This is a genomic window from Luteibacter sp. CQ10 (assembly GCF_040900725.1).
Taxonomy (GTDB): domain Bacteria; phylum Pseudomonadota; class Gammaproteobacteria; order Xanthomonadales; family Rhodanobacteraceae; genus Luteibacter.
The window spans coordinates 85782-143066 of record NZ_JAEUYM010000006.1 but is presented as its reverse complement, the minus strand read 5'-3'; the positions used below and the strand labels follow the sequence as shown (position 1 = coordinate 143066).

General features: G+C 67.6%; 50 protein-coding genes (2 of these 50 running past the window's edge). 25 read left to right on the top strand and 25 right to left on the bottom strand.

Translation table 11 applies throughout. The features are described 5' to 3' along the window. Positions 1-838, bottom strand: the 5' portion of a protein-coding gene (locus JNG39_RS19520; RefSeq protein ID WP_368313633.1) for an MFS transporter. The gene continues 350 nt to the left of window position 1, outside the view; the window shows 838 of its 1188 coding nt (coding positions 1-838); its start codon is at positions 836-838; the stop codon falls past the left edge of the window. Between the two features lie 115 nt (positions 839-953). Here JNG39_RS19520 and cls point away from each other — a divergent pair, with 115 nt between their 5' ends. The 3 genes from cls (at position 954) to JNG39_RS19505 (ending at position 4268) form a co-directional block, all read left to right on the top strand. Continuing rightward, entirely contained in the window at positions 954-2375 is a 1422-nt protein-coding gene (gene cls, locus JNG39_RS19515) for a cardiolipin synthase (RefSeq protein WP_368313632.1), read from the top strand. A gap of 287 nt (positions 2376-2662) precedes the next feature. Beyond that, positions 2663-3379, top strand: coding sequence for an SDR family oxidoreductase (locus JNG39_RS19510; protein WP_368313631.1), 717 nt, complete (start codon positions 2663-2665; stop codon positions 3377-3379). A 127-nt stretch (positions 3380-3506) separates the two neighbouring features. After that, entirely contained in the window at positions 3507-4268 is a 762-nt protein-coding gene (locus JNG39_RS19505; RefSeq protein WP_368313630.1) for a prolyl oligopeptidase family serine peptidase, read from the top strand. 97 nt (positions 4269-4365) lie between these two features. On the opposite strand, the gene JNG39_RS19500 is transcribed toward JNG39_RS19505, so the two are convergent. The 5 genes from JNG39_RS19500 to JNG39_RS19480 all read right to left on the bottom strand — a co-directional run bounded on the left by JNG39_RS19500 (position 4366) and on the right by JNG39_RS19480 (position 9049). After that, positions 4366-4761, bottom strand: a complete 396-nt coding sequence (locus JNG39_RS19500) for a hypothetical protein (RefSeq protein ID WP_368313629.1) — start codon at positions 4759-4761, stop codon at positions 4366-4368. A gap of 30 nt (positions 4762-4791) precedes the next feature. After that, the gene (locus tag JNG39_RS19495) at positions 4792-5988 is read right to left on the bottom strand and encodes an MFS transporter (protein ID WP_368313628.1); all 1197 of its coding nucleotides are present in this window, start codon (positions 5986-5988) and stop codon (positions 4792-4794) included. A 185-nt stretch (positions 5989-6173) separates the two neighbouring features. Further along, positions 6174-7190, bottom strand: coding sequence for a Gfo/Idh/MocA family oxidoreductase (locus tag JNG39_RS19490; RefSeq protein WP_368313627.1), 1017 nt, complete (start codon positions 7188-7190; stop codon positions 6174-6176). A gap of 10 nt (positions 7191-7200) precedes the next feature. Beyond that, on the bottom strand, positions 7201-8193 hold the full coding sequence (gene iolG, locus JNG39_RS19485) for an inositol 2-dehydrogenase (RefSeq protein WP_368313626.1): 993 nt from the start codon (positions 8191-8193) through the stop codon (positions 7201-7203). Then, positions 8186-9049, bottom strand: coding sequence for a MurR/RpiR family transcriptional regulator (locus tag JNG39_RS19480; protein ID WP_144915023.1), 864 nt, complete (start codon positions 9047-9049; stop codon positions 8186-8188). Before JNG39_RS19480 ends, iolG begins: the two co-directional genes overlap by 8 nt. A 177-nt stretch (positions 9050-9226) precedes the next feature. Here JNG39_RS19480 and JNG39_RS19475 point away from each other — a divergent pair, with 177 nt between their 5' ends. The 13 genes from JNG39_RS19475 (at position 9227) to msrB (ending at position 23687) form a co-directional block, all read left to right on the top strand. Beyond that, positions 9227-10270 (top strand): sugar ABC transporter substrate-binding protein, encoded by a 1044-nt coding sequence (locus tag JNG39_RS19475; RefSeq protein ID WP_368313625.1) that lies wholly within the window; start codon positions 9227-9229, stop codon positions 10268-10270. Positions 10271-10284: 14 nt separating this feature from the next. After that, positions 10285-11418, top strand: a complete 1134-nt coding sequence (locus JNG39_RS19470; RefSeq protein WP_368313624.1) for an ABC transporter permease — start codon at positions 10285-10287, stop codon at positions 11416-11418. Positions 11419-11420: 2 nt separating this feature from the next. Beyond that, positions 11421-12215 (top strand): ATP-binding cassette domain-containing protein, encoded by a 795-nt coding sequence (locus tag JNG39_RS19465; protein ID WP_247375104.1) that lies wholly within the window; start codon positions 11421-11423, stop codon positions 12213-12215. A 19-nt stretch (positions 12216-12234) separates the two neighbouring features. Beyond that, positions 12235-14196, top strand: a complete 1962-nt coding sequence (gene iolC, locus JNG39_RS19460; protein ID WP_368313623.1) for a 5-dehydro-2-deoxygluconokinase — start codon at positions 12235-12237, stop codon at positions 14194-14196. Next, entirely contained in the window at positions 14193-16076 is a 1884-nt protein-coding gene (gene iolD, locus JNG39_RS19455) for a 3D-(3,5/4)-trihydroxycyclohexane-1,2-dione acylhydrolase (decyclizing) (RefSeq protein WP_368313622.1), read from the top strand. The genes iolC and iolD overlap by 4 nt, the downstream gene beginning before the upstream one ends. Next, positions 16073-16981 (top strand): myo-inosose-2 dehydratase, encoded by a 909-nt coding sequence (iolE, locus tag JNG39_RS19450; RefSeq protein WP_368313621.1) that lies wholly within the window; start codon positions 16073-16075, stop codon positions 16979-16981. Before iolD ends, iolE begins: the two co-directional genes overlap by 4 nt. Continuing rightward, complete coding sequence (gene iolB, locus JNG39_RS19445; RefSeq protein WP_368313620.1) at positions 16978-17775, top strand: 5-deoxy-glucuronate isomerase; 798 nt, start codon at positions 16978-16980, stop codon at positions 17773-17775. Before iolE ends, iolB begins: the two co-directional genes overlap by 4 nt. A gap of 23 nt (positions 17776-17798) precedes the next feature. Next, entirely contained in the window at positions 17799-19322 is a 1524-nt protein-coding gene (locus JNG39_RS19440) for a CoA-acylating methylmalonate-semialdehyde dehydrogenase (RefSeq protein WP_368313619.1), read from the top strand. A 111-nt stretch (positions 19323-19433) separates the two neighbouring features. Beyond that, the gene (locus JNG39_RS19435) at positions 19434-20747 is read left to right on the top strand and encodes a carbohydrate porin (protein ID WP_368313618.1); all 1314 of its coding nucleotides are present in this window, start codon (positions 19434-19436) and stop codon (positions 20745-20747) included. Between the two features lie 94 nt (positions 20748-20841). Then, positions 20842-21540 carry an HAD family hydrolase gene (locus JNG39_RS19430; protein ID WP_368313617.1) on the top strand — a complete coding sequence of 233 codons (699 nt, stop codon included), beginning with the start codon at positions 20842-20844 and terminating at the stop codon, positions 21538-21540. 201 nt (positions 21541-21741) lie between these two features. Continuing rightward, a complete protein-coding gene (locus JNG39_RS19425; RefSeq protein ID WP_368313616.1) occupies positions 21742-22680 on the top strand; it encodes a YihY/virulence factor BrkB family protein in 939 nt (312 codons plus the stop codon). Next, a complete protein-coding gene (locus JNG39_RS19420) occupies positions 22677-23021 on the top strand; it encodes a glycine zipper 2TM domain-containing protein (RefSeq protein WP_144915054.1) in 345 nt (114 codons plus the stop codon). Before JNG39_RS19425 ends, JNG39_RS19420 begins: the two co-directional genes overlap by 4 nt. Positions 23022-23078: 57 nt before the next feature. Beyond that, a complete protein-coding gene (gene msrB, locus JNG39_RS19415) occupies positions 23079-23687 on the top strand; it encodes a peptide-methionine (R)-S-oxide reductase MsrB (protein WP_368313615.1) in 609 nt (202 codons plus the stop codon). A gap of 192 nt (positions 23688-23879) precedes the next feature. On the opposite strand, the gene JNG39_RS19410 is transcribed toward msrB, so the two are convergent. Continuing rightward, the gene (locus JNG39_RS19410) at positions 23880-26204 is read right to left on the bottom strand and encodes a DPP IV N-terminal domain-containing protein (protein ID WP_368313614.1); all 2325 of its coding nucleotides are present in this window, start codon (positions 26202-26204) and stop codon (positions 23880-23882) included. 202 nt (positions 26205-26406) lie between these two features. Beyond that, entirely contained in the window at positions 26407-27228 is an 822-nt protein-coding gene (locus JNG39_RS19405; protein ID WP_368313613.1) for an SDR family NAD(P)-dependent oxidoreductase, read from the bottom strand. A 150-nt stretch (positions 27229-27378) separates the two neighbouring features. Between JNG39_RS19405 and JNG39_RS19400 the strand changes: the two genes are divergently transcribed. Then, positions 27379-27837, top strand: a complete 459-nt coding sequence (locus JNG39_RS19400) for a PA2169 family four-helix-bundle protein (RefSeq protein WP_368313612.1) — start codon at positions 27379-27381, stop codon at positions 27835-27837. Positions 27838-27943: 106 nt separating this feature from the next. Here JNG39_RS19400 and JNG39_RS19395 read toward each other — a convergent pair whose 3' ends face one another. The 3 genes from JNG39_RS19395 to wrbA all read right to left on the bottom strand — a co-directional run bounded on the left by JNG39_RS19395 (position 27944) and on the right by wrbA (position 29975). Then, positions 27944-28468, bottom strand: coding sequence for a hypothetical protein (locus JNG39_RS19395; protein ID WP_144915067.1), 525 nt, complete (start codon positions 28466-28468; stop codon positions 27944-27946). A 58-nt stretch (positions 28469-28526) separates the two neighbouring features. Beyond that, positions 28527-29300: a YdcF family protein gene (locus tag JNG39_RS19390; RefSeq protein ID WP_368313611.1), complete on the bottom strand. Its 774-nt coding sequence runs from the start codon at positions 29298-29300 to the stop codon at positions 28527-28529. An 81-nt stretch (positions 29301-29381) separates the two neighbouring features. Beyond that, positions 29382-29975 carry an NAD(P)H:quinone oxidoreductase gene (wrbA, locus tag JNG39_RS19385; RefSeq protein ID WP_368313610.1) on the bottom strand — a complete coding sequence of 198 codons (594 nt, stop codon included), beginning with the start codon at positions 29973-29975 and terminating at the stop codon, positions 29382-29384. Positions 29976-30082: 107 nt separating this feature from the next. On the opposite strand from wrbA, the gene JNG39_RS19380 reads away from it, so the two are divergent. The 3 genes from JNG39_RS19380 to JNG39_RS19370 all read left to right on the top strand — a co-directional run bounded on the left by JNG39_RS19380 (position 30083) and on the right by JNG39_RS19370 (position 32397). Continuing rightward, complete coding sequence (locus JNG39_RS19380) at positions 30083-31003, top strand: hypothetical protein (protein ID WP_368313609.1); 921 nt, start codon at positions 30083-30085, stop codon at positions 31001-31003. Positions 31004-31119: 116 nt separating this feature from the next. Next, complete coding sequence (locus JNG39_RS19375; RefSeq protein WP_368313608.1) at positions 31120-31881, top strand: helix-turn-helix domain-containing protein; 762 nt, start codon at positions 31120-31122, stop codon at positions 31879-31881. Between the two features lie 6 nt (positions 31882-31887). Then, positions 31888-32397 (top strand): MarR family winged helix-turn-helix transcriptional regulator, encoded by a 510-nt coding sequence (locus JNG39_RS19370; protein ID WP_368313607.1) that lies wholly within the window; start codon positions 31888-31890, stop codon positions 32395-32397. Here the strand turns inward: JNG39_RS19370 and JNG39_RS19365 are convergent. Further along, a complete protein-coding gene (locus JNG39_RS19365) occupies positions 32394-33020 on the bottom strand; it encodes a LysE family transporter (protein WP_368313606.1) in 627 nt (208 codons plus the stop codon). The two genes, JNG39_RS19370 and JNG39_RS19365, sit on opposite strands and share 4 nt — an antisense overlap. 258 nt (positions 33021-33278) lie before the next feature. Between JNG39_RS19365 and JNG39_RS19360 the strand changes: the two genes are divergently transcribed. Further along, positions 33279-34583, top strand: a complete 1305-nt coding sequence (locus tag JNG39_RS19360; RefSeq protein ID WP_368313605.1) for a NupC/NupG family nucleoside CNT transporter — start codon at positions 33279-33281, stop codon at positions 34581-34583. A gap of 213 nt (positions 34584-34796) precedes the next feature. Here JNG39_RS19360 and JNG39_RS19355 read toward each other — a convergent pair whose 3' ends face one another. The 9 genes from JNG39_RS19355 to JNG39_RS19315 all read right to left on the bottom strand — a co-directional run bounded on the left by JNG39_RS19355 (position 34797) and on the right by JNG39_RS19315 (position 45527). Beyond that, the gene (locus tag JNG39_RS19355; RefSeq protein WP_368313604.1) at positions 34797-37427 is read right to left on the bottom strand and encodes a M1 family metallopeptidase; all 2631 of its coding nucleotides are present in this window, start codon (positions 37425-37427) and stop codon (positions 34797-34799) included. Between the two features lie 236 nt (positions 37428-37663). Continuing rightward, a complete protein-coding gene (locus tag JNG39_RS19350) occupies positions 37664-38872 on the bottom strand; it encodes a tetratricopeptide repeat protein (protein ID WP_368313603.1) in 1209 nt (402 codons plus the stop codon). 96 nt (positions 38873-38968) lie between these two features. Further along, positions 38969-39964: an SDR family oxidoreductase gene (locus tag JNG39_RS19345; protein WP_368313602.1), complete on the bottom strand. Its 996-nt coding sequence runs from the start codon at positions 39962-39964 to the stop codon at positions 38969-38971. A gap of 197 nt (positions 39965-40161) precedes the next feature. After that, positions 40162-42075 (bottom strand): response regulator, encoded by a 1914-nt coding sequence (locus tag JNG39_RS19340; protein WP_368313601.1) that lies wholly within the window; start codon positions 42073-42075, stop codon positions 40162-40164. Continuing rightward, on the bottom strand, positions 42062-42907 hold the full coding sequence (locus JNG39_RS19335; protein WP_368313600.1) for a sensor histidine kinase: 846 nt from the start codon (positions 42905-42907) through the stop codon (positions 42062-42064). The genes JNG39_RS19340 and JNG39_RS19335 overlap by 14 nt, the downstream gene beginning before the upstream one ends. After that, positions 42904-43911, bottom strand: a complete 1008-nt coding sequence (locus tag JNG39_RS19330) for an ATP-binding protein (protein WP_368313599.1) — start codon at positions 43909-43911, stop codon at positions 42904-42906. Before JNG39_RS19330 ends, JNG39_RS19335 begins: the two co-directional genes overlap by 4 nt. Beyond that, on the bottom strand, positions 43902-44306 hold the full coding sequence (locus JNG39_RS19325; protein WP_368313598.1) for an anti-sigma regulatory factor: 405 nt from the start codon (positions 44304-44306) through the stop codon (positions 43902-43904). Before JNG39_RS19325 ends, JNG39_RS19330 begins: the two co-directional genes overlap by 10 nt. After that, positions 44303-44665, bottom strand: coding sequence for an STAS domain-containing protein (locus JNG39_RS19320; RefSeq protein ID WP_247373128.1), 363 nt, complete (start codon positions 44663-44665; stop codon positions 44303-44305). Before JNG39_RS19320 ends, JNG39_RS19325 begins: the two co-directional genes overlap by 4 nt. A 4-nt stretch (positions 44666-44669) precedes the next feature. Continuing rightward, positions 44670-45527 carry an STAS domain-containing protein gene (locus tag JNG39_RS19315; protein ID WP_368313597.1) on the bottom strand — a complete coding sequence of 286 codons (858 nt, stop codon included), beginning with the start codon at positions 45525-45527 and terminating at the stop codon, positions 44670-44672. Positions 45528-45664: 137 nt separating this feature from the next. Here JNG39_RS19315 and JNG39_RS19310 point away from each other — a divergent pair, with 137 nt between their 5' ends. Continuing rightward, positions 45665-46012: a response regulator gene (locus JNG39_RS19310; RefSeq protein WP_368313596.1), complete on the top strand. Its 348-nt coding sequence runs from the start codon at positions 45665-45667 to the stop codon at positions 46010-46012. 52 nt (positions 46013-46064) lie between these two features. Here JNG39_RS19310 and JNG39_RS19305 read toward each other — a convergent pair whose 3' ends face one another. Continuing rightward, the gene (locus tag JNG39_RS19305) at positions 46065-46448 is read right to left on the bottom strand and encodes a nuclear transport factor 2 family protein (RefSeq protein ID WP_368313595.1); all 384 of its coding nucleotides are present in this window, start codon (positions 46446-46448) and stop codon (positions 46065-46067) included. 124 nt (positions 46449-46572) lie between these two features. Between JNG39_RS19305 and cycA the strand changes: the two genes are divergently transcribed. Next, complete coding sequence (gene cycA / locus JNG39_RS19300) at positions 46573-47943, top strand: D-serine/D-alanine/glycine transporter (protein ID WP_368313594.1); 1371 nt, start codon at positions 46573-46575, stop codon at positions 47941-47943. 91 nt (positions 47944-48034) lie between these two features. Here cycA and JNG39_RS19295 read toward each other — a convergent pair whose 3' ends face one another. Beyond that, the gene (locus JNG39_RS19295; RefSeq protein ID WP_368313593.1) at positions 48035-48520 is read right to left on the bottom strand and encodes a PH domain-containing protein; all 486 of its coding nucleotides are present in this window, start codon (positions 48518-48520) and stop codon (positions 48035-48037) included. 10 nt (positions 48521-48530) lie between these two features. Then, positions 48531-49862: a lysozyme inhibitor LprI family protein gene (locus JNG39_RS19290; RefSeq protein WP_368313592.1), complete on the bottom strand. Its 1332-nt coding sequence runs from the start codon at positions 49860-49862 to the stop codon at positions 48531-48533. A 215-nt stretch (positions 49863-50077) separates the two neighbouring features. On the opposite strand from JNG39_RS19290, the gene JNG39_RS19285 reads away from it, so the two are divergent. After that, on the top strand, positions 50078-50872 hold the full coding sequence (locus tag JNG39_RS19285; RefSeq protein WP_368313591.1) for a restriction endonuclease: 795 nt from the start codon (positions 50078-50080) through the stop codon (positions 50870-50872). Positions 50873-50971: 99 nt separating this feature from the next. On the opposite strand, the gene JNG39_RS19280 is transcribed toward JNG39_RS19285, so the two are convergent. Further along, positions 50972-56878 carry an autotransporter domain-containing protein gene (locus JNG39_RS19280; RefSeq protein ID WP_368313590.1) on the bottom strand — a complete coding sequence of 1969 codons (5907 nt, stop codon included), beginning with the start codon at positions 56876-56878 and terminating at the stop codon, positions 50972-50974. 113 nt (positions 56879-56991) lie between these two features. Between JNG39_RS19280 and dbpA the strand changes: the two genes are divergently transcribed. Next, a protein-coding gene (dbpA, locus tag JNG39_RS19275) for an ATP-dependent RNA helicase DbpA (protein ID WP_368313589.1) crosses the window boundary here: on the top strand, positions 56992-57285 show its beginning. 1080 nt of this gene lie beyond the right edge of the window; the window shows 294 of its 1374 coding nt (coding positions 1-294); its start codon is at positions 56992-56994; the stop codon falls past the right edge of the window.

Below are 57285 nucleotides of genomic sequence, written 5' to 3'. Positions count from 1 at the left end.
CCAGCACCACGAGGATGCCCATCAGCGACGGCATGAGGCGCCAGTCGGCCAGGCGACCGCCGAGCATGTTGCCGATCGTGGTGCCGACGCCGAACAGCACCAGCACGGCGCCGGTCCAGTGCGGGCTCACGTGCGACTGCTCCTGGAGGATCGGCGCGATATAGGTGAACACCGTGAACACGCCGCCGAAACCCAGCACCGTCATGCCCAGCGCGATCAGCGCCTGCGGTTCGCGCAACACGCGCAGTTCGCGGCGCATGTCCGGTGCGCGCAGGTGGGGCAACGCGGGCACGAAACGGACCACCGCCACCGCGGCGAGCACGCCCAGCGCGGTCACCGCCCAGAACGTGGCGCGCCAGCCGGCCCATTGGCCGAGGAAGGTGCCGAACGGCACGCCCAGCACGTTGGCAAGCGTCAGCCCGGCGAACATCAGCGCGATGGCCCGGGCCCGCTGGTTCGCCGGCACCAGGTGGGCCGCCACCACGGCGCCGATGCCGAAGAACGAACCATGGCAGAACGCCGCGACCACGCGCGCGGTCATCAGCATGCCGTAGTTCGGCGCCACGGCGCAGAGCAGGTTGCCGAGGATGAACAGGCCCAGCAGCAACAGCAGGGCGCGCTTGCGCTCCAGCTTCGCGGTCAGCGCGGCCAGCAAGGGCGCGCCCACGGCCACGCCCAGCGCGTAGCCGGAAACGAGCATGCCCGCCGAGGGAATGCTCACGCGCAGGTCGGCGGCCACTTCCGGCAGCAGGCCCATGATCACGAACTCGGTGGTGCCGATGGCAAAGGCCGCCACCGCCAGCGCCAGCAGGGGCAGACGGGAAGACGAGGGATTCATAGGATAGGCTCGACGAAAACGAAGGCGCCTATTGTCCCGTGCTGCTGCCCACGCAAAAACGCTCCCGCGCGACAAACACTGTTGCCGCAGACTTGAAGATCGGAGGCCGCCGGCCGTGATCACCACGCTGATCGCCCTGGCCGCCCTGAGTCTCCACGTGGCCGGGATCTTCGCGGCCATGCATGCGGTGATGCATACCCGCACCGCCCAGGGCGCCTTCGCCTGGTCGCTCGGGCTGGTGCTGGTCCCGTACGTGGCCCTGGTGCCCTACCTCTTCCTCGGTGCCAGCCACTTCGGCGGCTACGTCGACCTTCACCGGCAGCGCCAGTCGCGTTTCTTCATGCTGCACGACGAAGCGAGCCGGCCGCCGCGGGACGGCGCGGTGCATCGGCCGGATACGGTCCACGACCCGCGGTATGCCCCCATCGGCCACATGCTCAAGACCGCCATGCACGGGGGCAACGCCCTCACCCTGCTCGTCGACGGCCAGGCCGCCTTCGATGCCATGCTCGCCGCGATCGCCCGCGCGGAGCAGTACGTGCTGGTGCAGTTCTTCATCATCCACGACGACGACCTCGGCGGACGCCTGCGCGACGCCCTGCTCGAACGCGCCGCCGCCGGGGTGAAGGTCTGCCTGCTCTACGACGGCATCGGCAGCCATGCCCTGCCCGACCGCTTCGTGGAGCGGCTGCGCCAGGGCGGCGTGGAGGCACGGCCGTTCGCCACGCGACGCTGGCGCAACCGCTTCCAGCTCAACTTCCGCAACCATCGCAAGGTCCTGGTGGTGGACGGCACGCACGGTTTCGTCGGCGGCCTCAACGCGGGTGACGAATACCTCGGCGGAAACCCCGCCCTGTCGCCCTGGCGCGATACGCACATGGGCATCGAAGGCCCGGCCGTGGCCGACCTGCAACGCGCCTTCGCCGAAGACTGGTACTGGGTCACCGGCCGGCGGCCGCCCTCGCTGGCGCCGCTGGAGCGATGCGGGCGCGCGGCCAGCATGATCGTCGCCACCGGGCCCGCCGACCGCCAGGAGAGCTGCTCGCTGTTCTTCACCCAGGCGATCCACGCCGCGAAGAAACGCATCTGGATCACCACGCCGTATTTCGTGCCCGACGCCGCCGTGTTCGGCGCGCTAAGGCTGGCCGTGTTCCGCGGCGTGGACGTGCGCATCCTCATTCCCGATCGCCCCGACCACCGCACGGTCTTCATGGCCTCGACGCTCTACGCGCACGAAGCCACCATCGCCGGCATCCGCGTCTTCCGTTTCCATGACGGATTCACCCACCAGAAGGTGATGCTCATCGACCACGACACCGCGGTGGTCGGCAGCATGAACCTCGACAACCGCAGCTTCCGCCTGAATTTCGAGATCGCCGCGCTCAACGTCGACGAGGCCTTCGCCGACGAGGTGGAGGCCATGCTCAAAGCCGACCTCGCGCGAAGCGACGAGGTCAATCCGAACGATTACCGCCGCCTGCCGTACCTGTCCCGTGTCGCGTTGCACGTGGCCCGCCTGTTCGATCCGGTGCTGTGACACGACGTCGGCCATCGCAAGTGCAACCGCGATCGTGGCTGGCAAGCGATCCGTGTCCATTCCTCCGGGGAATAGGAATTATCGCCGGATCGTCCCTGCCCTTCCCGTGGAGCACGGTGCAGAATCCGGGTAGACGGTCCACCGGGCGTGCCCGCCTCCACCGTGTTCCAACGGGGGAGCGGTCATGATCGAAGCCGACGCATCGCCGCATGCCGCCGGCCATTCGCAAGGCCGCTGCCTGTACCACGCATGCCGTTCGCCGCACGGCGAACCGTGAAGGAATCCGTATGACGCGTACCTTTCTCATTACCGGTGCCAGCAAGGGGATCGGCCTGGCGCTCTCGACGCGGCTCGCTGCCGCCGGCCATCAGGTCATCGGCCTGGCACGTTCGGCACCCGGCGAGTTTCCCGGCACGTTCGTTCCTGTCGACCTCGGCGACGACGACGCCACGCGCGCAACGTTGCAAGACATCGCGCAGCGCTTTTCGCTCGATGGCGTGGTGAACAACGTCGGACTGGTACGTCCCGCGCTGCTGGCGGACGTCACCTTGCCGGCACTGGACGAGGTCTTCGGCGTCAATCTGCATCCCGCCCTCCTGGCGGCGCAGGCGGCCCTGCCCGGCATGAAAGCTAGGCGCTGGGGCCGCATCGTCAACATCTCCAGCCTGACCATCCTCGGCATGCCGCAGCGCACGGCGTATGCGGCCGCCAAGGCGGCGCTGGTCAGCTTCACGCGCAGCTGGGCGCTGGAGCTGGCAGATACGGGCGTGACGGTCAACGCGGTCGCGCCCGGTCCCACCGAAACCGAATTGTTCCGCGCAAACAATCCGCCCGGCAGCGAAGGCGAGCGCCGCTATCTGGCGGGCGTGCCGATGGGGCGTTTCGGCAAACCCGACGAGATCGCGGCGACCATCGCATTCGTGTTGTCGGAAGAAGCCAGTTTCATGACGGGGCAGACCTTGCACGTCGACGGCGGCGCATCGCTCGGACGCCTCGCGTTCTGACGAACGCATGCCGGTGCGGTCGGTCCCGTGCTATGACTGTGGGAGCCGGCCATGCCGGCGATGGGCTTGCCGCTCACTCGAATCGCCGACACCGTCGGCTCCCATACCATCCGCCGGAAACCTGTCGATGATCCGTACCCTGGCCTTCCTCGCCGCCACCGCCATGACCGGTAGCGCGCTCGCCGCGCCGACGGGCTTCGTCGAACGCAGCCTCGCCGTGCACGGCAAGACCTATCGCTACCAGGTGTTCGTGCCCGCGAGCCTCGAAGGACGCCCCGCCGTGGTGCTCTTCCTGCACGGCAGCGGCGAGCGCGGCAGCGACAACCGCAAACAACTCACCCAGGGCCTGCCGCACTGGCTCGAAGACCATCCCGATTTCCCGGCCGTGGTGGTGGTGCCGCAGGTGCCCGACGGTCAGGAATGGACCGACCGCGACAACGCCGACATGGCCATGGCCGCGCTCGAGCACGCGATCAAGGATTTCCACGGCGACCGGCATCGCCTGTACCTCACCGGACTGTCGATGGGCGGCTACGGTTCATGGCAGTTGGCCGTGGACCATCCCGGCACGTTCGCGGCGGCGGCGATCATCTGCGGCGGCGTGACAGCGCGGGCCGATGGGCGCGCGCTCTACGTGCACGGCGTGCCCGACGGCACGGATGCTTACGCATGGACGGCCAAGAAGATCGGCAAGCTCCCGGTATGGATCTTCCACGGCGGCGACGACGACGTGGTGCCCACCGAGCAGTCGCGCCGGATGCATGCGGCGCTGGAGAAGCGGCATGCGGCGGTGAAGTACACCGAGTATCCGGGCGTGGGGCATGGATCGTGGGACAAGGCGTATGCCGAGCCGGATCTGTGGCCCTGGATGTTCAGCCACAGGCGGTGAGGTGGGAAGAGCCAATTCGTCCCTTCGAGAGAACCCGTTGCACCGAGCTGTGCCCCCCCCCTGCGTACGCAGGAACCCAGGGCGTCAGTGCTCGGGTTCACTCACCGCGCACGTGCCCCAGCAACCGCTTGAACCCACCCGAAAACAGGGCCCAGCCGATCGCGGCCCCGAGCAATCCACCCAGCAACTCGAACAGCACCCGCAAGCCGATCGCATCCGGATCGTGCACCGCCGCGAGCTTGATCCGCAGCAACGACGGCGATTGCAACGGCACCACGTTGAAGTAGAACAGGTTCCAGAGGTCCTGCCCCGCCGCGACGACGATGGTCAGCGCATAGGCGACGGAAAGCTCCTTGCCGTCGCTCCAGCCGCCGCCCTTGCCGAACACGGCGCGCACCAGGAGGTACATCACGATGCCGACGAGCAGGGCAATGCCACCCGCCTGCAAGGCACCGACGATGCCGTAGCCCATCCAGCTGCGATCGTATGGCATGAAGCGGACTCGTGAAGGATCAGACGGGCATTATGCCCGGCCGAAGCGCAGATAGAGCGAGATCGACAGCATGACGCCGGCCAGCGACGCGAACGCCGCCATCAGGAAAATGCCCGGGTAATCGAAACGTCCTGCGATCCATCCGCCCAGCGGGCCGGTGACGCCCAGCGCCACGTCCAGGAACACCGAATACGCGCCCAGCGCGGCGCCGCGATTGTGCGTGCTCACGCGACTGACGGCTTCGACGCCCAGCGACGGAAAGACCAGGGCGAAACCGGCGCCGGTCAGCGCCGCGCCCGCCAGCGCGAGATGCGGCGTGCCGCCCTGCCAGAGCAGGATCAGGCCGAGGCATTCGATGGCCAGCGAGGCGATCGCCACGCGGTAGCCGCCGAAGCGGTCGATGGCGTTGCCGAACACCAGGCGCATGCCGATGAAACAGCCGCCGAACACCGACAACGACAGCGCCGCGCCCTCCCAGCCCCGGCTGGCGTAATACAGCGCCACGAAGGTGGAGAGCGAACCGAAACCGATGGAACCCAGCGCGAGGCCCGCGCCGTAGGGCATGACCCGCGACAGCACGCTGCCGAACGACAGGCGCTCGCCGTGGGTCGGCGGCACGTGGGCTTTCCACAGCGCGAACGGCAGCACCAGGACACCCAGCGCGAAAGTGACGACGCCCAGCGCGATGAAACCATGGTCGGCGGCCAGCTTCACGCCCAGCGGGGCGCCGAGGGCGATGCCGCCGTAGGTGGCGATGCCGTTCCAGGAGATCACGCGGGCCGTATGCTCGCCGCCGATGCCCGCGATGCCCCAGGCGATGCAGCCCGTCCCCACCCAGCTTTCGGCGAAACCGAGGCCGAAACGGCTCAGCACGATCAGCGCCAGGGATAGCGCCGGTGTCTTCGGCACCAGTGCGGCCAGGGCGAGGAAGAGCCCGGCCAGCGCGAACACGATCAACCCGGCCACCACGGCCCGCTTCGGACCCATGGCATCGGCCATGCGCCCGGCGTGGGGGCGGCTCAACAGGGTCGAGGCGTACTGGACGCTCACCGCCAGGCCCGCCAGCACCGTGGAATAGCCCAGGCCCCCGTGCACGAAACCGGGCAGCACCGCCAGCGGAATGCCGATGCCGAGGTAGCAGACGAACGTGAAGACGACCGCGGAGAGGATCCGGGCGGTGACGGCGAAACGCCGTCCGCGATGGGGGACTAAGGATGGGAGGGACATGGCCCGGGCATTATACGGGAGCGTTGTTGCGGCGCGTCATCGGCCTTCATGAAGCGATATTTAGCTGGGGGATGCGTGCGCAGGAACGACGGCCGGCAAGATTGAGCGCCGCGGATCGATCCCTCACGTCGTTCCTGCGCACGCGGGAACCCAGCGCGATGACGTGGGCTTTCGCCACGACATCCCTACGCCAACTCAACCACCCCACCCGACTGCAACGACTCCCGCATCGCCACCGCGATCCGCGTCGCCTCCACCGCGTCGTCCATGGTGAGGTCGAATGGCGCACCGTCCAGCACCGCGTCGACGAAGTGCTTCGCCTGCGTCACGAAGGCCGGCGCGAACCGCTCGTAGAACGACGGCACCACCGTGTTCCTCACCCCGCCCGCGTCGGAGATCTCCACCCGGTTCGCCCGCGGGTTGCGCCCGATGCTCAGCTTGCCCGCCGTGCCGGTCACGTCGGTGTGCGTGTCGTGCCCGTGGGCCTGCGTGCGCGAGGCGTGGAACATCGCCATGCGCCCGCCTTCGAACTCGACGATGGCGATGCCGTTATCCACGTCGCCGATGTCTTCCAGCGGGGGATACATCGCCACCGTACCGGCGGCGTAGGCTTTCAACGCCTTCGGCCGCCCGAGCAGCCAGCGCGCGAGGTCCACGTCGTGCACGCTGCAATCGAGGAAGATACCGCCGCTGGTCGGGGCGAACTTCAGAAACGCACCCGACGGATCGGCCAGGTCGGCCGTCTGCGAATACACGAGGAAAGGCCGGCCGATGCCCCCCGCCTCGATGTGCCGGAAGGCGTCGCGATAGCTTTCGTCGAAGCGCCGCACGAAACCCACCATCGCCCGCTTTTCCGCTTTCGCCGCATGCGCCGCGGCGCGACGGCATTCGTCGAGGTCGAGCGACAGCGGCTTTTCGCAAAACACATGCTTGCCCGCGTCCAGCGCCTGCGCGATCTGCGCCGGATGCAACGACGTCGGCGTGACGAGGAACACCGCGTCGATGCCGGGATCGGCGAGCATCGCTTCGTAGCGATCGTGAATGACCGCCACGCCGATGTTGTCGCGTGCCCATGCACGCTCCCCTTCAACGGGGCTGCACACGGCCACCAGCTCGGCGCGCGGTACGGCACGCGAAAGATTCTCCGCGTAACGCTGGCCCAGGCGCCCCAGGCCCGCCAGGCCGATACGAAGCTTGCTCATGGCGCCACTCCTAGATGTTCACCTGCACGGCCTGGCCCTCGCGCCACGAGCGCGCGGCCGCCTCGGCCAGCTCGAGCGCCTTGATGCCGTCGGCGATGGTCGTGCGCACCGGCGTGCCCCCGGACAGCGCGTCGAAGAAATGCGCGATCTCCGCCGCGTATGCTTCGCGATAACGCTCGAGGAAGAAATGCTCGGGCAGGTCGTGCGCGATGTTCGCCGAGGTATGCGATACCACCTGGGTGGGCGCCACGTTACCGGCCTGGAGCATGCCCTTGCTGCCGAGCACCTCGAAGCGCTGGTCGTAGCCGTAGGCCGCGCGGCGCGAGGTGTTGATCTGGCACAGCCGGCCCTTCGCGGTGCGGATGGTGACCGCCGTGGTATCGATGTCGCCCGCCGCCTCGATGGCCGGGTCGGTGAGGCAACTGCCCGAGGCATGCACGCTCACGGCCACGTCGTCGAGGATCCAGCGGAAGATGTCGAAATCGTGGATCAGCATGTCCTTGAAGATGCCGCCCGAGCTCTTGATGTAGCTCACCGGCGGCGCGCCGGGATCGCGGCTGGTGACCACGAGCACCTCGGGGTTACCGATCTCGCCCTCGTCCAGGCGCTTCTTCAGCGAAGAGAACGTCGGATCGAAACGCCGCTGGAACGCGATCATGCAGGTGACGCCGGCCTTCTCCACCGTGGCCTGGCATCCGCGCGCGCGTTCCACGTCGAGATCCACGGGCTTCTCGCAGAAAATCGCCTTGCCGGCCGCGGCCGCGCGATGGATCAGGTCGGCGTGCGTGTCGGTGCTGGAGCCGATCACCACCGCGCCGACGGCCGGATCGTTCAGCGCCTCGTCGACGCTCGCCACCCGCGCGCCGTGCGCATCGGCCAGCGACTTCGCCGACGGCTCGTGCACGTCCACCACGTAACGCAGCCGCGCCTGGGGATGGCGGGCCACGTTGGCCGCGTGGATCTTGCCGATGCGACCGGCACCGAAAACGGCAACTTCAATCATCGTATTCTCCTCGGGGAACGGTTTCTTCAACGGTCAGTTCAAGCTTGTAGGCCAGCGCGACGAAAAGCGCCTGGCACAGGCACATGGTGCTGGTGAGGCCACGGAAGGCGAACGCGCTGCCCTCCTTCACCTTCAGCAGCACGTCGGAATGGCGCGAAAGCGGGCCGAGATCGCTCTCGGTGATCGCGAGCACGTCGGCACGATGCTGCTGCGCCACGCGCATCGCGTAGAGGGTTTCCTTGCCGAACGGCGGGAAGCTGATGGCGATCAGCGCATCGCCTTTGCCCATGCTGCGCAGCTGCTCGCGATACATGCCGCCGAGGCCGTTGACCAGATGCACGCGCTTGGGCGTGTGCTGCAGGGCGTAGGCGATGTAGCTGGCGATGGCGAACGAGCGGCGCACGCCGATCACGTAGATGTTCTCCGCCGCGGCGAGCAGGTCCACGGCTTTCTGGAAGCGCGCTTCGTCCAGCTCCGACGACAGCTCGTCGAGGGCCACGCGGCTGGCATCGATGAAGCGCGAGGCGATCTCCACCGGACGCATGTCGCCCGAACGGTCGATGACGCTGCGGATGCGCTGCTGGTAGCTGCGCGACGGCGTGGCCTGCGCGGTCCAGGCATCGCGGAACACCGCCTGCATTTCGCTGAAGCCGGAATAGCCGAAGCGCTGGGCGAAGCGGACCACGGCCGAGGCATGCACGCCCGAGCCCTCGGCGATTTCGCCGACCCGCTGCAACATGATCGAGCCGCGATGCGCCTCGAGATAACGCGCCACGCCCTGCAACTGGCGCGGCAACGCCTCGAATTCGTCGGCGATGCGTTGCATGAGTTGATCGGCTTCGCTGGGCTTGGCCATCGGCCGCTCCGTGGGTGGGACGAGGCGCATTGAAGCAGTCATGGAACATTTTTTCCATTTATTTTTATGCTGCAATGCAAATTGCAACCGGCGTTCCACGGGGCCATGCTCGACCCGCTTTCGGCAAAACCCGGCCGCAAGGCCTATCGCGTCCGACACCCTTCACCTGGAGGCATCATGCGATCCAAACCGTTCCTCGCCTCGCTGGCCGCCGCCCTCGCCGTGGGCCTCGGTCTCGCCGCTCCCGCCGCCCAGGCCGCTTCGGGCGACCGCTACGTGCTGGTCACCCACGCCGCCGATTCCGACTCGTGGTGGAACACGATCAAGAACGCCATCAAGCAGGCGGGCGACGATTTCGGCGTGGCCGTCGACTACCGCGGCTCGGGCAACGGCGACCTGAGCGAAATGGCCCGCCAGCTCGAATCCGCCGCCGCGCGCAACTACAAGGGCGTGGCCTTCGACATCGCCAGCTACGCCGTGCTCAAGGCGCCGGCCGCCAAGGTCGCCGCCAAGGGCATTCCCATCGTCACCATCAACTCCGGCACGCCGGAGGAGAGCAAGAAGCTCGGCGCCCTGATGCACATCGGCCAGGGTGAGTACGACGCGGGCAAGGCGGCCGGCGAACGCGCCAAGGCGGCCGGCAAGAAGAGCTTCGTCTGCGTGAACCACTACGCCACCAACAACGCCTCGTTCGAGCGCTGCCAGGGCTTCGCCGACGCGTTGGGCATCAAGGACTGGCGGCAGACCTCCATGATCGACACCGGCATGGACCCGACCGTGGTCTCGAGCAAGCTCAGCGCCTACCTGCGCTCGCATCCCAAGACCGAGGCCATCCTCGCGCTCGGCCCCAATGCCGCGGAGCCCGCGATCAAGGTGGTGAACGACCTGCACCTGAAGGGCTCGATCTATTTCGGCACCTTCGACCTCTCGCCCGCCATCATCGACGGCATCAAGTCCGGCACCATCCAGTACGCCATCGACCAGCAGCCTTACCTGCAGGGCTACATGGGCATCGCCGCGCTGGTGATCGCGCACGAGCAGAACACGAAAGACCCCGCGAAGATCATCGCCGCGCTCAAGGCCAACCCGAAATTCCAGGCGCGCCTGAAGCAATACGACCTCAAGCCCATCTATACCGCCACCGGCGTCAGTTCCGGCCCGGCCTTCGTCACCAAGGACAACGTCTCCACCGTCGAGAAATACGCGGGCCAGTACCGCTGAGCGGAAGCCATCCCATGAGTGCCATACACCAGAGCGTCAGCCACATGATCGAGCGTCAAACAGCGGACGAACGCGTACGGAAGATTTCCCCGTGGCGCGTCCTCCTCGACCGCCCCGAACTGGGCGCCATCGCGGGCACCGTGCTCGTCTTCGCGTTCTTCGGCATCTTCGCCGGCGACTCGGGCATGTTCGCCCTCGACGGCGTCATCAACTGGGCCAAGGTGGCCGGCTACCTCGGCATCCTCGCCGTGGGCGCCTGCCTGCTGATGATCGCCGGCGAGTTCGACCTGTCGATGGGCTCCATGATCGGCTTCGCCGGCGTCGCCGTGGCCATCCCGCCCATGTACCTGGGCTGGCCGCTATGGGCCTCGGTGATCTTCGCGTTCGCCGCCTGCATGGCCCTGGGCGCGTTGAACGGCTATCTCGTGGTACGCACGAAGCTGCCCTCGTTCATCGTCACGCTGGCCTTCATGTTCATCCTGCGCGGCCTCACCCTGGTGCTGTCCACCACCTTCGCCAACAGCACCATCGTCAGCGGCGTCGGCGACAAGTTCGGCGCGGCGCCCGTGGTGCAGGCGCTGTTCTCCGGCACCACGCTGCACGGCTTGTTCGCCTTCCTCGCCCACCACGGCATCGTCGACAGCTTCCCCAACGGCGAGCCGGTGGTCGACGGTATCCCCAAGGTGCTGCTGTGGTGGATCGCGCTGGCGGTGGCCTGCGGCTTCACCCTCGCCCGCACCCGCTTCGGCAACTGGATCTACACCGTCGGCGGCGATGCCAACGCGGCGAAGAACGTCGGCGTGCCGGTGCGCCGCGTGAAGATCTCGCTGTTCGTGCTCACCGCGTTCTGCGCCTGCCTGTTCGGCGTGCTGCAGGTGGCGGAGTTCGGCTCGGCGGCGTCCGATCGCGGCCTGCAAAAGGAATTCGAGGCCATCATCGCGGTGGTCATCGGCGGCACGCTGCTGACCGGCGGCTTCGGCTCGGTGATCGGCGCCTGCTTCGGCGCGGTCATCTTCGGCGTGGTGCAGATCGGCATCTCGTACACCAACATCGATTCGGATTGGTATCGCGTTTTCCTCGGCGGCATGCTGCTGATCGCGGTGCTGTTCAACCACTACATCCGCAGCCGCGCCTCGAGCGGCAAGTGAGCATGACCATGGCCGACGATTACATCCTCGAACTGGACGACGTCAGCAAGTTCTTCGGCACGGTGATCGCCCTGCGCGGCGTCACCCTGCGCCTGAAGCGCGGCGAAGTGCATTGCCTCCTGGGCGACAACGGCGCGGGCAAGTCCACCCTCATCAAGACGCTGGCCGGCGTGCATTCGCCCAGCAGCGGGCAGTACCGGGTGGAAGGCCAGCCGGTCCGCTTCAGTTCGCCGCGCGAGGCGCTCGACCGGGGCATCGCCACCGTCTACCAGGACCTCGCCCTGGTGCCGCTGATGAGCGTGGCGCGCAACTTCTTCGCCGGCCGCGAGCCGCGTCGCAAGCTGTTCGGCATGATCCCCGTGATCGACATGAAGTACGCCAACGAAACGGCCCGCGAGAAGCTGGCCGAGATGGGCATCGTGGTGCGCGACGCCGGCCAGGCGGTGGGCACCATGTCCGGTGGCGAGCGCCAGTGCCTGGCCATCGCCCGCGCCATCCACTTCGGCGCCAAGGTGCTGATCCTCGACGAGCCCACCGCCGCGCTCGGCGTCAAGCAGTCGTGCAACGTGCTCAAGCTGATCCACAAGGCCCGCGAGCGCGGCATCTCGGTGATCTTCATCACCCACAACGTCCACCACGCCTATCCCATCGCCGACAGTTTCACGCTGCTCAACCGCGGCCAGTCGATGGGTACGTTCGCCAAGGCCGACATCTCCAAGGAAGAAGTGCTCGACATGATGGCCGGCGGTACCGAAATACAGAACCTCGTCGACGAACTGGAAGGCCGCGCGGCCTGACCCACGGAAACCCTCGCCCATGCGCAGTCCCTTGCCCCGCTCCCCCTCCCGTCCCATCGACGTCGCCTGCGTCGGCCGGCTGGCGGTCGACCTCTACGCGCAGCAGATCGGCGCGCGTCTGGAAGACGTCACCAGCTTCGCCAAGTACCTGGGCGGCTCGTCCGCCAACGTGGCTTTCGGCACGGCTCGCCTCGGCCTGCGCTCGGCGATGATCGCCCGCGTCGGCGACGACCACATGGGCCGGTTCCTCACCGAGACGCTGGCGGCCGAGGGCTGTGACGTGAGCCAGGTCACGCCCGACCTCGAGCACCTCACCGCGCTGGCCATCCTCGGCATCAAGGACCGCGAGACCTTCCCGCTGCTGTTCTATCGCGAGAACTGCGCGGATATGGCGCTGACCGAACGGGACATCGACGAGCGCTTCATCGCCGGATGCCGCGCATTGGCGATCACCGGCACCCACCTGTCCCAGCCCGGCGTGCTCGCGGCGAGCCGTCGCGCGCTCCAACTGGCCCGCGCGCACGACGTGCGCACGGTGCTCGATATCGACTATCGCCCCGTCCTCTGGGGCCTCACCGGCCGCGCCGACGGCGAGCGTCGCTTCGTCGCGGACGGCGGCGTCACCCGGCATGTGCAGGACATGCTCCCGCTGTTCGACCTCGTGGTCGGCACCGAAGAGGAATTCCACATCGCCGGAGGCAGCGAAGACCTGGTCACCGCGTTGCGCGCGGTGCGTGCCCGGACGGAAGCCACGCTGGTCGTGAAGCGCGGACCGCTCGGTTGCAGCGTGATCGACGGCCCGGTGCCGGGCGACATCGACGACGCGCCGACGTACCGCGGGTCGCGCGTCGACGTGCTCAACGTGCTCGGCGCGGGCGACGCCTTCCTTTCCGGATTCCTCACCGGCTGGCTGCGCGGCGAATCCGTCGAACGCGCCTGCGCCTACGCCAACGCCTGCGGCGCCATCGTGGTCTCCCGCCACGGCTGCGCGCCGGCCATGCCCGGCCGTGCCGAACTCGACGCCTTCCTCGCCCGTCCCGGGGCCATCTCCCGCCCCGACCTCGACGACGAACTGTCGCACCTGCACCGCACGGCGATACCGCGCCGCGCGTGGGACGAGCTCTACGTCTTCGCCTTCGACCACCGCGTGCCGTTCTTCGAACTGGTTCGCGAAACCGGCGGCGACGAAACCCGCCTGCCGCGCCTGAAGAAACTCCTCGTGGATGCCGTGGCGGCCACCGAACGCGCGGGCAGCCTGCAAGGCCACGTCGGCCTGCTGTGCGACGACCGATACGGCCAGGACGCACTCCATGCCGCGACCGGCCGCGGTTGGTGGATCGGCCGCCCGGTGGAAGTCTCCGGCTCCAACCCGCTGGAGTTCGAGCGTGGACGCTCGATCGGCAGCCAGCTCGTGAGCTGGCCGAAGGAACACGTCATCAAATGCCTGGTGCATTTCGATCCGGATGCGCCCGCCGTGCACCGCGTGGAACAGGAAACCCAGCTTCGTTCGCTCTACGACGCCGCGAAGCTCAGCGGCCACGAGCTGCTGCTCGAGGTGATCCCGCCCGGTTGCAAGGATCTCGCGCGACGTGACGAACTCACGCTCCGCGCGCTCAAGCGCATCTACAACCTCGGCATCCGTCCCGACTGGTGGAAGCTCTGCCCGCTGGACCGCGAGACCTGGAAGGCCGTGGACGCGCTCATCGAAGAGCGCGATCCGCATTGCCGCGGCGTGCTCCTGCTCGGCCTCAACGCCTCGCTGGAAACCCTGACCGAGGGCTTCGCCCATGCCGCGGGCAGCCGCACCTGTCGCGGCTTCGCCGTGGGCCGCACGCTCTTCGTCGAACCGGCGGCCGCGTGGCTGGCCGGGCGCATCGACGACGACACCTTCGTCGCGCAGGCCCGCGCCGCCTTCGAGCAGATGATCGCGCTGTGGCGACGGACCCGACTCACGTCGATCGAGGAAGGTGCGGCCGCATGAGCGCCACGATCCGCCTCACCTGCGCCCAGGCGCTGGTCCGCTACCTGAGCGCATTGCGTGCCCGCGATGCCGACGCCGAGAGCGCCGAGCCCCTGTTCGGCGGCGTCTTCGCCATCTTCGGCCACGGCAACGTCGCCGGCCTCGGCGAAGCGCTTTACGAGGCCCGCGACGAGCTGCCGACCTATCGCGCGCACAACGAACAGGCGATGGCGCACGCCGCCATCGCCTACGCCAAGGCCAGCATGCGCCGCCGCATGATGGCGGTGACCACCTCGATCGGTCCGGGCGCGACGAACCTGGTGACCGCGGCCGCGCTGGCCCACGTCAACCGCCTGCCGGTGCTCCTCCTGCCCGGCGACGTCTTCGTGTCGCGCGCACCCGACCCCGTGCTGCAACAGCTGGAAGACTTCACCGACGGCACCGTCACGGTGAACGACTGCCTGCGCCCCGTGTCGCGCTACTTCGACCGCATCGTCCGCCCGGAGCAATTGCTCACGGCCCTGCCGCGGGCGATCCGCGCGCTCACCGATGCCGCGCTCTGCGGCCCGGTGACGCTGGCCCTGCCGCAGGACGTGCAGGCCGAAGCCTATGATTTCCCCGCGTCGTTCTTCGAACCGCGCGAGATCGTGTTCCGCGCGCCGATTCCCACCGACGACGAACTCATGCTCGCGCTCGATGCCATCGAGGCGTCCCAGCGGCCGGTGATCGTGGCCGGTGGCGGCGCGTTGTATGCCAAGGCCACGCCCGAACTGCTCGCCTTCGCCGACAAGCACGGCGTGCCCGTGTGCGAAACGCAGGCGGGCAAGGGCGCGATGCCGTGGAACCATCCGCTGCAACTCGGCCCCGCCGGGGTGAGCGGGTCCACCGCCGCCAACGCCCTGCTCCGCGAGGCCGACCTCGTGATCGCGGTAGGCACCCGTCTGCAGGATTTCACCACCGGTTCGAACGCCTTGTTCCGCCACGTGCCGATCCTCTCGGTCAACGTGAACACGTTCGATTCGCTCAAGGGCGACGGCATCGAGGTGATCGGGGACGCCGCCCAGGTGCTCGACGACCTGAGCTTCGGTCTCGAGGAATGGGCCGCGCCCGACGCGTGGACCGAACGGGCCCGCCAGGCGGCCCGCCAATGGGTGGACACCGTGTCGCGCATCACCGCCGAGCGCCACCTGCCGCCCGGCCGCCTGCCCTACGACGGCGAAGTCATCGGCGCCGTGCAGCGCTCGTCCACCCGTTCGGCGATGAGCGACATCGTGGTCTGCGCCGCCGGCACGCTCCCCGCCGAACTGGAAAAACTCTGGCGCACGGAAACCGCCGGCGGCTACCACATGGAATACGGCTACTCGTGCATGGGCTACGAGATCGCCGGCGGCCTCGGCGTGAAGATGGCCCATCCCGACCGCGAGGTGATCGTGATGGTCGGCGACGGCAGCTACCTCATGATGAATTCGGAAATCGCCACCTCGGTGATGCTCGACGCCAAGCTCGTCATCGTGGTGCTCGACAACCGCGGCTACGGTTGCATCAACCGCCTGCAACAGGCCACCGGCGGCGCGCCGTTCAACAACCTGCTCGACGACTGCGTGCAGGGCCGCCACGGCGCGCCGCGCATCGATTTCGCCGCGCATGCACGCTCGCTCGGCGCCATCGCCGAACACGTCGCCGACATCGCCGGGCTGGAATCCGCGCTCGAGCGCGCCCGCGCCGCCGACCGAACCTACCTGGTCTGCATCGACACCGATCCCGCCCGCACCACCGACGACGGCGGGGCATGGTGGGAAGTGGCGGTGCCGGAAGTCTCCACGCGGACCGCCGTGCGCGACGCGCGCTCGGCCTACGAAACCGCCATCGCTGGCCGCAAGGCCGGGAACACGTCCCCATGAAGAACGACCCCATCCGCATCGGCATCAACCCCATCTCCTGGAGCAACGACGACCTGCCTTCGCTGGGTGGCGAGACGCCGTTGTCCACCGCCCTCACCGAGGGCAAGGCCATCGGCTACGAAGGCTTCGAACTCGGCAACAAGTTTCCGAAGGATCCCGGCGAACTGCGCGACCTCATGGCCGGTTACGGACTGGACGTGGTCTCGGGCTGGTATTCGGGACGGGCCGCCGCCCGTTCCGCGAAAGAGGAAAGCGAGGCGGCCGGCGCCCACCTGCGCCTGCTGGCCGAGAACGGCTGCAAGGTGATGGTGTATGGCGAAGTCGCCGACGCCATCCAGGGCGAGCCCCTGCCGCTATACAAGCGGCCGAGGTTCCGTACCGACGACGCATGGAAACGCTACGGCGAGAACCTCACGGCCTTCGCCCGCTTCACGCTCTCGCATGGCGTGCGCCTGGCGTATCACCACCACATGGGCGCCTACGTCGAATCCCCCGACGACATCGACCGGCTGATGGCCCATACGGGCGACGAAGTGGGCCTGCTCTTCGACAGCGGCCATACCTTCTTCGGCGGCGGCGATCCGGTGGCCGTGCTCGATCGCCACATCGGGCGCATCTGCCACGTGCACTGCAAGGACGTGCGTGCCGAGGTAGTGAAGCTCGCGCGCAACCGGCATTGGACCTTCCTCGAGTCGGTGCTCAACGGCGCGTTCACCGTGCCCGGCGACGGCGTGATCGACTTCGCCGCCATCGTCGACCGGCTTCGCGCCCACGGGTACCAGGGCTGGCTGGTGGTCGAGGCCGAACAGGATCCCGCCGTGGCGCCCAGCTACGCATACGCCGACAAGGGCTACCGCACGCTGCGCGCGCTGCTCGACCGCGAGCCGGTTCGGGAGGTCGCATGAGCCTCCTGGTCAAATCCGCCCCGCGCGGCGAGGCGATCGTCAAGGTCACGCCCGAATCGGCGAACTGGTCGCACGTGGGTTTCGAAGCGCGACGCCTGGGCGCCGGCGAACGCGTCGACATCGCCCTGCCCGGCGACCGGGAGGGCTGCCTGGTCGTGCTGACCGGCACGGTCGACATCGAGGTCGGCGAGCATGCGTGGAAGGCCTTGGGCGGCCGCGCGAGCGTGTTCGACGACCGCTCGCCGCACGCCGTCTATGCACCGCCGGGCTCCACGTTCCGCGTGACGGCATCCACCGACGCCGAACTCGCCATCGCCACCGCACCGGGCACGGGCAAGTTCGGCGTGCGCCTGATCGATCCCTCCACCATGAAACGCTCGGTGCGCGGCACGGGCGCGAACACGCGCTACGTCTGCGACATCCTGCCGGAGACCGAACCGGCCGAATCGCTCCTCGTCGTGGAAGTGCTCACGCCCGCCGGGCATTCGTCGAGCTATCCGCCGCACAAGCACGATACCGATGCGCTGCCCGACGAGAGCGTGCTCGAAGAGACCTATTACCACCGCATCGATCCGCCGCAGGGCTTCGCCTTCCAGCGCGTCTACACCGACGAGCGCGACATCGACGAATCGATGGCCGTCGGCGACCACGACGTGGTGATGGTGCCGCGCGGCTACCACCCCGTGGTGATGCCGCACGGCTACCGTGGCTATTACCTCAACGTGATGGCCGGCCCGCGCCGCGAGTGGCACTTCCGCAACGATCCCGCCCACGAATGGATGATCGCGCGCTGACCCGCGCCATCCGGAGTATCCGCATGTCCGCCCAACCCTCGAACGATACCCTCGCCCGCATCGGCCATTTCGTGGCCGGCAAGCCCTACGCGGGCTCACCTTCCGGCAGCGCGCCGGTGTACGACCCCGCGCGCGGCACCGTCTCCGCCGAAGTCGCCCTCGCCTCCGTCGCCGACGTGGATGCCGCCGTGCGCGCGGCGCACGCGGCCTTCCCCGCCTGGTCGCAGACGCCGGCGCTTCGGCGCGCACGCGTGATGTTCCGTTTCAAGGAACTGATCGAGCGCGACATGGACCGCCTGGCGCGCGTCATCGTCGCCGAGCACGGCAAGGTGCTGTCCGATGCGAAGGGCGAACTCGTGCGCGGCCTCGAGGTGGTGGAATACGCCTGCGGCATCCCCGAACTGCTCAAGGGCGAGTACACCGAGCAGATCGCCAACGGCATCGATGCCTGGACCGTGCGCCAGGCGCTCGGCGTCTGCGCCGGCATCACGCCGTTCAACTTTCCCGCCATGGTGCCCATGTGGATGTTTCCCATGGCCATCGCCTGCGGCAACAGCTTCGTGCTGAAGCCGTCCGAACGCGATCCGTCGCTGGCCGTCGAACTGGCGATGCTGCTGAAGGAGGCCGGCCTGCCCGACGGCGTATTCAACGTGATCCACGGCGACAAGACCGCCGTGGACGCGCTGCTCGACCACGACCTCGTGCGCGCGGTGAGCTTCGTCGGTTCGACGCCCATCGCCGAATACATCTATGCGCGCGGCACCGCGCACGGCAAGCGCGTGCAGGCGCTCGGCGGCGCGAAGAACCACATGGTGATCATGCCGGACGCCGACGTCGACAAGGCGGCCGATGCGCTGATCGGTGCCGGCTACGGGGCCGCGGGCGAACGCTGCATGGCGATTTCGGTGGCGCTGGCCGTCGGCGACGCCACGGCCGATGCCCTGGTCGCCAAGCTCAAGCCGCGCGTCGAATCGCTGCGCATCGGCCATGGCCTCGACGAGAGCGTGGAAATGGGTCCGGTGGTCACCGGGGCGCATCGCGATCGCATCACCGGCTACATCGACGACGGCGTCGCGGCCGGCGCGGAACTGGTGGTGGACGGTCGCGGCCATCGCGTGGCGGGATGCGAGCAAGGCTTCTTCGTGGGCGGCACGCTGTTCGATCGCGTCACCACCGACATGCGCATCTACAAGGAAGAGATCTTCGGACCGGTGCTCTGCGTGGTCCGCGTGCCGGATTTCGCTACGGCCCTGGAATACGTTAGCGCTCACGAATACGGCAACGGCACGTCGATCTTCACGAGGGACGGACACGTCGCGCGAGAATTCTCTCATCGGGTGCAGGTCGGCATGGTCGGCATCAACGTGCCCATTCCCGTACCGATGGCGTTCCACAGTTTCGGTGGTTGGAAGAAGAGCCTGATGGGTGACCACCACGCCCACGGTCCGGAATCCGTGCGCTTCTACACAAAACAGAAAGCCATTACACAGCGTTGGCTGAACCACGGCGAAAGCGCGGGCGCAGAGTTTGCAATGCCCACCCATTAGCATGCTAATTTGCGTCGGTTGTGCGCCCTAAAAAGCTTGTGCGTTGCAACTTAGATAATCAGAACACGACTACGCAAAAACTTAAAATTTTCACTTCAGGGAGAAGGCTAGATGCGCATCCATTCGATTAAGCGCCCTCTCGCCGGTGTGGTGCTCGCATGCCTCGGCTTCGCCGGGGCATCGGCGCATGCGCAAGACGCATCCGGCAGCAAATACCTTTTCGGCGACTGGGGCGGCGAACGCACGCGCCTGGCCGATGAAGGCATCACGTTCGACCTCGGCTACGGCTTCGAAGCCGCGCACAACTATTCCGGCGGCGATCGCGAAATCACGCGATATACCGACCAGTGGAAGTTCGGCGCCAGCTTCGATCTCGACAAGCTGTGGAACTGGCACGGCGCCAAGTTCAACATCATGGTCACCGATCGCAACGGCCGCGATATCGGCGCCGATGCGAACATCGGCAACAACCAGCTCATTCAGGAAGTCTACGGCCGCGGCCAGACCTGGCACCTGACGATCTTCCAGCTCGAGCAGAAGTTCTTCAACGACCGCCTCACCTGGAAGATCGGCCGCATGCCGGTCGGCGAGGACACCGGCAGCTTCTCGTGCGACTTCCAGAACCTCTCGTTCTGCGGCGCGCAGCCGGGCAACATCGTGGGCGACTACTGGGTCAACTGGCCGACCAGCATGTGGGCCACGGTGCTGAAGTTCTCCACCACGCAGAACACCTGGCTCCAGCTCTCCGCGTACCAGGTCAACCCCAAGTACGTCGACGATTCCTACGCCCGTCGCAACGGCCTGAAGCTGGGCTTCCCCAGCGGCACCACCGGCTGGCTGATTCCGCTGGAGTTCGGCTGGAAGCCCTCGATCAACGGCCTGCCCGGTTCGTATCGCGCCGGCGTCTGGTACAACACCTCCAAGGGTGACGACGTCTTCTACGACGTGAACCACGAGCCCCGCGCGCTCACCGGCGACGACCCGCTGCAGCGCACCTCGCGTCGCGGCGCGTGGATCACCTTCCAGCAGCAGGTCACCGGCGAAGCGGGCGGCAAGGGAACCAACGTGTTCCTGAACATCACCTCCGCCGACCACCAGACCTCGCCCACCAACAACCAGATCTCGCTGGGCATGGAGTACAAGGGCATCTTCGACCGCCCGAACGACTTCGTCGGAGCGGCCCTGGGCTTCACCCATGCCAACGGCGACGTGGCGAAGTACCAGCGCCTTTACAACGCCGTCCATCCGGACGACCAGGGCCTGGTGAAGAGCGGCTACGAGAAGGTGGCCGAAGTGTTCTACAGCTGGTCGCCCATCCCCTCGATCGCCCTGCGTCCCAACCTGCAGTACATCAAGGATCCGGGCGGCATCGCCGAGAAGAACAACGCGTTCATCCTGGGCCTGAAGGCCAGCGTGGCGTTCTAAAGCGAACAAGCTGGGCTCCCGCCTTCGCGGGAGCCCAGTGTCTTTCGTTCAGGCAAGCGATATCCTTGCCGCTGAACGAACGAGAGCAAGCGGCATGATCGACCTGGTCGGTTTCGACGGCGACGACACCCTCTGGCACAGCCAGGAATACTACGACCGCGCGCAGGACGAATTCGAGGCCATCCTCGGCAAGTATCTCGACCTGGCCAGCGACGGCCTGCGCGACAGCCTGCTCGCCACCGAGCGTGGCAACATCGCCCTGTTCGGCTACGGCGCCAAGGGCATGACGCTGTCGATGATCGAGTCGGCCATCGAGCTCACCGAAGGCCGGATCGAGGCACGCGACATCCACCGCATCGTACGCCTGGGCAAGGAAGTGCTAGCGCACCCCGTCGACCTCCTGCCCGGCATCCGCGACGCCGTGGAGCAGGTGGCCACCACCCATCGCGTGGTGCTCATCACCAAGGGCGATCTCTTCCACCAGGAATACAAGGTGGCCCGCTGCGGGCTGGCCGACGTCTTCCATCGCATCGAGATCGTCTCGGAGAAGGACCCGGCGGCCTACGCGCGCCTGTTCCGCGAGTTCGAGGTGACGCCCGGGCGCTTCGCCATGGTGGGCAACTCGCTCAAGTCCGACATCGCGCCGGTCGTGGAGCTGGGTGGCTGGGGGGTCTACATGCCCTATCACAGCACCTGGGCGCACGAGGTGGTCACGGGCTTCACCATGACCGACCGGGTGGTCGAGGTGCGCGGGGCGGAGGGCATTCCGGGGGCTATCGCCCGGATGGGATGAGGCGAGCACCCTTCGCCGATGCGATCGGCTCCCACCCTTCGGTAAGGAGTGTCCTACCGGGGGAATCAGAACCGATTCGATGAAGATGTCCTACCGAAGGGGTGGGAGCCGATCGTATCGGCGAACCCGACGAAGCGGCTGCTCCACGTTTCTTTCGCACCCACCCCCGCACCCTGTTCCCCGTCCCGACGGAGGAACCCCATGGATCGCCGCATCCGACTCGGCTGGCAGGTGGTACGCAACACCGCCAAGGGCTTCAGCGACGACGAGCTGATGACCCGGGCCGCCGCGCTCGCCTTCTATTCCGCCCTGTCCTTCGCTCCCCTGCTGGTGCTGCTGCTCTGGGTAGTGGCCTCGCTGCGGCCGGAGTGGCAGGCGCAGCTGATCGACAGCCTGAACGGCCTCGTCGGCGCGCGCGCCTCCGAAGCCGTGCGGCTGGTGATCGAGAACGCCAAGCAGAAGCCCAGCGTGGGCAGCATGGCGGGGGTGATCGGCCTGGGCGTGACCCTGGTCGGCGCCTCCGCCGTATTCGCGCAGCTGCAAGGCGCGCTCAACCGGGTCTGGAGCCTGCAACCCAAGCCCGGCAGCACCCGCCACGCCATCCTGGGCTGGATCCGGGCCCGCCTGCATGCCCTGGGCCTGCTGCTTTCGCTGGCCTTTTTGCTGGTGATCTCGTTTTCGGCCAGCGCGCTCATCGCCGTGTTCGTGCGCGGCGGCACCACCGGCTGGCACGTGCTGGAAACCATCATCTCGCTCGCGGTGTTCGTCGTGATCTTCGGCGCCATCTACAAGGTGCTGCCCGATGCCGTCATCGAATGGCGCGACGCCGTGATCGGCGCCTCCCTCACGGCCCTGCTCTTCGTCATCGGAAAGTACGCCATCGGCATCTACCTGGAGCGCAGCAACGTCGGCGGCCCCTACGGGCCGGCCGGCGGCGTGGTGGTGCTGCTGGTGTGGGTCTATTACTCCGCCCTGATCCTGCTGCTCGGTGCGGAACTGACGGAGGCGGTGGCGGAAGCACGCGGCACGCCCATCCAGCCGCGGTCCTACGCGATGTCCACCAAGCCCGCTGCCCTTGACCCGTCCGTCACGGCGGCGGCGTTATCCATGAAGCCTATCGAAAAGGAGGAAACCCCATGAAAACCCACCTGATCGCGATCGCCGCGCTCGTCATGGCCACCGGTGCGGTGGTCGATTCCCCGGTTCAGGCGCAGGCGCGCCGCAGCCAGCACCAGGTCTGCCGGGACGTGGAAACCAAGCAGATCCAGTCCAAGGACAATAACCGCCTGATCGGTACGGGCGTGGGCGCCGTGGCCGGCGGCCTGCTCGGCAATCAGGTGGGCGGCGGCAAGGGCAAGACCCTCGCTACGGTGGCCGGTGCCGTCGGCGGCGGTTACGCGGGCAACCAGATCCAGAAGAACCACCAGGATAAGAACGCCCGCTACGAGACCCATCGCGAATGCCACTGGGTCAACGACTGACGTAAGCATTCCGGTGCCGGGCCGGTCTTAGGGGAAGAGACCCTTCCCGGAGGCTGTATGAGCATCGATCCTGAACGTCGGCGGTTCCTCGGCGTGCTGGCCGTCACGACGGCCGCCGCCGTCTCCCTGCCCTTCGTGCTGCGCGGCCCCCGACCCGTCGTGGCCGCCGACGCGCCACGGCCGCAGGGCGGCAACGTCACCATCGACGAATTTTCCCCCGACAAGAAGCCGCTGGGCCCGCGCACCGAGGCCCGGGTGGTGATGACGGATGAGCAGTGGCGGGCGAAGCTCGACGGCCGCTCGTACTACGTGATGCGCCACGAGGGCACCGAACCGCCGTATACCGGGCCCGGCTGGGACCGCCATGAGAACGGCATCTATCGCTGCCTGGGCTGTGACACGGCGCTGTACGACTCGGCCACCAAGTTCGATTCGGGCACGGGCTGGCCGAGCTTCTGGCAGCCGATCTCCAAGCGCAACATCGTGCAGACGGACGACCGCAGCCTCGCCGTCGAGGATCGCACGGCGGTGAGTTGCGCACGGTGCGGGTCGCACCTGGGGCACGTGTTCGACGACGGTCCGGATCCGACCGGGTTGCGCTATTGCATGAACGCCGTGGCGATGAAGTTCGTGCCGGTGCCCGGGGTGCATATCACGTTGTCTTGAATCGCATCACCATCGCGAGAACCGGCCTCACGGCGCTGGGTTCCTGCGTGCGCAGGAACGACGTGAGGGGGCCATGCGTTCTCGCACCTCGCCGTTCCTGCGCACGCAGGAACGCAGCGACGGACATTCGTGCAGGCGGCGCCGCCTCATCGGCCCTGAAAAAAAAAGCCCCGCTTTCGCGGGGCTTTTCGATCAGCGCTCGATCGGCGTCAGCTTGAATTCCTTCGGCGGCGTTTCGCCCTTGAGGTAACGCACGAAGTAATCCCAGCGGCGGCGCGTCATGTACGGCGTGGCGGCGCCGTAACCGTGGTGCGCATTGGGAATCATCACCAGGTCGAAATCCTTGTTCGCCTTGATCAGCGCATCCACCACCAGCAGCGTCTCGTACGGCGGCACGTTATCGTCCGAGGTGCCGTGGGCCAGCATCAGGTGGCCCTTCAAACCGTCCACCCACTTCTGGTTGGCCTGGTCGTCGTAGTTGGACTTGCCATCCTTGTCCTTGACCAGCAGGCCCTGCCACTTCTCGGCCCAGTCGTCTTCGTAGTTGCGGTTGTCGTGGTTGCCCGACTCCGAGATGCCCACCTTGAACACGTCGCCGTAGCGGAACATCGCCGTGGCCGTGGCGTTGCCGCCGCCGGAATGGCCCCAGATGCCCACGCGGTCGCCGTCGATCCACGCGTTCTGCTTCACCAGCTGCTTCACGGCCGCGACCTGGTCGGGCAGCGTGTTGTCGCCGATGTTCTGGAAGTAGGCGTCATGGAACGCCTTCGAACGCCACGGCGTGCCCATGCCGTCGACCGCCACCACGATGAAGCCGAGTTCGGCCAGCGACTGGTTGTCGCCGTGCGAGGGAATGAAGCTGCGCGTGCGCACCGAACCGGTCTGCGGACCCGGATAAATGTAGACCACCAGCGGATACTTCTTCGACGGATCGAAGTTCGTCGGCTTGAACATCTGGCCGTAGAGGTCGGTCTTGCCGTCGCGCGCCTTCACCGTGAACGCGGTCGGCGGCACCCAGCCGGCGGCCTTCAGGCGCGAGATGTCGGCCTTGGCCACTTCCTTCACCGTGGCGCCGGTATCGCTGCGGCGGACGACGGCGACGGGAGGCGTGTCGATCGTCGAATACGAATCGAAGAAGTACGTGCCGTCCTTCGACATCGACACGGTGTGGTCGGACTTCTCCGGCGTGAGCAGCGTGAGGTTGCTGCCGTCGAAATTCACCTTGTAGAACGACTGGTAGTACGGGTCCACGCCCTTCTCGCGACCGACGCCACGGAACCAGATGGTCTTGGTCTTCGGGTCGATGTGCAGCACCTGGGTGACGTTCCAGTCGCCCTTGGTGATGGCGTGCTCCAGCTTGCCGGTCTTGAGGCTGTACATGTACAGATGGCCCCAGTTGCTCCGCTCGGAGAACCAGATCACCTCGTCGGTTTCGGGCACGTATTGCCAGTTGGCCATATCGTTGCCGCCTTCGAAATACGTCTTGGCCTTCTCCTCGAACACCGTGCGCACGTCGCCGGTCTCGGGGTTGGCCACGCGGAACCACTCATGCGTGTGGTCGCGCGCGGTGGAAACGAAGGCGATGCTCTTGCCGTCGGCCGACCAGCGCACGTCGTCCCACAGGCCCGGGCTGCACGACACGTCGTCGCAGATCGTCGAGCGATGCTGGTCGGGCTGCATCTTGAAGCGAACCACCTTCTTCGTCGGCACGTCGATGACGACGCGCTCGATCATGGTCACGTCCTTGTCGCCCGGCAGCGGGTACTTCCAGGTATCGACCTTGGGATGGCCCACGTTGACGCTTACGGTGGTCATCTCGCCGGTCTTGCGCTGGTCCTGCTGGAAGGTGGCGATCTTCTTCGAATCCGGCGACCAGACGAGGATCGCCTCGTCGGTGTGCTTCCAGCCGGCGTTGTCGGTGGCGTAGCCGAAGTCCTTGATGCCGTCGGTGGTCAGCTGCGTCTCGGCGCCCGTGGCCACGTCGCGCACCCACAGGTTCCAGTCGCGGATGAATGCCTCGGACTTGCCGTCCGGCGATTTCATGCCCGGCTCTTCACCGTAGGGCTTGCCGCTGGGATCCTTCTTCACCGCGGCCAGTTCGCACTTGTCCATGGCCTTGTCGCAGACGTAGTTCTTGCCGCCCGAGGTCACGTCGAGGCCGTCGTCCGGACGCACCACGAACCCGCTCACCGGCAGCTTGGCCGCATCGACCTTCTTGCCGGTGGCCGACGACAGCGCCTTCGCCAGCTTGTCACGATCGAACGCGTGCGTGGACGTACCCTTCGCCACGTCGACGGTGATGAATTGGCCGCCGTCCTTGTCCTGGTCGCGATACCAGAAGTGCGTATCGTCGATCCACTTCACGCGCTGTACCGAATGGTCGACCAGCGGCATCGTGTTGTTCGGGAGCATCGCGTCGGCGCGACGGTAATCGTCGACGCTCACGGTCTGCGCGGAGGCGGCACCCGTCAGGCCGAAGAGGACGGCACCCGCGAGCGCCGTGGTGTATCTGGACATTGGAAATCCCCGTGGCTGAACCGCGGCACGGGTCGCGCCGCGAACCGGACGAGGCTAGTCCTCGCGAGGGGGCGAGGCGTATGCCAGAGGTCATGGATGCGTGGGTATCCCGCTCCGTGCGATTCGCCGATACGATCGGCTCCCACCCCTCCGGTAGCAGCCTTTCTACCGAAGGGGTGGGAGCCGATCGTATCGGCGAATCCTACGAAGCACTTTCCTGGGCCCGCCGCACCCTGAACCGCCGCCCCTGGCGCTCTGTCATCTTCAGCCCCAGCCGGTCGGGCAGAAGCTTGAAAAGCGCCTTGATGAACCGGTTCACCCGCCCGTTCACGTAGACCACCTCGCCCTTTTCCACCGCATCCAGCCCCTGCCGGGCCACGGTGGCCGCATCCATCCACAGGTACTTCGGCATCTTCGAGACCAGTGGCCGGGCGCCGTTGACGTCGTGGAACTCGGAGTAGGTGAAGCCTGGACACAGCGCGGTGACGTGCACACCCGTGCTGGCGTTTTCCAATGCCAGCGACTGCGAAAACCGGATGAGGTAGGCCTTGGAAGCGCCATATAAGGTGTGCCCGGCCGATCCGGGTACCAGCCCGGCCAGGGACGCCACGTTGACGATGCGCCCGTAGCCCCGCGCCTTCATCCCCGGCAGCAACCGCCAGGCCAGTTCGGTGGGCGCGGTCATCATCACCTGGATGAACGCGGCATGGGTGTCCCACGGCTGATCGTCGAGATACCCGGTCACGCCGTAACCGGCGTTGTTCACCAGCACGTCGATGTGCAACCCCTGCGACTCCAGCGCGGCGACCAGCGCCTCCGGCCCGTCCGGTCGCGCAAGGTCCAGTGGAGCCACGATGGCTTCCACCGCATGCCGCTCGCGCAGCTCGGCGGCGATCGCTTCGAGGCGGTCGGTGCGCCTGGCGGTGAGCACCACGTCGAAGCCGCGTCGCGCCAGCTCGCGCGCGAACGCTTCGCCGATACCCGCCGATGCGCCGGTGACGAGTGCACGTCGATTGGATGCCATGGGGTCGCTCCCGTCGTGAAGTTCAGCCCAGTATGGTCACATGAACGGATAGACGATGTGGTGACGCCTACGACGGCGCGTTCACGCCTTCGTGCCCTCTCCGGCAGCGATGCTGATGGCCCGATTCAACCACGGCCAGGAGCCCACACCATGACGAGCACCGACCACGATATCAAGGTCCTCAACGGTCTGATCGAGACCACCATCGACAGCGCGGAAGGCTATAGCGAGGCGGCGAAGGATGCCGAAAACACCCGTTATGCCGCGCTGTTCCAGCAGCGCGCGGCGGAGCGTCGCCAGGTGGCGTCGCGCCTTCAGCAGCAGGTGGCTTCGCTGGGCGGCAAGCCCGAAGACGACGGCACCGTTCTCGCCAAGGCCCACCGCATGTTCGTCGAGCTGCGCGCGAAGATGAGCTCGAAGGACGATACCGCCATCGTCGACGAGGTCGAGCGCGGCGAAGACCACATCAAGCACAAGTACGAAGATGCACTGAAGGATACCGACGTGTCCGCCGGTACCGGTTCGGTCATCAACGAGGCTTACGCGTCGGTCAAGAGCGGCCATGACCAGATGCGCGACCTCAAGCACGCGCTGCACGCGACCAAGTAAAGCCGAACAGGCGCCGTCGCGAGGGCCTCGTTCACCGCGACTGCGCTACCTACGAAAAACGGAGCCTCTCGGCTCCGTTTTTTTTACGCATCCAATCGAGCCGGTATCACTGACCGCCCTGGTCCTCGGCCATCAGCGCATTGATCTTGTCCTTGTGCGCTTCGTAGAAAGCCACGTTCTTCTGGTTCACCTTCGACTGGTCGACGTACTGCGCCATCTGCGGGTTGTTCTTCGCTTCCGACGCAATGGCCGCGTTGGTCACGGCGAGGTTCGCGAGCAGGAACTCGCGCGGCGTGAAACCGTTGGCCTTGATCAACGGCTCGATGCGCGGATCCGAATCGGTGATCTGCTTGGCGAGGTCGTCGAGCGAGTGGATCTTCGAGAAATCGGTCTGCGCGTTCTTCGGCTGGATGCCCTGCTTCTTGGCCTCCTGCGACACCTTGACGATGCGGTTGAACACGTCGTCGTTGAGGTTGTAGTTCTGGATGGCCTGCTTGTCGGAGGCCGGGATCTGCGATGCCGGATTCGGCGCTTCCGCCTGCGGGGCCGGAGCCGCCTGCTGGGCGAATGCGGCGGGAACGGCGGACGCGGCGGCCAGCATCGAGGCAGCGAGGATGTAACGGAACTTCACGGGCATCTCCTTCGGTTCGGTCCGTGCTGGACGGTGAGCCAGCATAAATCGGCAATTGTTACGTAGGTGTCTGTACGGTTGGGGAATCTTCAGGAACCTTGGGGACGTTCCAGCCCAACGCGTTATAGAGGTGGTAACGGGCCACGCCCACGTATTCGTGGAGGGCGAAATCGGCGAAGAAGATGTTCTCCGACGACGGCAGCCAGTCGTAGCGGGCCGTCACGTAATCGCCGCGCACCGGTTCGGCGCGGATGCCGAAATGCGAGAAGTACAGCACCGACCGCTTCAGGTGCACCGCCGAGGACACCAGCACCACCTTGTCCGCGCCGTAGGCCGCCAGCAGCGGCCGGCTGAACTGCGCGTTCTGGAAGGTGTTCATGCTGCGCGACTCGAGGATCATGTCCTGCCTGGGCACGCCCAGCCGATCGAGCGTCACGGCGTAGACGTCGGCCTCGGCCTTCTTGAGCTTCATCGCGTCGCCGCCGCTCACCTCTACCTTGCAGTCGGCGCCGGTGGCCTTGCATGAGCGATAGAGCTGCGCCGCTTCGAGGATGCGGCCGTTCGCGTAGAGACTGGGCTCGATGGCCCCCGCGCCCGTGCGCACCGTGCCCGCGCCGAGCAGGATGATCGCGTTGCGCTGGCCCCAATGGGCCACGTCGGGCGCAAACCCCGATTGCAGGTTGGCCAGCAGCATGCCGGTGAGCGGACCGCAACCGGCGAACTCCAACCAGGCCAGGGCGAGCACCGTGAGGACCGTGCCGGACCGGCGTCGGCGGCGCCACAGCAGGAGCAGACCGGCGACGAGGAGCAGTAGGAAGAGAGGAAGGATCATGGGCGCGGAGCGTAGCAAAGCCGATGGCCGACCGTGCGACGGGCACGGCCGGCCATCGGCTTTTTGTGCTCCAGCGCGCGTTTAGCCGAAGAGCTTGGTCGCGATCTCGGCGATGTGCTTGCCCTGGAATCGCGCACCGGCCAGCTCCGTCTCGCTGGGCTGGCGCGAGCCGTTGCCGTCGGCGATGGTGGTGGCGCCGTACGGGCTGCCGCCCTTCACCTCGTCCACGCCCATCTGGGCCTGGAAGGAATACGGCAGGCCGACCGGGATCAGGCCCAGGTGCATCAGGTTGGTGATGATGGAAAACAGCGTGGTTTCCTGGCCGCCGTGCTGGCTGGCCGTGGAGGTGAAGGCGCCGCCGACCTTGCCGTTGAGGGCACCCTTCATCCACAAGCCCCCGGTCTGGTCGAGGAATGACGCCATCTGCGACGGCATGCGGCCGTAGCGCGTGGGCGCGCCGACGATGATGGCGTCGTACCCGGCCAGGTCGTCGACCTTGGCTTCCGGATGCGCATGATCGGTGACGAATCCGGCGGCCACCTCGGGCGGCGCCGTCTCCGCGACCCGCTTGATGTCCACCTGCGCACCCGCGTCACGGGCGCCTTGCGCCTGGGCCTCGGCCATCTTCGCGATGTGACCGTACGAGGAGTAATAAAGCACCAGCACCTTAGCCATCGTTCGTCTCCTGGGTATCGCGGCGGGAAGATGCCGATACTATGCCTGCTCGCGCGACACGGCTTCGTGCACGCAGGTGAACGCTGTGTTCGACAATCAGGACATCCATGATCGACGAGGCGATCCAACCCGAACGCGACGAGCGGCTCACCGCCGAGCGGGCCTATGAGCTTTATTGGGCAGACCTGCTCGATGCCCACGCCACGTTTCTTTGCACGGGAACGGATTGCACCGCGCGCCTGATCTGCGCCTGCCTCGACAAGCCCGAGCAGAACCTGCGCATTCGCCCCTATTTCCGCTCCCGCCGCCTGGAAGACCACGCGCCGGAATGCGAAGTGGCCCACGGCAAGGGCCACGCGCCAAGGGAGAAACGGCCCGACGTCTTCGAGGCCGAGCGACCCGGGGACCACTTCCGCGCGCGAAAACCGGATACCCCGCCGGCGGGCAGCCCCCTCGACGTAAAGCGAAGCGTCGCGTCGGCGCAGGCAGGTGCCCGCGGCGAAACATCCGCTCCGCGCGCCAGCCATTTCTATCGACTCTCCTCGCTCGTGCAAAAGTTTCTCGAACATCGCCGCGACGATGACCTCGACGAGGCCACCGTGGAGATCGGCGGCGAAACGCAGACCTATGCCACGCTGTTCCGCAACGTCTACCGGCAGAAAGTGACCGAGCTGACCTCGACGCGCGCGATCTGGTGGGGCACCGCCTCCATCCGCGCCACGAAAGAAGGCGGCTACTACCTGCGGTTCTCCCGCGCCTTCCGCCACGACGACGCCGAATTGCACCCCACGGTGACGTTGACCGCGCGGGACATCGAGGCCTACGCCGTCCGCAAGCTGTTGCGGGCGCGCCTCGACAAACTCATCGCCGAGGGCGGCCGCTGCGTGGTGTTCGCCTGGGCCAAACCCTGGATGCCGAAAGACGCGCAAGCGCCCTTCGTGCGGTTCTACGTCGACAACCTCGACCATATCGACGTACGCGGCCCGGATATCCTCGAAGAACTGCGTAGCACGTCACGAATCCGCTAGAGGCGTGCGCTGGGTCACGCAAAGGGGCGCATGCCCTCACCCTTTCGGGGGTAGGTGACGATCCTTGCATCCGCAATGCTTCGATCCTCCCCCTTAGCCCACGAGAGGATCGGCCGATGTACCGCCTCGATGCCGCACTCCGCACGTCCGAACGCCGTCCCGCCACCGTCATCGTCGACCTCGGCCAACGCTCCGCCGCGCTCGAACCGGGCGACCGGCCCGGCGCCGAAAACCTCCTGGAAAACCTGCGCGGCCGCGCCGCCCTCACCGAGATCGTGCTCGACGACGCGAACAACGACCTCCTGCTCGTCTACCGTGCCGCGCGCGCCGCCGATGCCGAGGGCGCCGGCGGCATCCTGTTCCGCCGCCACTGCGCCGGCGACCCGTGTACCGGCGAGCAGCCGTCGGCCGTTCGCTCGCTCGCCAGCATCCTCTACGACAGCCTGCGCACGGACACGCCCAACACGCCCCTGGTCGCCCATGTCGCCCTCGCCCTTCGCGCCATCGTGCCGGGCACGCCGGCACCGGTGGACCCCGTCATCACCCGTGGCGGACTGGCGAGTTGGCAGGAGCGCCGCGCGGTGGCCTACATGGAAGAACGCCTCGACCAGTCCTTTCCCGTCTCGGCCGTGGCCGACGCCTGCGGCCTGTCGGTCAATCATTTCTCCCGCGCGTTCCGCCGCAGCATGGGCAAGCCGCCGCACCGCTGGCTGCTCGATCGCCGTATCGAACGGGCGCAGGCCCTCCTGCGTTCCAGCGACATGTCGCTGGCCGACGTGGCGCTGGCCTGCGGCTTCGCCGAACAGAGCCACTTCACCCGCGTGTTTACCCGCACGGTAGGCCTCCCCCCGGGTGCCTGGCGCCGCACGGCGGATTGATCGACGATGCCGAGCGCTTCTTCCCATCCCGTGGCGGAACGCCACGCTTTCGAGCACGGCCCGATCATGGTCGACCGCGACACCCATCCGCCCGCCGCCCTGGCGCTGGGCCGTGACCTCATGCTGGCCGGTTCCCGCCTGCGGGACGCGGTGGGCCGCCGCGCCCAGCGCGAGTTCGGCATCACCGCCCTGCAAGGCGAGATGCTGCTCCTGCTCACCAGCCGGCACAGCATGATCTCCACCGAACTGGCGATGGCCTGCGGCGTCAACGCCAGCACGGTGACCCACGCCGTGGACGCCGGCATCGAACGCGGCCTGATGGCCCGCAACCGCAATACCAACGACCGCCGCCTGGTGGATATCGCGCTTACCCCGGTGGGCAAGCGGATGGCCGAACGCGTGCGGGTGCTCGTGGCCGAGGTGGCCACCGATGCGCTCCGCGGCATGAGCCAGCCCGACATGACCCGGTTCGCCGCCGGCCTCTCGCACGTCGGGCGGAATCTCGAGAGGGGCTAGGCGCGACGACCGAAGATCAGGTGGAGGCCGAACAGGGTCAAGATCGCCCCGGCCCCGCCGTCGATCCAGCGGCTGGCGCGCACGTAGCCCCGGCGCATGGCCGGCAGGGCGAAGATGGCCGCGACCAGCCCGAACCACAGCGCGGTTTCGGCGGTGACCAGCGCCCACAGGCCCCAGCGGGCCGATGGCGTCACGCCGTCGCCCAGGAACGCCGAGAAGATCGAAGCGAAGTAGATCGCCGCCTTGGGGTTGGCGAGGTTCGTGGCCAGTCCTCGCAGCAACGCGCGGCCGGGGCTGGAATCGCCCACGTCCACGACCGGCACGTCGGCATCCGGATCGGCCTTCCACGCGGCTCGGAGCATCTGCAGGCCCATCCAGCATAGGTAGAGGCCGCCGGCTATCGCGATACCGCGCTCCAGCCAGGCCAGCCGGAGTAGCAGCAATTGCAGGCCGAGCAAGGCCAGCGCCGCCCACACGGCCACGCCCAGCGCGATGCCGACCACGCCCGCGACGGCCTCGTGACGCGAGCGGCTGGCGGCCAGCTGTGACACGAAGAAGAAATCCGGGCCCGGGGTGGCGAGAGCGACGATCTGCACGACGGCGATGGTGAGGAAGAGGTGCATGGCGGTCGGGGCGGAAGTGTAAAAGCCGATTAGGCTCTTTCGGTTTTGCACGCGCAAGGCGGTAGGCACCGGCCTGCGCCGGTGCGACGAGCCGCTCCCTCGACCCCCGGTATGGGCCGGCCCAGGCCGGGGCCCACGGGCCCGGTCCATGGGGTTTATGCAGCGCTGCGCCTTGCTCCCCAGACCCCTCTCCCGTAACCTCCCGATTTTCAAAGCGGTCTCGGGGCTTTCCCCGGCCTTCGCAAGGGGTAAGTCACGATGCTGGGTCTTCTGGGCCACGTTCTGTTTGGCCTGTTCGGTTTGGCGGTACTCGTCGCCATCGCCTTCTGCTTTTCCAACAACAAGCGCGTGGTCGACTGGAAACTCGTCGCCACCGGCATCAGCCTGCAGATCGTCTTCGCCGCCATCGTGCTGAAGGTGCCGCTGGGCCGCGACGTGTTCGATGCCATCGCCACCGGCTTCGTGCGCCTGCTCGACTACGTGGACGTCGGTTCGCGCTTCATCTTCGGCAGCCTGCTGGACAGCTCGAAGTTCGGCGTGATCTTCGCCGTGAAGGTGCTGCCCACCATCGTGTTCTTCGCCGCCCTCACCGGCGTGCTCTACCACCTGGGCGTGATGCAGCAGATCGTCAAGGGCATGGCCTGGGTGATCACCAAGGTGATGCGCGTATCCGGCGCCGAAACCACCAGCGTCTGCGCCAGCGTGTTCATCGGCCAGACCGAGGCGCCGCTCACCATCAAGCCCTACATCGAGCGCATGACCCAGGCCGAACTGATGACCGTCATGATCGGCGGCATGGCGCACATCGCCGGCTCGGTGATGGCCGCCTACGTGGCCATGCTCGGCGGCGACGATCCGGCGCAGCGCATGTTCTACGCCAAGCACCTGCTCACCGCGAGCGTGATGGCCGCCCCGGCCACCATGGTGTTGGCGAAGATCCTCGTGCCCGAAACGCAGGAGCCGCTCACCCGCGGCACCGTGAAGATCGAGGTGGAGAAGACCACCGCCAACGTCATCGACGCCGCCGCCACCGGCGCGGGCGACGGCCTGAAGCTGGCCATGAACGTGGGCGCCATGCTGCTGGCCTTCATCGCCCTCATCGCGCTGATCAACGGCCCCGTGCAGTGGGTGGGCACGATCGGCGGCGAGCACGGCATCAACGCGTGGCTGACCGCGCATGCCGGCCACCCCGTGGCGCTCAGCCTGGAAACCATCTTCGGCTGGGTCCTCGCGCCCATCGCGTGGCTGATCGGCGTGCCCTGGCAGGACGCGACCCTGGTCGGCAGCTTCATCGGCCAGAAGGTGGTGATCAACGAATTCGTGGCCTACGCCGACCTCGCCCGCCACCTGCCCGACCTGCTCCCGGAGAGCCGTCTCATCGCCACGTATGCGCTGTGCGGCTTCGCCAACTTCTCGTCCATCGCGATCCAGATCGGCGGTATCGGCGGCCTGGCGCCGAACCGTCGCGGCGACCTCGCCCGCCTGGGTTTGCGTGCCGTGCTGGGCGGTTCGATCGCCACCTTCATGACGGCGACGATCGCGGGCGTGCTGGAGCGGTTCTAAAAACCGTAGCAGCCGCGTCGCGAAAACCTCGCTCACGGCGCTGGGTTCCTGCGTACGCAGGAACGACGAGCCATGAACTTGCAGGTCGTCGCTCCTGCGCACGCAGGAGCCCAGCGCGATGCGACCGGTCTTCGCGAAAGCAGTGATGCGGCGTTTCACGACACAAAAAACCCGCCGGCCCAGAGGCCGGCGGGTTTTTTTCATCCCTCACGATCAGCCGTTGGCCTTCAACCACGCATCCACGGCGGGCAGGCGCTCCTTGCGCACCTGGATGCGGTACTTGATGCCCGCCACCACGCTGTCGGCCACGCGGCGCGACGTCGCCGCGATGTTCTTCTGCGCGAACGCATCGATCTTGGCGATCGTGCCCTCATCCACCGAATTGCGCGCCAGCATCGGGTAGTAACGCGCCGACGAGGTGGAATCGACGAAGGTATCGACCTTATCCTTGTGCGCCGTGGCGAACTCGAACGCCATTTCGGGATGGTGCGCCGACACGGCCGAAATGATCTGCGAGCTGTTGGTGGCTCCCGGTTCATCGGTAAGCGCCAGGTCGAGCGCGCGCTTGGCGAGGGCGTCGTCCTTCGCCACGCCGAGCAGCAGGTAGAGGCGATCCTTCACCAGCGGCGTCTTTTCGGCCTTGGCCTGCGCGTGCATCTTGTCCCAGGTGGCGGCATCGGCGTTGTACGCCACCACACCCAGGATGACCTTCTTCAGCTCGGCGGGCATCTTGTCGGCGGCGTAGAGGCGACGTGCTTCGGCGATCACCTTCGGGTCGCCCATCGTGCCCAGGGCGCCGATCAGGTGCGAGCGCAGCAACGCCACCGTGGAGGGCTCGTCGGCCTTCGCCGTCCAGCCGATCTCGTCGAGCTTCGGCGACAGGCGCGAGACCGCGTACTTGCGCAATGCGGCCTGCCGGGCCGCGTCACCGTCGTAGTACGAGTCCAGGCCGGACAGGTCGCTCGCCACGCTCTCCCACAGGACCGGCGAGGCATCCTTCGGGGTAGCCTTCACCAGGTCGAGCACGTCGGACGCCGGCTGCAGGCCCGCCATGCCCAGCGCCCAGGTATCGGCGAAGAGGCCGAGCTGGTCGATCGGCGCGAGCTTGCCGAAGCTGCCCTGCAAGGCCTTGAACTGCTCGGTGCCGTACGAGGTGCGGTAGTAGGCGCTCTGGCCGGCGTTGACCAGCACCGGGCCGCAACCGGCCAGCGTCATCGTGCCCTGGCCGTCCAGCAGCGTCGAGGAGGGCTTGCCGTCGAGCGTCTTGGCGATCACGGGCACGTGCCAGCGCAACGGCGTCTTGCCCGGGCGATCGCGGGTGAATTCGCCCTGGGTGAGCTTGATCGTGGTGCTGCCGTTCGCGCACGACACAGAATCCACGTGCACGAGCGGAATGCCCGGCTGCAAGGTGAAATCGTGTGCGATGGTGCTCACCGGCTTGCCGGCGGCGGCGTCGACTTCCTTCCACAGGTCGTCCGACTTCGTGTTCGAGTACGCGTGCGCCTTGATGTAGCGCTGCACGCCCGCGCGCCACGTATCCGGGCCCACGTAGGCCTCGAGCATGCGGATGACCGATTCGCCCTTGGAGTAGGTGATGTTGTCGAAGGCCTGGCTGGCCTGCTCGACGGTTTCCACGTGCTGCACCACCGGATGGGTGGTGACCACCGAATCCTGGCCCATGGCGCTTTCGCGGATGCCCACGGCGTCCAGTTCGGTATGCCATTCCGGATGCAGGCGCTGGGTGGTGCGCGAGGCCAGCCACGAGGCAAAGCCTTCGTTGAGCCACAGGTCGTCCCACCAGCTCATCGTCACCAGATCGCCGAACCACTGGTGCGCCATCTCGTGCGCCGCCGTGTTGAACACTTCCTGCTTGTCGCCCACGGTGGAGAACGACGGATCGAGCAGCAGCGCGTATTCGAAGGTGTAGATCGCGCCCCAGTTCTCCATCGCCGCGAAGAACTGGCTCTGGCCCGGCGACGCGATGTTGTCGAGCTTGGGCAGCGGGTACGGCACGCCGAAGTAGTCGTTGTACTCCTTCAGTACCGCCTTGCCGCTGTCGAGGGTGAACTGGGCCTGCGAGACCTTGCCTTTCTGCGTGATCACGCCGATTTCCACGCCCTCCGACGTGGTGGTGGCGCGCTCGAAATCGCCCAGGCCGAAGAACAGCAGGTAGGTGGACATCTTCGGCGTGGTCTTGAAGGTCACCTTGGTCAGGCCGTTGCCCAGGTCTTTCTTCGACGCGACCGGCATGTTGTTCACCGCCATCTGGCCCGACGGCACGGTGGCATCGACGGTGAAGGTCGCCTTGTAGGCCGGCTCGTCCCAGGAGGGAACGAAGCGGCGCGCATCGGAGTTTTCGAACTGCGTGTAGAGCGCGCGCTTCTTGCCGTCGTGCTCGGTGTCGTAGTCGATGGCGAACAGGCCGTTGGCCTGGGTGCCGATCTTGCCCGTGTAATCCATCGACAGGCGATACGCGCCGGCCGGGATCGCGTGGTCGAAGGTGAAGGTGACGGTCTGCGCCTTGGCATCCACGGCCACCTTGGGCGCGGCGAACGCGGCCTTGCCCTTCGTCGGCGCGAGCGAGACCTTGGCGAAGGTCATGTCGATGGCGTTGAGCACGATCGACGCGGTGGGCTTGGTCACCTCGATGTCGATCGACACCTTGCCGTCGAAGGCGAGCTTGTCGGCGTGCGGCACGATCGACACGTCGTAGTGCGTGGGATAGGCGCCGCGCGGCAACTGGGTGGTGGCCTCGACGGGAGCCTTCGGCACGGGCGCGGCAAAGGCGGCCGTGGAGAGGCCGGCAAGCGCGAAGGCGATCGCGCGAACGAGTGTGGTACGCATTGGATGGTTGCCCCGGGGATGATCGTTCCGCGATGGTCCGCCGGGGCCGCTCCGGCGAGAAGCGCCGGAAGTCATGGTGGGATGCTGCATCGGGGGCTTTTCGCCGATACGATCGGCTCCCACCCTTCCGGTAGAAAGATTGGCGAAAGTTTGCTGTCGAAGGGGTGGGAGATGACGGAAAGCTACCTACCGAAGGGGTGGGAGCCGATCGTATCGGCGAACCGACGGAGCGCGACCTACCGTCGTTTCCACCACGGCCTTGGCTCGAGCCGTCGCATGGCTTTCAGGTGCCCCTTCGACGCCGCCTTGCGATACCACGCGCGAGCCATTGGCATGTCCTTCGGCACACCGTCGCCGCGCTCGCACAGCTGGCCGAGCTCGTACTGGGCATCCGCGTGGTCCTGGTTCGCGGCCAGGCGGTACAGGCGCACCACCTCCTTCATGTCGCACGGCACGCCCCGGGCGCCCTGGATCATCTGCGCCAGCAGGTGCTGGGCGTTCGCATGCCCGGCCCCGGCCGCCGACGTCAGCCAGCGCACCGCCTCCGGATCGTTGCGTGGCACGCCGTCACCCATCGCCAGGCGCTGTCCGAGTTCGTATTGGGCCGCAGGATCCTGCGGCCCGAGATGGGCCGGCGCTTCCGCGGGCATCGCGTCGAGCGCCAGCAAGCGGCGGCGGGCCTCGTCGTCGCCCTGCTCCGCCGCCAGCGATAACCAGTGCCGCGCCTGCGCGCGATCCACGGGCAAGCCGCCGCTACCCTCCATGAACATCTTGCCCAGGGCGAACCGGGCGCTGACGTTTCCCATTTCCGCGGCGCGCTGGTAATGCATTGCCCCCAGGCGCGCGCTGCGCGCCACGCCGATGCCGTCGCAATACATGTGAGCCACGCTGCACAGGGCATCGCCGTAACCGCGCGACGCGGGATCGCCCCGCTCCACCGCCTTGCTGTAGAACGCGAACGCCATCTCGGCATCGCGCGCCACGCCGCGACCGAAGTAATACGACACGCCCATGTTCACGCAGGCCTGCACGTGGCCCCGGTCGGCCGCCATGCCCCACCAGTGCAACGCCTGTTCGCGGCTGGCATCCACGCCCTGGCCGCGCGCGTAATGCGTACCCAGCGCGCACTGCGATTCCAGGTGGCCGGCATCCGCCGCCTTGCGGTACCAGGCCACGGCTTCGGCGAAGTCGCGCGCCACGCCGTCGCCTTCGGCGTAATGGAAGGCGAGGCGGCATTGGCCGTCCAGGTGTCCCTGTTCGGCGGCCCGGCGGAACCAGTGGGCCGAGCGCTGGCGATCGCGGGCGACCCGCGTGCCGTCGAAATAGGCTTCTCCCACGAGGCATTGCGCCGAGGCATCGCCCAGTTGCGCATCGCGCTCCAGGCGACCGAACTCACGCAGGTCGTCCATCGCCGCGGCGAAGCCTTCGCCGGGCGCATCTCCCATGACCTGATCCATCCCCCATCCCCATCCTGTCGGTGCGCGCATGATAGGGGTTGGCGACGGGGGTGGATATCGGCCTTTTTGGCAGGGTAGACGCGATCACGGCACGCCTGTACCGCCCGACGCCCCGATGATCTGTCCCGACTCGTAACTGGCTTCGACCGAGGCCAGGTGCACGTATACCGGCGCGATCTCGGCGGGCTGGCCCGGGCGTCCCATCGGGGAGTCCGCGCCGAACTTCTTCAGGTTCTCCTCGGTCTGCCCGCCCGACACCTGCAACGGCGTCCAGTACGGCCCCGGCGCCACGCCGTTCACGCGGATGCCCTTCTTCGCCATCTGCTTGGCGAGGCCCTTGGTGAAGATCATGATGCCGCCCTTGGTCATCGCGTAGTCGAGCAGGTTGGCCGAAGGGTTGTACGCGTTGACCGAGGCGGTATTCACGATGGCCGAACCCGGCGGCATGTGCGGAATGGCCGCCTTGGTGATCCAGAACATCGCGTAGAGATTGGTCTTCACCGTCCAGTCGAAGTATTCGGTGCTGATGTCGAGGATCGAATCGAAACTGTGCTGGCGGCCGGCGTTGTTCACCAGGATGTCGAGGCCGCCCAGCGCCTCCACGGCCTTCTGCACCAGCTGACCGCACCAGGCCTCGTCGCGGATGTCGCCGGGCAGCGCCACGCCCTTGCGTCCGGCCTTGCGGATCAGCTCGATCACCTCGCGCGCATCCGGCTCTTCGTCGGGCAGGTAGCTGATCGCCACGTCGGCGCCTTCGCGCGCATAGGCGATGGCCACCGCGCGACCGATGCCCGAATCGCCGCCGGTGATCAACGCCTTGCGCCCGGCCAGGCGGCCGCTGCCCTTGTAGCTGGTTTCGCCGTGGTCGGGGCGCGGGTTCATCTTGCCCGCCAACCCGGGCCATGGCTGGTTCTGGGCGGCGAACGGCGGCTTCGGGTAACCCTCGCGCGGGTCGCTCAGCCCTTTGCCGGGCTGCGACGTGGCCGCGGCGAAGACCATGCCCGGCGAGGCAAGGGCCGCGGCGGCGAGCGTCGCGCCCTGGAGGACGCGGCGACGGGAAGGCTGGTGGGTGTCGGACATGGCACGGGCTCCTTGGCGAGGGGATGCCCGACCGTGCGCCTTCGTTAGTGGATGGTATGTGGGGGCGACGCGAAAACCGATGGCATCGCACCGGGCTTCTGCATGCGCAGAAGCGACGGTCTACAGGACACCGTCGTTCCTGCGCACGCAGGAACCCAGCGCCGCGAGCCCGGTTTTCGCCGGGCGGTCATGCGGCTCTACCCCAACATCCGCCGCACGCGCCCCAACAGCATGTCGATCTCGAACGGCTTCACGATCATGTCCATGCCCTGCCCCAGGAACCGTGAGCGCTCCACGGCATTCTCCGCGTAGCCGGTCATGAACAGAACCGGCAAGGTCGGACGCCACGCGCGCACCACCTCGGCGAGCTCGCGACCGTTCATGCCGGGCATGCCGATATCGGTCAGCATCAGATGGAACGTCTCGTCGCCGCGCACGAGGCGCAAGGCCTCCTCGGCATCCGCCGTGGCGATGCATTCGTAGCCCGCCCCACGCAGCACTTCGGTGGTCATCATGCGTAGCGCGTCGGTGTCTTCCACGAGGAGGATGCGTTCGCCGCGACCGCCTTCCACCGTTTCCCTGATCGCTTCGACCTCCGCCACCGGCGCCTCGCTGGCCGGCAGCAGCAACGACACATGGGTGCCCTCGCCCGGCGTGCTGCAGATGCGCGCCTGGCCGCCGGACTGCCGCGCGAAGCCGTAGATCATCGACAGGCCCAGGCCCGTGCCCTGGCCGAGCGGCTTGGTGGTGAAGAACGGCTCGAACACCTTGCCCAGGACGTCGGGTGGAATGCCCTCGCCGTTGTCGGATACCGTCAGCATCACGTACTCACCGTCGGCCAGCTCGTCGTCGTGGCTGACACTCACGGTGGCCGTCTTTACCCCGATGCGACCGCCATTCGGCATGGCGTCACGCGCGTTGATCACGAGGTTGATCACCGCGTTCTCGAGCTGGTTGACGTCCACGCTGGCCACGGCGGGATCGACGGAAAGGTCCAGGTGCAGCTCGATATGTTCGCCCAGGGTGCGGCGAAGCATGTCTTCGAGCGAACGCACCCGGTCGTTGATGTCGGTCGGTCGCGTGTCCAGCGGTTGCTGGCGGGCGAAGGCCAGCAGCCGATGCGTGAGCGCGGCCGCGCGACGGGCCGAGCCCAGCGCCGCGTCGACGAAGCGCTGCACGCGCTCGGGATGGCCGCTTTCGATCTGCCGGTTCACCAGGTCGATGCCGGTGATGATGCTGGTGAGCAGGTTGTTGAAGTCGTGCGCGATGCCGCCGGTGAGCTTGCCCAGCGCATCCATCTTCTGCGCCTGCACCAGCTGCGATTCCGCGAGCGCCAGCTGGGTATGGGCGGAATCGATGCGCTGGAGGTGGTCGCGTTCGCGGCGGCGCTGCTCGGTCACGTCTTCGACGAAAACCAGTCCGGCGCCCTCGCGGTAGGGCGTGACGCGCCATTCGGTTTCCCGCGGCCCCTGCACCGTGTGCATCAGCAGGACGCCATGCCAACGCTGCCGGGCGCGCACCGCCTCGCTCATCCGCGCCAGCAGGTCGTCCTGGCCCTCGCCGAAACAGGCGGGCAACGACTCGTCGCAACCGGCCTGCCCCACGAGGCGCCGAAACGCATCGTTGGCTTCGCGTACCGCGAGGTCTCCGTCGACCACGGCGATCGGGGCGGCGATGTTGAGGAAGATGTCGCGAAAGCGGGCTTCGGCTTCGCGCAACGCGTCTTCGGTGGTGCGCACGCGCAACAGCGTGCGCATGGTCGCCAGCAGCACGTCGGGATCCACGGGGTGGATGAGGTACGCGTCGGCGCCGTTATCCAGGCCGGTGATGAGATCGCCGGTATCGATGGAAGCGGCCGACACGTGCACCACCGGCAACAACTGCGTGCGCGGCATCTCGCGCAGGCGGCGCACCACGTCGAAGCCGCTCATGTCCGGCAGGTTCACGTCGAGGATCAGCGCGGCGACATCGTTTTCGGCAAGCGTCTCGAGGCCTTCGGTCCCGGTGCCCGCTTCCAGCACCTCATAGCCATGGCGCTCCATGGTGCGGCGCATGGCGTATCGCGTGGCGGCGTTGTCGTCGACGATCAGGAGTCGCTTACTCGCCGGCATCGGCTACCTCCGCCACGGCGAGCGTCAACGGCAACACCACGTGAAACGTGGAGCCCTCGCCGATGCGGCTGACCATGCCCACCTCGCCACCGAGCAGGTGCGCGAACTGGCGGCACAACGAAAGCCCCAGCCCCGTGCCGCGCACGCGTTTCTGCAGCGGCGAGTCGACCTGGGTGAAGTCGTCGAAAAGCATCTCGTGCAATTCGGCGGGGATGCCGATGCCGGTGTCCTTGACCGAGAAACGCACGCGGTCGGCGCCTTCCATCGTTGCCGACACGCGCACCTCGCCGCGCGGCGTGAATTTCAGCGCATTGGAAATGTAGTTGCGCAGGATCTGCGCGAGTTTCTTGTCGTCGGTGTAGAGCCGGGGCATGTTCCGCGGCTCTTCGAAGATGAGGTCGGTCTGGCTCGATTCGACGATGGGACGGAACATGCCGCGCAACGCGGAGAACAGGTCCATCAGCTCGAACCATTCCGGCGAGATGGTGATGCGCCCCGCCTCGATCTTGGCCAGGTCGAGAAGGTCGTCCACCATGTCGCTCAGCTCGCGCGCGGCGCCGGCGATGAAATCCACCTGCTTGTGCTGCTCGACGTTGAGCGCGCCGTCCAGGCCATCGGTGAGCAGGCGCGTCATGCTGAGGATCGAGCCCAGCGGCGTGCGGAACTCATGGCTCATGTACGACAGGAAGCGGCTTTTCAGCTCCGACGCCTGGCGCAGCTGCTCGGCCTGGTTGTCCAGTTCGGCGTAGAGCGCGAGCACGCCCTGGTTGGTTTCGTCCAGTTCCGCTCGCAGGGCATCGATTTCGGCACGAAGGGCGTCGCTGTCGCTCATGCGCGATCCTCCAGCGAGATGGCGAACACCGTGACGTCGTCACGGCCCCGATCGAAGTCACGATACAGCACCGACGTGATCACGGCCGGATGGCGGTTGGCCAGGCCGGGGTAGTCACGCAGGCTCCAGCGCGATTGCAGCCCGTCGCTGTGCATCACCAGCAGCTTGCCCGTCGTCCCGGGGAAATCGAAGGCCTGCATGCGGCGCGTCGCCATGCCCATGATGCCCGGATGCGAGGCGAGGCCGCGCGAGGCGTCGGCGGACACCAGGCTGCCGGCGATGTTGCCCACGCCGCAGTAACGCAGCGTCCCGCCGGCATGCCGGACCACCGCGACGGCACCGCCCCGCGTGCCCGACATGGCGGCGTTGAGCCGGACCATCACGTCGACGGGATCGCCGTCGTGGCCGGCCACGTAGGCCTCCACGCACGCGGCCGCGGCCCGATACGCCGCGGGTCCGTGGCCCAGGCCGTCCACCAGCAGCACGCCCAGGGCGGAGCCCGACAGCGCCATGGCCCAGCCGTCGCCGCAGATCGGCTCACCCGCGAGCCCCTGCTGCGTGGCACCGAAGCGGATGTCCGCCTGGGCCGCGCCACGCGGATACATGCGCGACAGCACGACCGAACCCCGGTGATCGGCATGGGCGTCCATCACCTGCGACTGGCGCCGGATCGCACCCAGGCCCTCGCCGCGCGAACCGGCGGTGGAATGGCCGTCGGCCAGGCAAACGGCGAGGTCGAATCCGGGGCCGCGGTCCACGGCGATCACCTGTACGCCCCGCGTGTCCCGTCCGGGCACGATGGCGACGTGGATTTCGCCGCGCCCCGCATGGCGCAGCACGTTGGTCGACAGTTCGGTGGTGACCAGCGCCACGCGTCCCGTATCGGCCTCGTCGAAGCCGGCGTCCTGGGCCGCCTTCGTCGCCGTGCGCCGCGCCTGGCCGATTTGGGTGGCGTCCTCGACGGGCACGATGAGGGTCGGCTGGCCGGCGACGATCAGGTCCATTTGCAGATCGTCACGCGGGTGCCCGAGCCGGGCGCGCTCTCCAGGGAGAACTCGTCGACCAGGCGCCGCGCGCCGGTGAGGCCCAGGCCCAGGCCGCCGCCGGAGGTCCAGCCGTCGGTCATCGCCAGCTTCATGTCGGAAATGCCCGGGCCTTCGTCGCGGAACACCAGGCGCAGGCCCTTCCGCACACCGTCTTCCAGGGTTTCCCAGTCCATGTCGCCGCCACCGCCGTAGATGACGGTGTTGCGCGCCAGCTCGCTGGCGGCGGTCACGAGTTTGGTCTGGTCGACGAGGCGCAGTCCGCACGCGACGGCGAGTTTGCGGACCTGCTGGCGCGCGAGCACGACGTCCTGCTCGGTGCGGACGGGATGCGTACCGCTGGCCGGCCCGTTCATTCGGCGTGCACGCGTTCGCGCAGCAGCTTCATGCCGCGCTCCACGTCGAGCGCGGTGCTGACGCCGGGCAAGGTCAGGCCCAGCTCCACGAGGGTGATCGCCACGGCGGGTTGCATGCCGACCACCATCGTCTGCGCGTCCATGATCCTCGACAGGCCCGAGATCGTGGCGATCATGCGGCCGATGAAGGAGTCGACGATATCCAGCGCGGAAATGTCGATCAGCACGCCCCGCGCGCCGGTCTGGGTGATCTTTTCGGCGAGGTCGTCCTGCAGGGTCAGCGCGAGCTGATCGTGCATGTCGACCTGGATGGTGACGAGCAGGAACTCGCCCATGCGCAGGATGGGGATGCGGTCCACGGCGTCAGCTCGCCCTGCCCACCGTGAATCCCGACCGCTTCAACGCCAGCGCGAGCGCGTCGGCGAGGTTGGCCTTGGTCACGATGCCCTGCAGGTCGAGCCCGAGGTGCACGATGGTCTGCGCGATCTGCGGACGCACGCCGCTGATGATGGCGTCGGCGCCCATCAGGCGGATGGCCGTGACCGTCTTCAGCAGGTGCTGCGCCACCAGCGTATCCACGGTGGGCACGCCGGTGATGTCGATGATGGCGATTTCCGAACCGGTTTCGACGATGCGCTGGAGCAGCGATTCCATCACCACCTGCGTACGCTGGGAATCCAGCGTGCCGATCATCGGCAACGCGAGCACGCCGTCCCACAGCTTCACCACCGGGGTGGAGAGTTCGAGCAGTTCTTCCTGCTGGCGGGCGATGACTTCCTCACGCGATTTCTGGAACGCCCGGATGGTGTGCATGCCCAGCGCATCGAGCAGTTCGGAGACGGCCCACAGCTGCGAGGCCAGCTCGGCCGCGTCGTTGGCATACTCCTTTTGCAGCAGGTCGAACATCGGTCGCTTCAGCGAGAAGATGAAGTTGGCCGTGTGATGCGAGTCGAAGCCCTGTATCGCGCGGCTGCGCGAGAGCTTTTCGAGGAACGTTCGCGCCTCGCTCCATTCGTTGCTTGCCAGCGACGCGGCATCGCCGGTGGCGGACCCGGCCACGAACAGGCGGAGGAATTCGCGCGTCTGCGATTCGAGCTCCGCGCTGCCGATGCGCGAGTCGCGGGTGGCACCGCTCGACTCCAGGTTGGCCGACCAGCGGTCCAGGAGCTGGGCTTCGTTGTTACGAACGGTGTCGATGGTGCGATGGCTCAGCTCTGACATAGGCGTCCCCCGAAAAGTCGTTATGATGCGGGCAGTCGTGGCGCAATGGAATAGCGCCGACGCCCTCTTCCATGCATTGACGCCACCTTCACGCGCCGGCTTTTAATAGCCTCGCCGCACCCTCGTCCCGGACCACCATGGCTACCCAACGCACCATCCTCATCGTCGAAGACGACGATGCCATCCGCGAACTCACCGCCATGCTCCTGGAGGGCGAACACGCGGTCCATACCGCCCGCAACGGCGACGAAGCGGCGGCGTGGCTGGATTCGAACACGCCCCACGTACTGTTCACCGACATTCGCATGCCGGGCAAGGTGACCGGACAGGAGCTGGCCATGCGCTACTGGGACAGCGATGTCCGCGTGCTGGTCACCTCGGGTGAGCGCCGGGAGGACCACCCATGGCTCCCGGCGGGCATGAAGTACCTGGCCAAGCCGTACGACCGCCGCAGCCTGCTGGCGACCCTCCGCGAGCTGCTCTGACCGCACCCGCTTCGCAGGCATCGTGGATAGGGTCCGCGATGCCTGCGAAGCGTCATGCCCGGTCGATCACCAGCGCGATCCGCCCGTCGTCGAAGCCGAACGCCGAGGTCCCCCGCATCTCGATCACCGTGCCCGCGCGCGGTCCCTCGGGGATGTCCTCGGCGATCTCCCCGTGGAAATCGAGGGTGGCGGCGACCCGCCCCTCCTGTTCTTCCAGCGAGACGAGGGTCTGCCTGCGCGAGGCGAACATCGCCGCCCCCACCCGCGCCAGCTTCTCGAACTCGGCCTTGCCGTCGGTAGCCACCGCCAACGCTCCCCCGGCGTGGTGCTCGAAATGCACGCCGTCGGCCAGCGTGGCGAGCATGCCCTCGATATCGAAGCGGTTATAGGCCTCGACGTAAGCCCGGATCAACGATTCCTCGACGGGATCGATCATGGTGCCCCCCACGTGCTCATGGTCCTGGCGGCTACCCTAGCAAGCCACGCCCGTGCTGTCCCTTGCCGGAGCCGTGCACCCCCCGTATGGTCACCGCTTCGACGTCCCACGGAAGCGCCCGCCCATGTCCCACCCGCAGGAATCCGCCGAACACCTCCGGCGCAGCCTCTCCAACCGCCATCTCCAGCTCATCGCCATCGGCGGCGCGATCGGCACCGGCCTGTTCATGGGATCGGGCAAGACGATCAGCCTGGCCGGGCCATCCATCCTGCTGGTGTACCTCATCATCGGCATCATGCTGTTCTTCGTGATGCGCGCGATGGGCGAGCTGCTGCTCTCCAACCTCCAGTACAAGTCGTTCATCGACTTCTCCACCGACCTGCTCGGCCCCTGGGCCGGTTTCTTCTGCGGCTGGACGTACTGGTTCTGCTGGATCATCACCGCCATCGCCGACGTGATCGCGATCGCGTCCTACGCCCAGTTCTGGTTTCCGGGACTCGCGCCGTGGATTCCCGCATTGCTCTGCGTGGGCCTGCTGCTCACCCTCAACCTCACCACGGTGCGCCTGTTCGGCGAGCTGGAATTCTGGTTCGCGCTGATCAAGATCGTGGCGATCTGCGCGCTCATCGTCACCGGCTTCGGCATGATCGCCTGGCACTTCCGCTCGCCCGACGGGCACGTGGCCTCGCTGGCCAACCTGTGGAACGACGGCGGGTTCTTCCCGATGGGCATGGGCGGCTTCTTCGCCGGTTTCCAGATCGCCGTGTTCGCCTTCGTGGGCATCGAACTGGTGGGCACCACGGCCGCGGAAACCGCCGACCCCGAGCGCAACCTGCCCAAGGCGATCAACTCGATCCCCGTGCGCATCATCCTGTTCTACGTGTTCTCGCTGATCGTGATCATGTCGGTGACGCCGTGGCGCCAGGTGATGCCCGGCAAGAGCCCCTTCGTGGAGCTGTTCGTGCTGGCCGGCATCCCGGCCGCGGCGAGCCTCATCAACTTCGTGGTGCTCACCTCGGCCACCTCGTCGGCCAACAGCGGCATCTTTTCCACCAGCCGCATGATGTACGGGCTGGCCGAGGAAGACCACGCGCCCGCCGCGTTCAAGCGGCTGTCGCGCGCGGCGGTACCCTCCAACGGCCTGCTCTTTTCGTGCCTATGCCTGCTCGGCGGCGCGATGCTCGTGTACCTGATCCCGAACCTGGTCACCGCGTTCACGCTGGTGACCACGTTGTCGGCGATCCTCTTCATGTTCGTCTGGTCGCTGATCCTGTGCGCCTATATCGCCTACCGGAAGAAGCGTCCCGAGCTGCACGCGGCCTCGCGTTACCGCATGCCCGGCGGCGTGGTCATGTGCTGGCTATGCCTGGCGTTCTTCGCCTTCGTGCTGGTGCTGCTGTCCTTGCAGCCGGATACGCGGCAGGCGCTGATCGCCAGCCCGGTGTGGTTCGCGATCCTGGGCATCGGCTACGCCCTGCGCCGTCGCAAGCCTTGATTCGCCGATACGATCGGCTCCCACCCCTTCGGTAGGCAGGCCACGACATGCTTGCTACCGAAGGGGTGGGAGCCGACCGTGTCGGCGAATCCTACGAAGCGGCAGCCACACGCAGGGCAGCCACCATGCGATCGGGCTCATCCGGCGACAACACCCACGTCTTCCCGTTGCGCAACGTCACCACCACCCCGTGATCGCGGTTGCGCGCATATACCCGCACGAAGCCCAGGCGCCGCGAATAGAACACGCCATGGAAGGCGAAAAACCCGCCGTTGCCGAACACGCGAACCAGGCCACGAAACGCCTCGCCGTCACGCGACACGCTCGCCCCGCGCAGGTCGGCCGTGGTGCGTCCCACCTGCCGGCGCACCACCAATTCATGCCCGTGGATCTCGTACCGCAGCGGCGACAGCGCAAAGGTGATGGACAGGATCACCAGCAACAATCCCGCCAACGGCACGGCGACGGTATCGGTCACGCGCCCCGCCATCACCACGATCGCGACGACGCAGACCAGCAAGGCCAGCATGCCGGTCCAGCGCGTGATGTTCGACATGCCGGTGGAAAAGGTCTGCATCGTCGGCCCCTCAATGTTCCGCACGCGGTGCCGAAGGTACGACGGACGAGAACAGCAGGCGCCCGCGTTTGACCTCGACGTAGGCCGAGGCGACCGGCTCCAGCCCGCCGTTCTTCAGGCGCCACGCCGACACCATCCAGTCGCCGTTGGTACGCCAGCCGACGTGGCCGTGGCCGATGAGGCCCATCAGCGTCTCGCCGCGAAACATCAGCGGGAACGGGGTGGCTTCGCTGTCGTAGCCGGTCATCCTGCCGGATGCCACGCGGCTACCGAAGACGGGGAGTACCGGGAAACCGGCGCCGTTCTTGCCGTCGAGCAGGCCGCCGCTCGCGCGGGCCGCCGCGACCGCCGCCTCGTAGTCCGCCTTGTCGGCGCCTTTCGGCAGCCGGTCGATGGTGCCGGCCTGCGGGCGGAGGTCGTAGCGCGCCACCCATGACATCGCCTGCGTGGCGAAGTCGTCGCAGGGCGACCGGGCCGGCGCGCACGCGGACCCTTCCAGCGACAACGCGTGATCGAAGCGCAGCGACAACGTCTGACCGGGCGCGAACCGCCCGCCATCCCAGCGGCTGGCGGCCAGCGTCACCTCGTCGGCCGCGGTGGCCTCCATGCGCAATGCGGCCACGTCGTCGCCGATGCGAACCAACGCATGCCGGAGCATGCAATCGCCATCACCCCATACCGGCGGCATGGCGATGGCAACGGCGCGCTTGCCGTCGAGGCGATAGGGCGCTTCGACGTAACACGACGCCGTGCCGCCGATCGAATACACCGAACTCACCGGCGAACCGGGCAACACGCGGTCCACCAGGCGATCGCCCGCGTCGTCGAGCGCCTTGCGCAAGGCGGCATCGGGCTCGAAAGGAAGCCGCTTCGGATCGTCGATGCGGCGATCGGTGGCGAGGGTGAGCACACCCTCCCTGGCCAGGGCGTCCAGGACGTCGTCCGCCCCCGCGGATCGTTTCGCCAGGCCGGCCTTCAACGCATCCAGGGGAGGCGACGGCTTGCCGTCGATGCCCCGCAGCACGTCGATGCGTCGGCGGTACAGGTCGGCGAGCACCTTGGGCAAGGTGTCGCCGGCCGCGCCTGACGAGAACGTCCATGCCGTGTCGTCGCGCGTCGCCAGCCAGTGACGCTGGTCGAGGCGCAGGGCGTCGGCGAGCCCGGGATTCGCCTTCAGCACGGCACGGAACATGTCGGACAGGGTGCCGTCCAGCGCCGAGAGTTCTGGCGATGCGCAAACTGCCTTTTCCCCCGCGGTAGACGCCTTGCCGCAGTCGAATCCCGCCGCCGTGGCCATGCCCGGCAAGACCAGGGCGATCCACCATAGGTGCTTACGTTTCATTCCATGTCCCGGTAGCGAAAGATCCCGCCCATTATGGGACGCAACGATGCCCATATTCGGCCAGCCGAATTTTTCCTAGCGGAAGCTTACGAAAAACCCGATATAGTCCGGCGATGCATCCGGCCCGGACCCGGATCGCGACAGGGGAAAGCCATGGAAGTCGTATCGGGCGCTCATGGGCGCCACGCGTCGTTTTGCACCTGGGACGTGCCGCGATGAGCGGCTTCAAGCCCGTTCGCCACCGCTATGAAGACGCGCTGACCCGGGTATCGTGGCAGGCGTTCGAGCGGCTCATCGCCGATCACTTTCGCCAGCTGGGCTATCGCGTGGAACATCGCGGCACCGGCGAGGGCGGCAATCAGACCGACGGCGGCATCGACCTGCTGCTGCATCGCGACCTGGAGACCATCCTCGTGCAGTGCAAGCACTGGACCGCGTTCCAGGTGCCGCACAACGCCGTGCACGAACTGATCGGCGTGATGCATACCGCGGCGGCCACCGGCGCCATCGTGATCACCTCGGGGGAATTCACCAAGGCGGCCATCGATGCCGCCGCGAAGTTCCGCCATATCCGCCTCATCGACGGACGCGGCGTGCGGGCCATGCTGGGGCCCGTCGCCGAACCGGCGCCCGAGCTGCCGCTGCTGCCCACGTGGGCGATGTCGTCCCTCCCGGGCCCGTCGAAGACCGGCCTGAGCCCCCGCTCCCACATCGCCGCCGCGATCGCCGCGGTGGGCGTGATGGGCGTGGCGCTGGCGATGCTCTACGTTTTCTACATCCACGAGATCGAGCACGCGCGGACGATGGCGCTGCACGCGCGCGCCACCGAAGCGGTGACGCCGTCGGCCGTCCACGCCGCCCGACCGGTGACCGAGGTCGTCAGCACGGTCGACGGCCAGCCGGCGGTGGTGCATGGCGCACCGACGTCCAAACGGGCGCTTGCCGAGTGGACCCGGCAGAACGCCGAGGCCATGAAGATCCTCGAACGGACGACACCCGAGTTGCCTTGAAGCGATCGCCCCGTCGCATTCGCGGACAGGGTCCGCTCCCACCCCTTCGGTAGCGACGTTTCGACCGAAAGGGTGGGAGCGAACGCGGCGGAGCGGGGCTTAGAAGACCCAGGCCACGCTCAGCCGTGCCGACTGATCCTTCGCATGCGACGCGAACTGCCCCGCGTAGGCGGCATCCACCGTCACCGACGCCCACGGCCTGAAGCGCAACCCGAACGTCGCCACGCCCGCGTCGTCGGCGATCGGCGTGCCCGCCACCGTGAAGGCATCCCCGCCCGCGGCGAAACGCTGGCGGCTGAGGGCGTTCGTATCGCCCCAGGCGTGTTGCCAGCCCACGCTGCCGAAGAGGCCGACGTCGCCCTGGGCGGAGAGATCCCAGCGTCCGCGCACACCCACCGTCGCGAATGTCTGCGCGCTCTTCTCGCCCATCACGTCCAGCGCCGCGGCGTTGCCGTGCTCGTGCAGGGCACTCGTGCGCAACTGCTGGCGCGCCACGTTGAGGAACGGATCGACCGAGCCGCGATCAAAGCGAAAGGCATAGGCCCCTTCGACGTACGCCTGCGCGGAACGCGCGCGCTGGCTGCCGTCGAGACGGCCCGTGATCATGTCGACGTCCACCGTGCGATGCGTATCGATATCGCGATGGCTGTACAACGCTCCAGCCTGCAACGACACGTTGCCGTACTCGCCGCCACCGTAGATCGCCGCGGTGCGCGTGTCGCCCTGCGCATCGTCCCGGCCCGCGGAGGCCGACACGTGGCCCGTGCCCAAAGCGATGCCGATGCGCGTATCGCCACCGACAGCCGTGTCCGCACCCACCATCACGCCGCTGCCGTTCGCGCGCAGGCGCGATGCGTTGCCGTCGCCGTCGTGGTCGCCCCAATGACCCCACGCCGATGCCCATGCGCCGGCGTCGTCACGCGCCAGCAGATGCTGCCGGATCGCATCGCGCTGGTAGCGGTCGTCGTCGGCGATGGCACCGCGCAGGTTGGCGTGGATCTCGCCCGAGAAGGCATCGAACGCATGGCGCGCACCGGGGGCGTCCATGACCAGGATCGCGTCATACACCGGAACGCCCTCGCCCAGCGACTCCACGCCCGCCGCGGTCGCGCGCTGGTTGCGCGTGACCGCCACGTCGGGGAAGGCCGTGACGTTGCGGCTCAGCGTCAGGTCCACCGTGTTGGCCGTATAGCCCAGCGACGGCTCGAGGAAGGCCAGGTCGTTGGACACGTCGGCGAAACGGCCGTCCACGCCGCCCGCGGCGGACAGGATGGTGTACGTCGTGTTCGCGCGCCAGTTTCCACCCGTGCCGAGGCTCACCACCGAGCCACCACCCAGATGCGCCTGGCCGCCCACGGTGACACGATCGCCCTGCCCCGCGTCGTTCACGTCCACCACGTAGCGCGAGCCGCTCGCCATGGCGAGATCGCCGTGGAAGGCGAGCGCGCCGATGGCGCCCGCACCGCCCGGCGAAAGTTCGGCGCCGTCGGCGAACGTGACCGAACCGGCCGCGCCGGTACCGGTGAGCATCGAGCCTTCGGCCAACGCCAGGCTGCCGCCGAGCGATCCGTCGAGCTGGAGGGTGCCGCCTTCGATAAACGATGCACCGGTGAACGCCGCGCTGTCGCCAGTGAGACGGAGCACGCCGGTACCGAGCTTGCGGAAGGTGCCGTCGCCGGACATCGAACCCGCGTAGCCCACGTCGTCGGAACGGTCCAGCACCAGTTCGCCATGGTTGACGATGGTGGACGGCAAGGTGCCACGCGTGCCACCGTCGCCAACGCGCAGCGTGCCGTCGGCGATCGTCGTGATACCCGAGTATGCGGCGTTGCCGGTCAGCGTGAGCATCCCGGCGCCCGTCTTGGTGAGGCTTCCGTCCAACGCGCCATCGGCGATGTCGCCCGTGAGCGTCGCCTCGTCGTCCACATCGACGGTGGCGCTGCCCGACACCGTCAGCGCGTTGGCGACGACCATGCCGTGCTGCGCCAGCGCGAGCGTGCTGCCGTCGTCCAGGGCCACCGTGCCCGTACCCGCCGCACCACCGTCGGCCAGGCTGAGCGTGCCCGCTTCGACCTCGGTGCCGCCCGTATACGTGCCACGTGCCGTGAGCGCGAGCGTGCCGGTGCCGGTTTTCACCAGCGTACCCGGCACGGTGTCATCGGCCAGGTCACCGTTGAGCGTGAGGGTGTCGTCGCCGTTCACGGCCACCGTGGCGTGGCCGCCGAGGGCTACCGCATTGTCGAAGGCCAGTCCATCGGTGCCCGCTTCGAACGTGGCGCCGTCGCGCACGGTGAGCGCCCCCGGGCCGATCGCGCCGTTGTCGCCCACCCGCAAGGTACCGGACTCGACGATCAGCGGACCGGTGAACGCATTGGCATGATCGAACACGAGCGTGCCCACGCCCAGCTTGTGCAAGGTGCCGGAACCGCTGACGTTGCCGCTCCACGTGAAGGCGTTGCGGGGATCGGATATCTCGACGCCACCGTCGAGCAGCACCGAAAGGTCGCGGTCCGTGGCGGTGTAGCCGGTGCCGGTCACGCGCAGCGTGCCCCCTTGCAGCACCACGCCATTGGCGGCGCTGCCGAGGTTGGCATCGTCGCTCACCTGCAAATGACCGCCGCTGATCGTCGTGTCGCCCGAATACAGGTTGTTGCCGTTGAGCACGAGGGTACCGGCGTCCGCCTTGGTGAAGCCCTGCGTGCCGGTCAGCGTCGCGTCGATCGTGGCGACGTAGCCGCTGCCGCTCTCGTTGCCATTGCCCACGCGGATGGTGACCGGACCACCCGACGCGACGAGTCCGAGCGCGTCGCCCATCACGCGATAACCGTCGCTCAGGAACTGCATGCCCGTCGCCGTGACGGCGCCGTTGACGCCATTGACGAAGACCGTGCCCGGCGCGCCGCCAAAGACCGCGAATCCGGGCTGCGGGCTCATCGCGGCGGTGATGCTGCCCTGCGCGTCGGTCCATACCGGCGACGTCGTGGTCCACGTGCCGCTGCCGCCGCCCATCTGCGTGGGACCGGCTGCGCCGTTCGCATTCCAGTAGTTCAGCGCGACGTTCGTCGCGTCCACGATGTCGATGCGCTTGTCGCCGGTCAGCGTCACCAGTTGCAGGGCATGCCCCGCCGGCGTGCTGCCGAAGACGAGGCCTCCGTTGGCGACGCTGAGCGCGCCGGTATACGAGAAGAGGTTGTAGACGCCCGGCCCCAGGCCGCCCGCGTCGACCACGTCGACCGTGGTGCCGTTGATGAAGAGATCGCCGTCCACGGCCACGCTGTCGCCGACACCGGACGCCCCGAGTTCGGCGGTCATGGTGGTGCCCTGCGCCAGCGCGAGGTTGCCGGTGATCGAAAGCGTGCCGATGGAATTGCCCGGCGACAGCGTCGCCCCGGTGTCGAGGCTGACGTTGCCGAGGATGCGGCCATGGCCGCCGAGCGAGGCACCCGCGGCCACGTCGACCGGGCCCGCCAGCTTCGCGTTGCTGCCGGCGCTGCTGCCCACCACGAGTTCACCCGCCTCGACGTGCGTCTGTCCCTGGAACGGCGAGCCGTCGCCGTCGAACAGCAGCTTGCCCGCGCCCTGTTTCACGAGGCTGCCGTCGCCGGCCAGGGCCTCGGTGAAGCTCGCCGTGTCGGCGCGGTTGAAGACGAGCGTGCCGTGGTCGATGAGGTCGGCGGTGAGCGAGCCGCTGGTGCCACCGTTGCCGACGCTGAGTACCGTGCCGGCATCGAGGGTGGCGACGGTGCTCGCGACGATCGAGCCGGTGAGCGTGGCGCCCTGGCTTGCGGCGAGTTCGAACGTACCCACCTGCACGTTACCGGCGAAGGTGACCGGCACGCTGTCGGCCAGCGAGAAACCGCTGGCGTTGACGTCGCCGACGGTCGCGATCGCGTTGCCCGCGCTGCCCAGCGTGAGGCTGCCCCCGGTCGTCGCGGTCAGCGTGTTGGCCTGGATCGCGCCAGCCAGCTGATCGACGTTCGCCGTCGAGCCGAGCGAAAGAAGGCCACTCGCCGCGACGTCGTCGTTGAGGGTTAAGCCCCCGATGGCGTTGAGAGTGACGTCGTGACCGCTGAGCTGCGCCGAGGTCAGTCGTCCCGACAGCGCGATGTCACCCGTGGTCGAGACGGGCGACGCGAACGTGAGCGTGCCGGCGGCGGACAACGCGACGTTGCCGGCGCCCCCGACATCGATCGCGTTGACCGCGAGATTGCCGGACGTGGCGACCGCGACGTTGCGCCCCTGGAGATTCACGGCGCCGCCGAAGGCATTGCCGGCACTGGTCAGGATGACGTCCCCACCGCTGATGAAGCGGCTCGTTCCCGTCACCGAGAAGGCGGAGGCCTGGGTGATGTCACCGGTGATGGCCAGCGTGAGCGCGCTCGCGTTGATGGCGCCGATGGCGAGCGAGTCCGCCGCTACCGTTAACGACGGCAGGCTGCCCGGTCCGATCATGTTGCGGAAGGTGACGGCACCTACGGGCGCATTCACCGTGATGCTGTGCGATCCGCCCGTGGTGTCGAGTGTGCCGTCGAACGTAACCGACGACGCGCCGCTGATGAAGTTCGTGTCCCCGGCGACGAGTACCGGTGCGGCGTAGTGTTGCGAGCCGGTGGTCTGCATCGGGCCGGTCATGGCGAGCACCTCACCCGAGGCGTTGAAATTGGCGTTGCCGTCGAGGTCCAGGCCGCGCAGGTACAGGTCGCCTGTCCCGCTGCTGGTCACGTTGCCGGTGCCGGTGATCGCCCGGCCCATATCGAGGGCTTGCGCCAGGTTGAGCGACAGCGACGCGCCGCCGCCGTCGAGCGTCGCGCCATCGATCGCCGACGACACCGCGGGGACGATCGTGGCCGTGGCGCCCGGTGCGAGTTCGACGGCACCGTTCACGGCGGAACCGGTGGAAAGGGTGAGCACGCCGCCACCGCCGTTGAAGACGACCGACGAGGCGTAGTCACCGTTGACGACACCGCCGGAGAGCGTTCCGCCGTTGGTGATGACCGCGTTGGACTGCGTGACGATCGCCGCCCCCGCCTGACCCGAGCCCGTGGCGTCGCCGCCCTGGATCGTACCGAAGTTCAAAACCGACAGACCCGTGCCCAGGGCACGGATGCCCGCACCCGAGTTTCCGTCCAGGCCGCTATCGGCTCCGATACCCACGCCGCCCGCGCCTCCCACGCCGCCGCGGATGAGGCTCGTCCGGTCCGAAACATTCACGCTCGCGTTGATGCCGAGAACCAGTACGCCGTCACCGCCACCGCCGCCACCGCCACCCCAGGTCGGTGAAGCCGTCGCCGATTGGCCGCCGTGCCCACCCGCGCCACCGATCAAACTCGACGAAGCACCCACCGTCACGCCGCCATTCCCCCCGGCGGCGAGGATCACCGACGCACCGCCGCCACCGCCACCGGCACCGCCCGCCGCCGCATCCGGGACACCGCCCGCGCCGCCGGCGCCACCGATCACGACGATTCCGTCTCGCGTATTGAACGGGCTGCCCACGCTATAGATGCCCGCGCCTCCGCCGCCACCGCCGCTCGGCACGTGAATGTCGAACGCGCCGTCCGCCCCCTGGCCGCCGGTGAGGACATCATTGATGGACGTCCCCGTCCCTCCGCCCGCGCCACCGGACGGTCCGGTCGAGCCGCTGACATCGATGCCCGTCGCACCGCTACCGCCGCTGCCGCCCGACGACGATCCGCCCGCGATCTCGACGTGCGTGCCGACGATGTTCTGCGCCGCGCCGCCCTGGCCGTTGCCCTGGCCGCCGCTGGCCGCTCGATCGCTGGTGGCGGCGCCGCCGGTCGCGCCGCACTGGGCACAAACCTGGGCCCAGCTGGGCGAGGCCATCGCCAGCAGGCCGCACGCCGCCAGGGCGAGACCGAACGGGCTCAGGCGCGACGCGGACGAGCGGCCACCGGGCGACGGCGATGCGGGCGACGACGAAAGCTCCGAGGCGACCTGGACGACGCGCAGCGCGCGGTTCCATACCAGACGGTACGTGCGATTCATGGATTTTCCCCTGCCGAAAGAGGCCGCGACGGCGGCGCCCCGCGATGGTAGCCGCTGAGCCCCCAAAAAGTGTCTACGACAGGCATCGGCGAAGGTTCGTGCGATCATGTGGCATGAACGCCTTCGACCAGCTCGCCCTCTCCCCCGCCCTGCTCGCCGCCGTGGAATCCCTCGGCTACGCGTCCATGACGCCCGTGCAGGCCGAAAGCCTGCCGCCGATCCTCGCCGGCCGCGACGTGATGGCCGAGGCCCGCACGGGCAGCGGCAAAACGGCGGCCTTCGGCCTGGGGTTGCTGCAGCGGCTCGATCCCGACGTGATCCGCCTGCAGGCGCTCGTGCTCTGCCCCACCCGCGAGCTGGCCGACCAGGTGGCCAAGTCGATCCGCCGTCTGGCCACCAACATCCCC

Excerpts from the sequence above, each read along its gene's own strand:
- JNG39_RS19280 (WP_368313590.1), bottom strand. The coding sequence starts at position 56,878 with ATGAATCGCACGTACCGTCTGGTATGGAACCGCGCGCTGCGCGTCGTC.
- JNG39_RS19420 (WP_144915054.1), top strand. The coding sequence starts at position 22,677 with ATGAAAACCCACCTGATCGCGATCGCCGCGCTCGTCATGGCCACCGGT.
- JNG39_RS19295 (WP_368313593.1), bottom strand. The coding sequence starts at position 48,520 with ATGCAGACCTTTTCCACCGGCATGTCGAACATCACGCGCTGGACCGGC.
- JNG39_RS19435 (WP_368313618.1), top strand. The coding sequence starts at position 19,434 with ATGCGCATCCATTCGATTAAGCGCCCTCTCGCCGGTGTGGTGCTCGCA.
- JNG39_RS19290 (WP_368313592.1), bottom strand. The coding sequence starts at position 49,862 with ATGAAACGTAAGCACCTATGGTGGATCGCCCTGGTCTTGCCGGGCATG.
- wrbA (WP_368313610.1), bottom strand. The coding sequence starts at position 29,975 with ATGGCTAAGGTGCTGGTGCTTTATTACTCCTCGTACGGTCACATCGCG.
- JNG39_RS19480 (WP_144915023.1), bottom strand. The coding sequence starts at position 9,049 with ATGGCCAAGCCCAGCGAAGCCGATCAACTCATGCAACGCATCGCCGAC.
- JNG39_RS19310 (WP_368313596.1), top strand. The coding sequence starts at position 45,665 with ATGGCTACCCAACGCACCATCCTCATCGTCGAAGACGACGATGCCATC.
- iolG (WP_368313626.1), bottom strand. The coding sequence starts at position 8,193 with ATGATTGAAGTTGCCGTTTTCGGTGCCGGTCGCATCGGCAAGATCCAC.
- JNG39_RS19405 (WP_368313613.1), bottom strand. The coding sequence starts at position 27,228 with ATGGCATCCAATCGACGTGCACTCGTCACCGGCGCATCGGCGGGTATC.
- JNG39_RS19335 (WP_368313600.1), bottom strand. The coding sequence starts at position 42,907 with ATGAGCGACAGCGACGCCCTTCGTGCCGAAATCGATGCCCTGCGAGCG.
- iolC (WP_368313623.1), top strand. The coding sequence starts at position 12,235 with ATGCGCAGTCCCTTGCCCCGCTCCCCCTCCCGTCCCATCGACGTCGCC.
- JNG39_RS19285 (WP_368313591.1), top strand. The coding sequence starts at position 50,078 with ATGAGCGGCTTCAAGCCCGTTCGCCACCGCTATGAAGACGCGCTGACC.
- JNG39_RS19425 (WP_368313616.1), top strand. The coding sequence starts at position 21,742 with ATGGATCGCCGCATCCGACTCGGCTGGCAGGTGGTACGCAACACCGCC.
- JNG39_RS19400 (WP_368313612.1), top strand. The coding sequence starts at position 27,379 with ATGACGAGCACCGACCACGATATCAAGGTCCTCAACGGTCTGATCGAG.
- JNG39_RS19495 (WP_368313628.1), bottom strand. The coding sequence starts at position 5,988 with ATGTCCCTCCCATCCTTAGTCCCCCATCGCGGACGGCGTTTCGCCGTC.
- JNG39_RS19345 (WP_368313602.1), bottom strand. The coding sequence starts at position 39,964 with ATGTCCGACACCCACCAGCCTTCCCGTCGCCGCGTCCTCCAGGGCGCG.
- JNG39_RS19330 (WP_368313599.1), bottom strand. The coding sequence starts at position 43,911 with ATGGACCTGATCGTCGCCGGCCAGCCGACCCTCATCGTGCCCGTCGAG.
- iolB (WP_368313620.1), top strand. The coding sequence starts at position 16,978 with ATGAGCCTCCTGGTCAAATCCGCCCCGCGCGGCGAGGCGATCGTCAAG.
- JNG39_RS19430 (WP_368313617.1), top strand. The coding sequence starts at position 20,842 with ATGATCGACCTGGTCGGTTTCGACGGCGACGACACCCTCTGGCACAGC.
- JNG39_RS19510 (WP_368313631.1), top strand. The coding sequence starts at position 2,663 with ATGACGCGTACCTTTCTCATTACCGGTGCCAGCAAGGGGATCGGCCTG.
- JNG39_RS19305 (WP_368313595.1), bottom strand. The coding sequence starts at position 46,448 with ATGATCGATCCCGTCGAGGAATCGTTGATCCGGGCTTACGTCGAGGCC.
- JNG39_RS19500 (WP_368313629.1), bottom strand. The coding sequence starts at position 4,761 with ATGCCATACGATCGCAGCTGGATGGGCTACGGCATCGTCGGTGCCTTG.
- JNG39_RS19370 (WP_368313607.1), top strand. The coding sequence starts at position 31,888 with ATGCCGAGCGCTTCTTCCCATCCCGTGGCGGAACGCCACGCTTTCGAG.
- JNG39_RS19380 (WP_368313609.1), top strand. The coding sequence starts at position 30,083 with ATGATCGACGAGGCGATCCAACCCGAACGCGACGAGCGGCTCACCGCC.
- JNG39_RS19490 (WP_368313627.1), bottom strand. The coding sequence starts at position 7,190 with ATGAGCAAGCTTCGTATCGGCCTGGCGGGCCTGGGGCGCCTGGGCCAG.
- JNG39_RS19325 (WP_368313598.1), bottom strand. The coding sequence starts at position 44,306 with ATGAACGGGCCGGCCAGCGGTACGCATCCCGTCCGCACCGAGCAGGAC.
- JNG39_RS19340 (WP_368313601.1), bottom strand. The coding sequence starts at position 42,075 with ATGCCGGCGAGTAAGCGACTCCTGATCGTCGACGACAACGCCGCCACG.
- iolE (WP_368313621.1), top strand. The coding sequence starts at position 16,073 with ATGAAGAACGACCCCATCCGCATCGGCATCAACCCCATCTCCTGGAGC.
- JNG39_RS19360 (WP_368313605.1), top strand. The coding sequence starts at position 33,279 with ATGCTGGGTCTTCTGGGCCACGTTCTGTTTGGCCTGTTCGGTTTGGCG.
- JNG39_RS19470 (WP_368313624.1), top strand. The coding sequence starts at position 10,285 with ATGAGTGCCATACACCAGAGCGTCAGCCACATGATCGAGCGTCAAACA.
- JNG39_RS19365 (WP_368313606.1), bottom strand. The coding sequence starts at position 33,020 with ATGCACCTCTTCCTCACCATCGCCGTCGTGCAGATCGTCGCTCTCGCC.
- JNG39_RS19465 (WP_247375104.1), top strand. The coding sequence starts at position 11,421 with ATGACCATGGCCGACGATTACATCCTCGAACTGGACGACGTCAGCAAG.
- JNG39_RS19350 (WP_368313603.1), bottom strand. The coding sequence starts at position 38,872 with ATGGGAGATGCGCCCGGCGAAGGCTTCGCCGCGGCGATGGACGACCTG.
- JNG39_RS19440 (WP_368313619.1), top strand. The coding sequence starts at position 17,799 with ATGTCCGCCCAACCCTCGAACGATACCCTCGCCCGCATCGGCCATTTC.
- JNG39_RS19410 (WP_368313614.1), bottom strand. The coding sequence starts at position 26,204 with ATGTCCAGATACACCACGGCGCTCGCGGGTGCCGTCCTCTTCGGCCTG.
- cycA (WP_368313594.1), top strand. The coding sequence starts at position 46,573 with ATGTCCCACCCGCAGGAATCCGCCGAACACCTCCGGCGCAGCCTCTCC.
- JNG39_RS19375 (WP_368313608.1), top strand. The coding sequence starts at position 31,120 with ATGTACCGCCTCGATGCCGCACTCCGCACGTCCGAACGCCGTCCCGCC.
- msrB (WP_368313615.1), top strand. The coding sequence starts at position 23,079 with ATGAGCATCGATCCTGAACGTCGGCGGTTCCTCGGCGTGCTGGCCGTC.
- JNG39_RS19390 (WP_368313611.1), bottom strand. The coding sequence starts at position 29,300 with ATGATCCTTCCTCTCTTCCTACTGCTCCTCGTCGCCGGTCTGCTCCTG.
- JNG39_RS19315 (WP_368313597.1), bottom strand. The coding sequence starts at position 45,527 with ATGTCAGAGCTGAGCCATCGCACCATCGACACCGTTCGTAACAACGAA.
- iolD (WP_368313622.1), top strand. The coding sequence starts at position 14,193 with ATGAGCGCCACGATCCGCCTCACCTGCGCCCAGGCGCTGGTCCGCTAC.
- JNG39_RS19505 (WP_368313630.1), top strand. The coding sequence starts at position 3,507 with ATGATCCGTACCCTGGCCTTCCTCGCCGCCACCGCCATGACCGGTAGC.
- JNG39_RS19355 (WP_368313604.1), bottom strand. The coding sequence starts at position 37,427 with ATGCGTACCACACTCGTTCGCGCGATCGCCTTCGCGCTTGCCGGCCTC.
- JNG39_RS19475 (WP_368313625.1), top strand. The coding sequence starts at position 9,227 with ATGCGATCCAAACCGTTCCTCGCCTCGCTGGCCGCCGCCCTCGCCGTG.